The sequence below is a fragment of the Pelagibacterium mangrovi genome (assembly GCF_036662815.1).
Lineage (GTDB): Bacteria > Pseudomonadota > Alphaproteobacteria > Rhizobiales > Devosiaceae > Pelagibacterium > Pelagibacterium mangrovi.
This window is the reverse complement of the sequence record NZ_JBAFXA010000009.1, coordinates 1-55392: the sequence shown is the minus strand read 5'-3', so window position 1 is coordinate 55392 and position 55392 is coordinate 1. Positions and strand designations below refer to the sequence as shown.

Genomic DNA, 55392 nt, shown 5'->3' with positions numbered 1-55392 from the left:
CGCCGGCGAGAGCTTCCGGGCCTTCCTCGACGGAAAGCTTCCGCAGCTTCCGGGCGAAAAGCCCACGATCAAGGATTGGGAAGATCATCTCTCGACCCTCTTCCCCGAAGTCCGCATGAAGCAGTTTCTGGAAATGCGCGGCGCCGACGGTGCCCCCTGGCAGGGGATTTGTGCCTTGCCGGCCTTCTGGGTTGGGCTGCTTTACGATGACAGCGCGCTCGATGCCGCCTGGGATCTGGTCAAGGACTGGACCGAAGAGGAGCGGCAGGCGCTGCGGCTCGGCGTTCCCAAGACCGCGCTCAAAACCCCGTTCCGCGACGGCTCCGTCTATGACATTGCCCGTCAGGCCGTCGCCATCGCGCGATCCGGGCTCAAGGCGCGCAATCAGGTCAATTGGGAGGGCGCGGACGAGGCCGTCTTCCTCAAGCCGCTCGATTATACGCTCGAAACGGGCAAGACACCGGCCGAACGCTTGCTCGATCGCTACCACGGCGAATGGCAGGGCGACGTCAGCCGCATCTTTTCCGATTATGGAATGGCGACCTCGGCCTGACGTGCCCTATTCGGCGGCGGTCTCTTCCGCGCTCTCGCGTCCATAGTAAGAGCCGGGCAGATTGCCCATGCTTTCCACGATATGGGTCGCAAGGGCATCGTAGATGCCGCCATAGGCGTGCGAAGCGCGCAGCAGCGCTATTTGCGCATCGTTGAGCCGAGGCAATCCCTGGTCCTGCGAAACTACACGCATCCCCGGCTGCAGTGCGCTTTCCGGCAGGAACCCGACGGCCAGATCGGAAAGCACGGCCGATGAGATGGCCGTGGCGTTCGACGAGGTATAGGCGACGCGGAAATCGCGGTTGATCCGGTTCAGCGCTTCGACGGCATCGGCCCGCCAGGTGCAAAACGAGGGGCCGCAGGCCAGTGGCAGTGGATCGGACGCAAGTGCGCGCCCGCCATGGCTGGCCACCCAATGCATCTTCTCGGTGCGGAACAACTCGCCGAATTCATGCATCGTCCCTTGCGTGAAGACGATGATGTCGTAACGCCCCGAGCGCATGCCGGCCAGGAGCTCCTCGGAAGGCTGGCAGCGCACGTCGACGGTGATGCGTGGATGGGTGCGCTGGAAACTCGAAAGGATCACCGGCAGGAGCTTGACCGCATAGTCGTCGGGTACGCCGAACCGGATATTGCCCACCAGGTCGTCCTTGGAGAACATGTCGATGATCTCGGCATTGATCTTGAGCATCCGGCGGGCCCGCGCGTAAAGCGCTTCCCCTTCCGTGGTCAGCGATACCCGTCGCCCGTCGCGCAGAAACAGCGGCTGTCCCAGCCGCTCTTCGAGCCTCTTGATCTGCATCGAAACTGCCGATTGGGTCTTGTAAACCCGCTTGGCGGCCTCGGTGAAACTGCCGCAATCGGCAATGGCGCAGAAGGTCTGCAACTGATCGAGATCGAGGGGAGCGGCCATGGCCGTTGTCCATCACATTTTTTGATCGAGAGAATGAAATCTATTCATTTGAATAATGAGAGGCAAGCACCTAAGTAGCATTCACAAGACTTAGCCGCCCATAAACTCTACCAGTCCGATAGAGCAAATGGGGTGATGGAGTAGATCATGGCCCTGTTTTCTTTTAAATCCCGCGCCGGCATGCGCCGTTCGACGCTCCGTTCGATGATGCAGATGGATGCAGCCCTGCTCAGCGATATGGGGCTCACGCGTCACGATATTGCAGAAGCCCTGCGTCATGGCGGCGTTGCCGCCGGCGAGCTTCTCGATGCGCGCCGCAACGCGCGCGCCGCACAATGGCTTCGGTGACCCCTTGCTGAAGCCCTGATCGGGCTCTTGGCCGGGCGTATTTTGCCGATACGCTTGTCCGCTCAAAGAGAGCTCGAAGCGAAGCAAGGTTGAATTTGCCTTTGGCCTTGTTTCCTAGCCCAGCCGGACCGCATGCGGTCCGGCTTTTTTATGTCTCGCGTCAGGGCAGGGCGTCGAAACCGTCCTGGAAGCCGGCCAGCGACACGGGAATGCCTATTCCCTCTTCCGGGGTGCGGAACACGATGAAAATGGCGTTCTCGCCTTCGGTGAGCTGCGTCATAAGGTCGTCATCCATGACCACCTCCGCCACGCAACCGTTCGGCAGGCACCGCACGAAGGCGACCCGGCCAAGATCTTCCCCATCGATATTGAGGCCCAGGCCATTGGGCAGCAATACGCCCAGCGGGGCGAGGATGCGCAGCAGGCGAGCTTCCTGATCGGCAGTCTTGAGCGCGATGACCGAAAGCGCGACGTTGGGCTGGTCTTCGGCCGTCACGTTCTGGATCAGGGCGCATTGCTCTTCGAGTGCGCCGGGCACAAGATCGCAGCTCATCTGCCAATCCCCGTGCTGGGATCGAACGGTGCCCTGCGCGCCGGCGGATCCTGCAAGGCACAATGAAGCGATAAGGGCTGCGGCTATGGGGGCGATGTGGCGCATGAAAAGCTCTTGTTTTCTGGCGGTCCGGACGTCGGGCCGATGCGTGATGTGTCGGGCAGGGTGGCGGTCATTGTCAACACAAGGAGCCCGAACCGGCCAAAAATCCCACAACTGGGGCGCTCGTAAGGCGTCTTTGGCGCATTTTGACGCACAAAATGTGCTCTCCAGATCAATTGCCTTGTCCGGACGGATGTGGTTTAGCTGGCCCGAGAAAAAACGGCACCCCCAATCATGAGTCGGGAGCGGGCACCATTTGCCGCGTGAAACGGACATGCTAGGGAGCACAATAACAAATTACGTTCAGGAGAAGTCCAGGTGACAGGATTTTCTTTCCGTCTGGTCAAAGCCTCACTCGCCGCGCTGATGTTGGCGCTGGTCCCGGCAATTGCTTCGGCCCAAGAGCTTGGCCATGCTGTTCCGGGTCAGATTGGTTTGCAGCCATCCGTGACCCCGATCATGGATTCGATCGTCGCCTTCCACGACGGTCTGCTCATGTGGATCATCACGGGGATGGTCCTTCTGGTTCTCGCGCTCCTGATCATCGTCATCGTGCGCTTCAACCAGCGTGCCAATCCGGTTCCGTCCCGCTTCACCCACAACACGATGGTCGAAATCGTCTGGACGGTGCTCCCGGTTCTCATCCTCTTTGTGATCGCCATTCCCTCATTCGGCGTCCTTGCCGATCAGCAGACGATCCCGGATGGCGAGCGCCGCTATCTCGGTTCGGAGATCTTCGGCGGCGAAGTCGAGGTGCCTGCGCCGAGCCTGACCGTAAAGGTTACAGGCTATCAGTGGTACTGGGGCTATGAATACATGGACGAGGATGTCGATTTCGTGTCGATCATGCTCAATGAAGAGCAGCGCGCCGAACTCAAGCCCGAGCAGCCTCGTCTGCTGGCTGTCGACAATGAGCTGATCGTTCCGGTCAACACCACCGTTCGTCTTCTGATCACCGCTGCCGACGTGCTGCACGCCTTTGCCGTTCCGTCCTTCGGCATCAAGGTCGACGCCGTGCCCGGCCGCAACAATGAATCCTGGTTCTACGCCCGCGAGACCGGCATTTACTACGGCCAGTGCTCGGAACTGTGCGGTAAGGATCATGCCTTCATGCCGCTCGCGGTTCGCGTGGTGGAGCAGGAGCAGTATGATACATGGCTGGCCGCCGCCCAGGAGGGGAGCCTCGCCAATGCCAACAGCACTTTGATGGCATCGATCGAGTAAGCGGCTAGAGAATTAGAGGTTAAGAACATGGCACAAGCTCACGCAGCCCATTCCGATGCCGCACACGGCATTCCGACTGGCTGGAGGCGGTGGGTCCTTTCCACCAACCATAAAGATATCGGTATGCTTTACCTGATCTTCGCGATCATCGCGGGGATCATCGGCGGAGCGCTCTCGGGTTTCATGCGCTGGGAGCTGGCCGAGCCGGGTATCCAGATTTTCCCCGGACTCGCCCAGATGGTTTACGGCGTCGATGGCAACGCCGCACTCGATGCCGGTAAGCACATGTTCAACGTGTTTACTACTGCTCACGGCCTGATCATGATCTTCTTCATGGTGATGCCTGCGGTGATCGGCGGTTTTGCCAACTATTTCGTGCCGCTCATGATCGGTGCGCCGGACATGGCGTTCCCGCGCATGAACAACATCTCTTTCTGGTTGCTGGTTCCTGCCTTCATACTCGTGCTCATGAGCATGTTCATGGAAGGCCCTCCGGGTGCAATGGGCACCGGCGGCGGCTGGACCGTATATCCGCCGTTCTCGACCTCGGGGCAGCCTGGCCCGGCAATGGACTACGCGATCCTGTCGCTCCATATTGCCGGTGCATCCTCGATCCTGGGCGCCATCAACTTCATCACCACCATTTTGAACATGCGTGCCCCTGGTATGACCATGTTCAAGATGCCGCTTTTTGCCTGGGCGGTTCTGGTCACCGCGTTCCTGCTGCTGTTGGCCCTTCCGGTCCTTGCCGGTGGCATCACCATGCTGCTCACTGACCGCAATTTCGGTACGGCCTTCTTCGATCCGGCCGGCGGTGGCGATCCGATCCTGTTCCAGCACTTGTTCTGGTTCTTCGGTCACCCTGAAGTGTACATCATGATCCTGCCGGGCTTCGGCATCATCAGCCACATCGTTTCGACCTTCTCGCGCAAGCCCATCTTCGGTTACATGGCCATGGTTCTGGCCATGGTCGCGATCGGTGCGGTCGGGTTCGTCGTTTGGGCGCACCACATGTACACCTCCGGCATCTCGCTCAACACGCAGCGCTATTTCACCGCCGCGACCATGATCATCGCGGTGCCCACGGGCATCAAGATCTTCTCGTGGATAGCGACCATGTGGGGCGGTTCGATCAGGATGACCACGCCCATGCTCTGGTCCATCGGCTTCATCTTCCTTTTTACCGTGGGTGGCGTGACTGGCGTCGTGCTGGCCAATGCCGGCGCCGACCGTGCACTCCATGACACCTATTACGTGGTGGCGCACTTCCACTACGTGCTCTCGCTGGGTGCTGTTTTCACCATCTTTGCGGGCTGGTACTACTGGTTCCCCAAAATGTTCGGGGTGATGTACAATGAGCTCCTGGGCAAGCTGCACTTCTGGATCATGTTCATCGGTGTGAACCTGATCTTCTTCCCGCAGCACTTCCTTGGTCTTGCCGGCATGCCGCGCCGCTATATCGACTATCCCGACAGCTACACGCTGTGGAACAACGTTTCGTCCTGGGGTTACGTAGTTACGGTTATCGGCATGGTGTTCTTCTTCTACTCGATCTTCGAGGCGTTCGCCCGCAAGCGTAAGGCAGCGGACAATCCTTGGGGCGAAGGTGCGACGACGCTGGAGTGGACGCTGAGCTCGCCCCCGCCGTACCACCAGTTCGAGACCCTGCCGCGCTTCAAGTAAGACGGCGATACGAGAACCGACCCTTCGCAACCCGGTTCGCCGGGTTGCGTTCTAATTGCAGATGGAGCCCAGTTCCTCACCTTGGCTTACGTAGACGACACCAATCAGACCTCATCCGTCCATATGGGCGGCCGCGTGGAGGATTATCTGGAGCTCTTGAAGCCCCGAGTGATGCAGCTCGTGGTGTTCACGGCTTTCGTTGGCATGCTGGTTGCCCCCGGCGGCATCAATCCCGTCATCGGATTTATCGCCATCCTGTGCATCGCCATCGGCGGAGGCGCGTCGGGCGCTCTCAATATGTGGTATGAAGCCGATATCGACGCCAAGATGAGCCGCACACTCAACCGGCCTATCCCCTCCGGTCGTGTGACGCGGGACGATACACTGCTGCTCGGGCTCACCCTCGCGGGTTTCTCCGTCGCAACGCTGGGCCTTGCCACCAATTGGCTGGCGGCCGGCCTACTTGCCTTCACCATCTTCTTTTATGCCGTCGTCTATACGATGTGGCTCAAGCGTTCGACCCCGCAGAACATCGTGATCGGCGGTGCGGCCGGCGCTTTCCCGCCGATGATTGGCTGGGCCGCCGTGACCGGAACAATCTCGCTCGATGCGGTGATCCTGTTCATGATCATCTTCCTGTGGACGCCGCCCCATTTCTGGGCGCTGGCACTCTACAAGAAGGGTGATTACGAAGCCGCCGGCATTCCCATGCTCCCCAATGTGGCGGGCGAACGGGCCACCCAGAACCAGATCGTCATTTACACGGTGCTGCTGACCGTCGCAGGCTTCGGCCCCGTCCTGACCGGGCTGGTGGGTTGGGTCTATGGCGTTCCGGCAACGGCGTTGGGCGTCGTCTTTTCGGCCCTTGCGATTCGTCTGCGCTTTTCCGAGGGCGTCGAAATGAAGCGCCGCGCCCGCGTCCTTTTCACCTATTCCTTGCTGTATTTGTTTGTGTTGTTCGTAGCTCTCCTGGCCGATGTTGGCCTGATCAGATGGTTTGGAGTTTTCTGATGACCGTCGAACAGAACATGACCGAACAGCAGCGCGCGGATTTCATCAAGCGCCGCCGCAATCGCTCCATCGCAATCGGTATCGCTCTCGCCGTGCTCGTTGCCATCTTCTATGCGATCACCATCGCGAAGGTGGGGCCGGATGTCCTGGTAAGGGATCTCTGAACCATGAGCACAGCGACACCCGACCATACCCCCATATCATCGAACAGGCGCACGCTTCTCTGGCTCGCAGGCATAGGGCTTTTCATGCTCGGCCTTTCCTTTGCGGCCGTGCCGCTTTACGACATGTTCTGCCGGGTGACCGGTTTCGGCGGCACGACGCAGGTTTCCGAGGGCAATATGAAAGGCGTTATCGCGCGCGAGATGGGCGTGCGCTTCGACGCCACCATCGATCCGGGTATGGACCTGAAGGTCGAGCCGGCGCGCGTGGAGACCAACGCGATCGGCACGGTGAGCACCGTCGTCTATCGGGCGACCAATCTCAGCGACGAACCGCTCAGCACGACGGCCAGCTTTAACGTGACGCCCGAAGCCACCGGAATCTATTTCAACAAGATTGAATGTTTCTGCTTTACCGAGCAGGTCATTCCGCCTAACGGCACCGTCGAGATGCCGATCACGTATTTCGTCGATCCTGATCTCGACCAAAATTCCGAATTGCGTACAATCCGTGAGATTACGCTTTCTTATACGTTTCACGATTCCTAACGGGGGATAGAGCCAACATGGCAGCCCATGCAAAGAACCATGACTACCATCTGGTAGATTTGAGCCCGTGGCCGGTCATCGGCGCGATTGCGATGTTCCTGATGGCCGCTGGCGGCATCATGTGGATGCATGGGGGCGTGCCTTGGCTGTTCGCGGCCGGGCTCGTCGGCATACTCTATACCTTCTATGGGTGGTGGGCCGACGTCATCAAGGAAGCGGAATCCGGCTACCACACCCCCGTTGTCCAGATTCACCACCGCTATGGTATGATCCTGTTCATCACGTCGGAAGTGATGTTCTTCGTCGCCTGGTTCTGGGCCTATTTCGACGCCGCTTTCTACCCTGATGAGATTGCACAGGTTGGCCGTGTCGCCTTCACCGGCGGCGTCTGGCCCCCCGAGGGCGTCGAAGTGTTCGATCCCTGGCACTTGCCGCTGTTCAACACCCTCGTCCTGCTGCTTTCGGGCACGACGGTCACCTGGGCGCACCACGCGCTTCTCGAAAATGACCGCCAGGGCCTGAAATGGGGGCTGGCGATCACGGTTCTCCTGGGCGTGCTGTTCTCCTGCGTGCAGGTTCTCGAATACACCCAGGCCCATTTCGACTTCTCGGGCAACATCTATGGCGCCACCTTCTTCATGGCGACCGGCTTCCACGGTTTCCACGTCTTCATCGGCACCATCTTCCTGGCTGTCTGCCTGATCCGTGCGTATATGGGCCAGTTCACGCCCAAGCAGCACCTGGGCTTTGAATTCGCCGCTTGGTACTGGCACTTCGTGGACGTGGTCTGGCTGTTCCTGTTTGCCTCGATCTATGTCTGGGGCTCCTGGGGCGCCACGATCGCCCAACACTGATTGCAAAAGGCCGGGCGGCTTCACGGCGGCCCGGTCATTGAAATGACTGCATTGAGGGGGCCTTCGCCGCTCGCGACCGGCATAAAATCCGGTACCCGCGCCGTGGTGAGGGCCTTCCTTTTACCGGCCTTCAAATGAAGTCCGTATGCAGCACTGCCGGCGTATGGAGGGGTTCATCCGCCCGGCGCGGGATTGACGCAAGGCCCGGACGAAATCCGGGCGAACAGGACAACCGTTGATGACCGATGCAAGCCAGCCCCAACACCGCTGGGGCATCGCCCAGATCAGCTTCGTGGTTTTGATGCTCGCCTTGATGGCGCTGTTCGTCACGCTCGGAACCTGGCAGGTCCAACGCCTTGCCGAAAAAGAAGCGTTGATTGCCCTCGTCGAGGAGCGCTTCGACCTGCCCCCGGTGGCGCTGCCCGACGATGAAAATTGGGGAAGCCTGGACCCGGAGGCCTTCGACTACAGGCCGCTTACACTGACCGGCACCTACGATCACGCGCAGACGGTTCTCATTTTCACCAATCTCGTCGATCCTGTCGGGCGCTATGGCGGCGTGGGCTATTGGGTCATGGCGCCGCTCACGCTCATCGATGGCGGCGTTGTCTGGGTCAACCGGGGCTTCGTTCCCGAAGCTGCCGCGCAAACTTATGCCGATGGCGGCGGAGGACCCGAAGGGACCCTCACGATCGAGGGTGTCGCGCGCCGTCCCGAGCAGGCCAATAGTTTCACTCCTGGTTCCGATCTTGACGACCGGGAAGAATGGGTGCGCAATCCGGAAAGGCTTGCCGCATTCCTCGATGACGCGGCGGTGCCGGTTGCGCCCATCACGCTCGATCTGCGCGCGGGTTCGGATGACGAGCTGCCCCAGGGCGGCGAAACCCAGATCTATTTCCCTAACCGGCATCTTGAATATGCCGGCACCTGGTATTTGTTTGCGGCGATCACCCCCATAATGCTGGGCTTTTGGCTCTGGCGTCAGCGCCGGCCTGCAAATCTTGCCCCCGAGGAAAAGGGCAATTAGGGTGCATCGCGTGTGTCGGAGGTTTTTCATCTAATGCGGTATGTAAGCACGCGCGGCCAGGCGCCCGCGCTTGGCTTTTGTGACGTCGTTCTCACGGGCCTTGCGCGCGACGGCGGTCTTTACGTTCCGGAAAGCTGGCCGCAGTTCACCGCAGAAGAAATTCACAATTTCGGCAACCGTCCGTATCAGGACGTCGCCTTTGCGGTGATCTCCAAATTCGTCGGCGACGAAATCGGCGCGGACGAACTCAAGGCCATGATCAAGGCCGCCTATGCCGGGTTCAATCACCCATCGGTGACCCCGCTGGTCGAACTTGAGCCCGGTCATTTCGTCCTCGAGCTCTGGCACGGCCCGACGCTGGCGTTCAAGGACGTCGCCATGCAGTTCCTGGCCCGCGTCGTCGACCATATCCTGGGCGAGCGGGGACAGCGCGCAACCATAGTGGGCGCCACCTCGGGCGATACGGGCTCAGCCGCGATCGACGCCTTTCGGGGCCGGGAAAATACCGATATCTTCATTCTCCACCCCAAGGGCCGCACGTCCGAAATCCAGCGCCGCCAGATGACGACGGTGTTGGATGACAATGTCTTCAACATCGCGCTCGAAGGCACGTTCGACGACTGCCAGGCCGTTGTCAAAGCCATGTTCAACGATCATGGTTTCCGCGACAAAGCCCGACTGAGCGGGGTGAATTCGATCAACTGGGGCCGCATCGCCGCCCAGATCGTCTATTATTTTTCCGCCGCCGTTGCGCTTGGCGCCCCGCACCGCAAGGTGACCTTCGTGGTGCCGACTGGAAATTTCGGTGACATCTTCGCTGGCTATGTCGCCAAGCGCATGGGACTACCTGTTGAAAAGCTGGTGATCGCCACCAATTCGAACGACATCCTGCGCCGTGCCGTCAAGATCGGCCGGTACGAGAAGCGGGGCGTGACCCAGACTGTCAGCCCCTCGATGGATATCGAAGTGTCGTCCAATTTCGAGCGCCTGCTGTTTGAGGCGCTTGATCGCGATGGAGACAAAACCGCCGCGCTTTTCGCTTCGCTCGCGCAGTCGGGAGGCTTTTCCATTCCTGAAACTGCTCTGGAATCGATCCGCGAGGAATTCGGCTCGGGCATGGCCGACGAAACGGCCACCAGCGCCATCATTGCCGATGTTCTCGAGCGGTCCGGCTATCTCATCGATCCGCATACGGCCGTCGGCGTGGCCGTGGCACGCGGGTTCAATTTCGGCCATACCCCGCTTGTGACGCTTTCGACGGCTCATCCGGCCAAGTTCCCCGAAACCGTGGCAGCAGCCACGGGCAGAAACCCCCAATTGCCGGCCCATATGGCCGATCTGGGCCAGCGCGAGGAGCGCTTCGAGGTGCTGGCCAACGACGAAAATGCCGTAAAAGACTTTATCCGCGCCAAGACACGCGCCTGGGAGGATTAGACTTTGACCGTCCGTACAACGACCCTCGATAATGGGATGACCGTTATCACCGACACCATGCCGCATCTGGAGAGTGCCGCGCTCGGTGTGTGGGTCAAGTCCGGTTCGCGCAGCGAAACCGCGAACCAGCACGGTGTTTCGCACCTGCTTGAACACATGGCTTTCAAGGGCACGACCCGGCGGTCGGCCCGCGAGATCGCCGAGGCCATCGAATCGGTGGGCGGCGACATCAACGCGGCGACCTCGATCGAACACACCGGCTATTTCGCCCGGGTGCTCAAGGACGATGTCGCGCTCGCCGCCGATATTCTCTCGGATATCCTCCAGAACTCGGTGTTCGACCCTGCCGAATTGGCCCGCGAGCAGCGGGTCATCTGCCAGGAGATCGGGTCAACCCACGACAATCCGGACGATCATGTCTTCGATCTGTTCCAGGCTGCCGCCTATCCCGATCAGGCGATCGGACGCACCATCCTGGGCACGGAAGCCTCCGTTCGCGGGTTCGATCCCGATTCGATCCGCGCCTATCTCGACAGCCACTATGTCGGCGACAGGATGGTAATTTCGGCGGCGGGCAGCGTCGATCACGACGAATTGGTCGATCTTGCCAATGATCGCTTCCACGATTTGAAGCCCACGGGCGCGCCGACGCCGGAAAAAGCCCACTACGTCGGCGGCGAGTTCAGAGAAGTCTCGGACCACGAACAGGCCCATATCGTCCTCGGCCTCGAAGGGCGGGCCTACAATTCCGATGGCTTTTATGCCGCGCAGATCCTCTCCTCGATTCTGGGCGGGGGCATGAGCTCCCGTCTGTTCCAGGAAGTGCGCGAGCGTCGGGGCCTGTGCTATTCGGTCTATGCCTTCCACTGGGCGTTCGCCGATAGCGGCGTCTTCGGCGTCGCCGCCGCGACGGGCGCTGAAGATGTGGAAGAGCTTTTGCCCGTCATGCTCGAAGAATTGCAGAAATCGGCCCATGACATCACCGACGCCGAAGTCAGCCGTGTGCGTGCTCAGATTCGCGCGGGCCTTCTGATGTCCCTCGAAAGCCCGTCGTCGCGGGCAGGGCAGCTTGCCCGCCAGCAGATTCTCTGGGGGCGCCCGATACCGCTTCAGGAGACCGTCGACCGGATAAACCGGATCGACGCCGAGCGTGTGCGACACGTGGCAGGGCAGATATTCGGCGATGCCAAGCCCGCCGTTGCCGGTATCGGCCCGGTCGGGGGGATACCGCAATACGATCGCATAGTGGATAGCTTCAAGTAACCAGCCGGACGCGCGTGTTCACCTTCGCCTCCATTCGCCAGACGACGCCTGAAATTCGCGGCGATGGATTGTTGATCCGATCGCCCCGGCAGAACGACTATCAGGTCTGGCGCAGCCTGCGTCTCGCCAGCCGGTCGTTCCTCGCTCCATTCGAGCCGCGCTGGTCGGAAGTGGATTTGTCGGCGCGCAATTTCACCACCCGCGTACGCCGAAACCGCCGCGATGCGCTCTATGGCACCGAGTTTTCCTTCTTCATCTTCACCCAGAGCGGCCGGCGTTCGACGCTGGTGGGCGGGTTGACGCTTTCCAATGTGCGCCGCCGCGCCTTCCAGAACGTGACCCTGGGATATTGGATGGGCGCCGAATTTGCGGGAAAAGGCATAATGACCCGCTCGGTTGCCCTGATCTTGCCGTTTGTCTTCGACACCCTGAGCCTGCATCGCATCGAGGCAGCCTGCCTCCCGGACAATACCGCATCCCGCCGGGTTCTCACGGCCAATGGATTTCGCGAGATCGGTATTGCCGAGCACTATCTCCAGATCAACGGTGAGTGGAGGGATCACATGCTGTTTGCGCTCACCCGCGAACAATACAACGGTTTGGCCGGCTGAAAGCCTTTTACGTGCCGCAACCGCGACAATGCTTTTGAAACCGCATTCTGCTCGATTGCCAAACTGCGCGAAATCCCGCTACCACTGGATATTGATTTCAGGATCTCTGATTTATGTCATTTAACCCCGCCCGCTTTCTGGTCATTTTAACGGTGCTCGTCGTAGCGCTGGCTGGAACGGCGGGTAGGGCGGGCGCTTTCGAGGTCGTTACGATTCCCGAAGGGATCAACGCGGTCAATCTGGGCGCGGCGATCGATGTCCTGCCCGGCGAAGATGGCCGGGTGCAGATCAGTACTGCGCCGGGGGAAGACGGCATCATCCGCCGCATCGAGGTGATTTCGATCACCGAAGGCAACAATCCCAACTGGGCCGTTTTCGCGCTGCGCAACGAAAGCGACGTACAGATCGAGCGCCTGCTGGTCGCGCCCTATTTCCGGCTGCCGGGCTCAGGCGTGTTCCACCCCGATCTCGGATCGGGCCGCATCACCGCCCTCACGCCCAGTCACGGCCTGCGTCCCGAACGCGTGCCCGATTCGGAAGCTGATGTTTTCGATATCGTTATCGATCCCGGTGCCACGGTGACTCTCGTTGCCGAACTGAGGTCACAAACGCTTCCCGAGTTGTATCTCTGGGAGCCGGACGCCTATCGCGACTATATCAACTCCTTCACCCTGTTTCGGGGCACGGTGCTCGGCATTTCGAGCCTTGCGGCGGTGTTTTTGACCATCATGTTCGTGGTCAAGGGCAGGGGGGTCTTCCCCGCGACGGCGCTGCTTGCCTGGGCGGTGCTTGCCTATCTGCTCATCGATTTCGGCATTTTCGGCCCGCTGCTGGGCGTTTCCAACGCGGAAATTCAGCCCTTCCGGGCGGCGGCGGAGGCCGCCCTCGCCACCACCCTGTTCGGGTTCCTGTTCATTTACCTCAACCTCCACCGATGGCATTTCCGCTTTACGCATATGGCGTTGGGGCTGTCGGCGATCTTTCTGGCGCTGTTCGTCTATGCGTTCTTCAATCCTGCCCTGGCGGCTGGCATTGCGCGAACCTCGCTCGCCCTTATCGGGCTGATGGGCCTGTTCCTCATCCTGCTGCTGTCTATCCGCGGCTATGACCGGGCGGTCCTGCTGGTGCCCACCTGGGTGATTTATCTCGCCTGGCTGGTTTATGCGTGGATGGTGGTTTCCGGGCAGGTCTCCAACGATATTGCCCAATCCGCCGTGGCCGGCGGTCTCGTGCTGATCGTCATGCTGCTGGGCTTCACCGCCGTCCAGCACGCGTTCTCCGACGGGCAGGTTTCCATCGGCGCCCTCTCGGAAGTGGAGCGGCGAGCCCTCGCCATGACCGGATCTGGCGATTTCGTTTTCGATTGGAATATCGATCGCGACCGCGTCAACGTTTCCGACGAACTCGCGGTGCGGCTGGGAGAGCGCAAAGGAGCGCTGCGGGGCGCCATCAAACGCTGGCTGGATCGCGTCCACCCAGAGGATCGCGACCGGTTCAGGACGGCGCTCGACACGCTGATCGAACTCAAGCGCGGCAAGGTCAATTCAGATATCCGCATCGCCGGGTTCGACGGCAGCTATCGTGCCTTCCGCATGCGCGTCAAACCGGTGCTGGGCGGTGACAATCAGGTCAACCGCATCGTGGGCACCTTGCAGGACGTGACCGACGAACGCGCCGCCCGCGACCGGCTGCTGCATGACGCGGTTCACGACAGCCTGACCGGGCTGCCGAACCGCCAGCTCTTTCTCGACCGTCTCGAACGGGCGCTCGTGCGGTCACGCGAGTTCAACGAGGTCAAACCCGCCGTCTTCCTCATCGATCTCGACAAATTCACCGATATCGACGAGCGCATTGGCCATATGGCGGCCGATTCGCTGCTTCTGGCCGTCTCCCGGCGGCTGACGCGCCTTTTGCGCCCCCTCGATACACTGGCCCGCATCTCGGGCGATCAGTTCGCTGTCGTGTTGCTGTCCGAGCAGTCGGCCTCCAAGATCGCCGACGTGGCCGAGCAGATGCGCAAGGCGCTGCGCAATCCCTTCAACTTCGGCGATCGCGACATGACGCTCACCGTTTCGATCGGGATCACCATCTACGACAACAAGCCGGCTGAAGCCGAAGATGTCCTGCGCGACGCCGAGCTTGCCATGCATTACGCCAAACGCCATGGCGGCGACCGCATCGAGGCTTTCCGCGCCGCGACCCGCTCCATCGCCGTCTATGCCCAGGCGCTGGAAGACGACCTCAAGGACGCGCTTGAACGCCGCGACCTGCAATTGCTCTATCAGCCGATCGTCGATATCCAGAACGGCAACAGGATCGTCGGTGCCGAAGCGCTGATGCGCTGGAACCATCCCGAGCGTGGTCAGGTCAGCCCCAGCTCCTTCATCCCGCTCGCCGAGCGGACCGGCCAGATCGAAAAGCTCGGCCGCCTCGCCTTTGAGGAAGCGGCCGAACAAACCCGGCAGTGGATATCCTCGATGAAGCTGCCCGAGGAGTTCTACGTCTCGGTCAACCTCTCGGCCGCACAACTGACCAGCGAAACGCTGCTCAACGATATGCGCACGCTGGTCGCGCAGAATAAGTCGGTGGCCCGCCACATGAAGCTCGAGATCACCGAAAGCCAAGTGATGGGCAATCCCGAGCATGCCGTCTATATGCTAGAGGCGTTCAAATCCCTGGGGCTTGGCCTGGCGCTTGACGATTTCGGGACGGGGTATTCCTCGCTCTCCTATCTGCATCGCTTCCCGTTCGATACCATCAAGCTACCCGCGCCCTTCGTGCAAATCCGCGACGACAGCGGCATATCGCACACGCAAATCCCCATCATCGGTTCGGTGGTGACGCTGGCGCGGGAACTCGATCTTTCGCTGGTCGCCGAAGGGGTCGAGACCGAGGACGAGATCGCCCGGCTCAAAAGTCTCAACTGCCGCTATGCCCAAGGCTTTGCCTTCGGCGCGGCCATGCCGGGGGCGGAATTCCAGCGCCGTTTGCAGGCGCAGGCTGGCGAAAAGGCAAAGGCCTAGAGCGCTTCCAGCAAAAGTGGGAACACTTTTGCGGTTCGGAAGCGCTGAACGACACTAAGCGTTGCCTGACGTCGGGCTGAGCGTGGCCCGAGTCACCCCGATGGCGGCCAGTGCCGCGTCGTATTTCCGGCGCGGCGGCACCGAAAAGAGCAAATCGTCGGATCGAGCGGCGGTCAACCAGCCGTTCTGGCGCAACTCCTCTTCGAGTTGTCCTGCGCTCCAGCCGCAATAGCCCAGCGCCAGCAGGCTGTGCCGGGGGCCCTTGCCCTGCATCATGGCGCGCAGCACATCGAGGGTTGCAGTTAGACAGATGTCGCCGTCCACCGGATAGGAATTGCCGTCTCCGGAATAATCGGACGTGTGAAGCACGAAGCCGCGGCTCGAATCCACTGGTCCGCCCTTGAAGACATCCTGCTTGAGCAGCCGGTCGGGGATGCGGATCGTGTCTTCCTCCTCGCCCAGATCGAGCTCGACGAGGATATCGGAAAGGTGCATGTCTTCCATGGGCTGGTTGATGACCAGCCCCATCGCGCCGTCGTCCCCATGGGCGATGAGATACACGACCGTCTCGGCAAATCGTTCATCGCCCATGTCCGGCGTCGCAACAAGAAACTGTCCCTTGAGTGTATCCATACTCAACTCGCTTTCTGCCCGCCGTCTTTCCCAAGCCTAAAGAATTCCGCGCGATATTCAAATCTTCAAAGATCACGAAGCCATGATCGCTCGCCCCTTTCCCGTCCTTGTATGCTGGACTAATGATCGTGACCATGAAAAGCGCGCCTCTGTTCATCGCCATTCTGATTCTGGCCGTTCCCGCCCAGGCTATCGAGACCGATTGGGTGGGCGTGGCGCCCGATGTATCGGTGCGGATGATCTCGTCCGATCGCGTTTCAGAGGATGGGGCGGTCTGGATGGGGCTCGAGGTCGATATGCCTGCCTCGACCAAGACCTATTGGCGTATCCCCGGTGAATCGGGTATCCCGCTGACCATCGATACGGCCGGATCGCAGGGCATACGCGAACTTGAGGTCGCCTGGCCCTATCCCCGCCGCGAAACCGCCGGAGGGTATCTCGACCATGCCTTTTACGGCCATGTCGTCATCCCGTTCCAGGTTTGGGTGAAAGGCGACAGCCCGCAGCTCGTCGCCGACGTGATGATGGGCGTGTGCTCCGATATCTGCGTTCCGGTCAACGCGCGGTTCGAACTGACGCCCGACCTCGACGCGCCCGATAGTGCGAGCGGTTTGCGCATCCGGCAGGCACTGGCGACGGTTCCCTTGCCCCATGATGGCGAAGGCCTGCTCGGAGACGCCGCTTTCGACCCGCAAGACGGCACCATAACCGTCGCTCTGGACGATCCTCAATTCGATCCGGCATCGATGATCGCCGAAATCGCCGGCTCAAACCTCCTCTTCGGGGAACCGGAAACCGCTTCGGACGGAACTTCGCTTTCCTTTCCGTTGCTCGGGCGCGTCGATGTCGAGGGCATCAGCGACCCGCAGGCGCGCTTCACCTTCGATACGCCAGACGGCCCGTTCGAAATCCTCCGCCCGCTCGACCTCGGAGAGGCCGGCGAATAGGTCCTCGCCAGCCTCGACGCGGGAGAGGAATTCTCCTATGACAATATCAGCCGATCGGGGCTGAACGCAGCCGGCAATCTTAGTCTGGCCGTAATCGTCCTGTGTCTGGCATTTTTTGTTGATCGCACGAGGATTCCTCAATGACCATCGAGCCCGGCCAGCCCATTCCTTCGGTGCCCGTCAAACACATCACCGAAACCGGGGTGAGCGACGCGACAAGCACCGATATCCTGGGCTCGGGTACTGTGGTTTTCTTCACCGTCCCCGGCGCTTTTACGCCCACTTGCCATCTCAACCATCTTCCCGGATATCTGGCGGCGGCCGAAAAGCTCAAGGCCGCCGGCGTCGACAAGATCGTCTGCGGCACCGTCAACGACCACCACGTGGTCAAGGCCTGGGCGGAGGCGAGCGGTGCGCTGGGAACGCTCGAATTCATCGCGGATGGCCTCGGTCAGCTCGCGGAGAAACTGGGGCTGGAGCGCGACCTGACGGCCGGTGGTCTAGGCATGCGCTTTACGCGTTCGTCACTTTTGATCCGCAATGGTATCGTCGAGGCCGTCAATGTCGAAGGTGCCCCGGGTGAAGTGACCAGTTCTGGCGCGCCGGCCATGCTCGAAGCCCTGTCGGCCTGACGTTTCTGGAAGGGATAGACGCAATGGTTCGCACTGTCTTGCGTATTGCTATGGGAACGGCGCTCGCGGCGCTTGTTGCCGGGTGCTCGATGGGCTCGATGTTCGGCGGCAGCGATGACGCAAGCTATGCCAACCTCAATGCCAGCCAATCCCAGATCGCGCAGGCAGCGAGCGGCGCCATGCCGGCGATCGCTACGGAATGCCCGCCGATCCGCATTCGCGAAGGGGCCGAGTTCTACCGCTCCTACGCCGGCAACCGCAGTTCCGATCCCAGCGCGTTGCGATATCAGGGGGTTATCGACCGTGTTTCGCGCAATTGCGTGGTTTCCAACGGCCAGATCACCGTCAACATGGGCGCCGTCGGCCGTGTTATCGTCGGCCCCTCGGGCTCCAGCGGCAACGTAACCGTTCCCTTGCGCTTTGCCGTGCAGCGCGACAGACTTGCCGTGTTCTCCGAACGCTACGACCTCGCGGTAACTGCCGATCCCGCCAGCACCAACGAGTTCAGTCACACCGTCGAGAATGTCGCCATCCCCTATGTGGGCGGCGAGAGCATCACCATTTGGGTGGGTTTCGACAACTAACCGATTGACGGCGACCGGGCTTTCTTCCATGGTCGCCGCCATCAGCGGGAGAGATCCCGGCCATGAGAGCCGGGACGCCGAAGGAGCAACCGCCCCGGAAACTCTCAGGCAAAACGGACCGCTGAGCTCGAAGCGTTGCCAGGAAAAGTGAATACCGGTTTTCCGGTTCGGCAACGCGACAGGCAAAAACAGGGCTGTGCCCGGACTGCGCAAGCAGAACGTGCATCAGCCCGAACTCTGGAAAGCGGAAGCGGAAGCGTTTCCCACCGACGGGCGTAACTGGAGCGTCAAGGCTCCGGGAAATCTCTCAGGTTGACCGACAGAGGGGGCACCACGCTAGGATACGCGGCAGAATTGTCGCGTCGCGGGGTGTCGCTTGTGGTTAACCGGAGAGACCGACATGGGCAACCAGGCCCTTAATGACCTTCTCAAGACAGCGCTCTACGACCGCCATGTCGCCGCAGGCGGACGGATCGTCGAGTTCGGTGGCTATGCACTGCCGGTTCAGTATGCGGGCATCGTTGCAGAGCACAATCACACCCGCGATGCCGCGAGCCTTTTCGATGTCTCCCATATGGGCCAATTGGTCGTTACCGGCCCTGATCACGCCTCGACCATCACAGCGCTCGAGCGCCTGACCCCTGCCGATCTTCAATCCCTCGCCCCAGGCGAAATGCGCTACACGGTATTGCTCAACGAGGAGGGCGGCATCGAGGATGACCTGATCGTCACCCGCCCCGCCGAAGGGCAGGCCGCCGATGGCGTCATCTATATGGTGGTCAACGCGGCCCGTAAGCACCACGATCTCCAGTTCATGCGCGCCAAGGCATCCGCCGATGTCTCTTTCGAGTTGCGCGACGATCTTTCGCTCATCGCATTGCAGGGACCGCGCGCCGCCGAAGTGCTTTCCCGGCACAGCGACATCACCGAAAAGCTCGGTTTCATGCAGGCCGGTCCGGCCACTGTCGCGGGCATTGACGCTCATGTCTCGCGCGCGGGCTATACGGGCGAAGACGGTTTCGAACTCTCGATTGCCAATCGCGATGCGCCTGCGCTGTTCGATCTGCTGATCGCCGACCCATCCGTCGAACCGGCGGGCCTTGGCGCGCGCGACAGCTTGCGGCTTGAAGCCGGGCTCTGCCTTTACGGTCACGACATGACCGACGCCGTCGATCCGGTTTCCGCCGGACTGCTCTTTGCCATCGGCAAGCGCCGCCGCTCCGAGGGCGGGTTTACAGGCGCGGATGTCGTTCTCGACAGGCTCGCCAACGGCGTCGAAAACAAGCGCGTCGGCATCCGCTTCGAAGGCCGCCAGCCGGTGCGTGAGGGCGCCGAACTGGTCGATGCCGAGGGCGCGATCATCGGCAAGATAACCTCGGGCACCTTTGCGCCCACGGCCCAGGCTTCGATCGCCATGGGCTATGTGCCCGCCGCGCTCGCGCGGGAAGGCGAGGCGGTGACGGCGATGGTGCGCGGCAAGCCCATTTCCGGCATCATCGTGAAACTGCCATTCGTTCCGCAGCGTTATTTCCGCAAACCGGCTTAAGTCCACAAGGGGACCTCACCATGACCACCCGCTACACCACCGATCATGAATATGTCCGCACCGAAGGCAAAATCGGCACCGTCGGCATCTCCAGCTACGCGCAGGAACAGCTCGGCGATATCGTTTTCGTCGAACTGCCCGCCGTCGGCGCCACCTTCAAGAAGGGCGACGAAGCCGCCGTCGTCGAATCGGTCAAGGCCGCTTCGGAGATTTACGCTCCGATCTCGGGAACGGTGACCGAAATCAACGAGGCGCTCGCGGACGAACCCGGTCTCATCAATTCGGGCGCCGAGACGGGCGGCTGGATTTTCAAGCTCGAACTTTCCGACGAAACCGAACTCGACGGCCTCCTGGATGAAGCCGGTTACGCCGAGCACACGGCCTAGTCTTTAATTCTTCCGGAGCCGCGATGCGCTACCTTCCCCATTCCGCCGCCGATCGCCAGCATATGCTGGCAACCATCGGCGCATCATCGATCGATGATCTTTTTGCCGCCGTCCCCAAATCGGTGCTTGGCACGTTCAGCCCCGATTTGCCCGGCTATCAGCCCGAATTCGCCGTCGAGGCACATATGCGGGCACTGGCCAAAAAGAACCACGCGGCCGGCGACGGTCCGTTCTTCGTGGGCGCCGGCGCTTATCGCCACCACGTTCCGGCCACTGTCGATCATCTGATCCAGCGCTCGGAATGGCTCACGGCCTATACACCCTACCAGCCGGAAATCTCGCAGGGCACGCTCCAGATGCTCTTCGAGTTCCAGACCCAGGTGGCGCATCTGACCGGCATGGATGTCGCCAACGCCTCGATGTATGACGGCTCTACGGCGACCGCCGAAGCGGTTCTCATGGCCCGGCGCATCACCAAAAAGAACAAGGTTTTCCTGTCGGGCGGCCTGCATCCGCAATACCGCGACACGGTGGTGACCTACCTTTCGGGCGAAGAAGGCCTCGAATGCCTTTCACCCTCGCCGGAAGGGCAGGGCGACATCGTCGACCACATCGATGACGATACCGCCGCCATCGTCATCCAGACCCCCGATTTCTACGGCCATCTGCGTAATGTGTCGGCGCTCGCCGAGGCCGCCCACGCCAAGGGTGCGTTGCTGATCGTGGTGGTGACCGAAATCGTCTCCCTGGGCCTGCTCGAAGCTCCCGGCGCACTGGGCGCCGATATCGTCGTGGCCGAAGGCCAGTCGCTCGGCAACCCGCTGACCTTCGGCGGTCCCTATGTCGGCCTGCTGGCCTGCCGCGAGAAATTCATCCGCCAGATGCCGGGACGCCTCTGCGGCGAAACGGTCGATGCGGATGGGCAGCGCGGTTTCGTTTTGACGCTCTCCACCCGCGAGCAGCACATCCGGCGCGAAAAGGCGACCTCCAACATCTGCACCAATTCGGGCCTCTGCGCCCTGGCGTTTTCCATCCATCTTTCGCTGCTGGGCGAAAAGGGGCTGACGCGCCTCGCCAAGCTCAACCATTCGCGCGCGGTCGAACTGGCCGATGCCCTGACCGGCGCGGGTCTTGAAGTGCTCAACGATACGTTCTTCAACGAAATGACGGTTCGCCTGCCGGTTCCCGCCGCAGCTCTCGTCGAAGCGCTGGCCGCCAAGGGAATTCTCGCCGGCCTGCCGGTTTCCCGGCTCGAACCGGGCAAGCCCGAGGTCGAAAATCTCCTCGTCCTCGCCGCCACCGAATTAACGACCGACGCCGATATCGCCGCCCTGGTCGACGCCCTCAAGGGAGAACTCGCATGAGCATGAACACCCAGGGGCGTCCCACCGCACCAGTCGCCGGGCAAGCCCAGGCCTCCCCCGGCTCGGCGCTGCTGCCGGCCGAACCTTTGCTGTTCGAGATTGGCGACCGCGATCATTCGGGCGTCGACCTGCCCGATGTCGAGGTTTCGGACGCCCGGCTGGGCGGCCTGCGTCGCAAGAGCGAGCTGGACCTGCCGGGACTGACCGAACCGGAAGCCATGCGCCATTACGTGCGTTTGTCGCGCCGGAATTACTCGATCGACTCGGGGATGTATCCGCTCGGTTCGTGCACCATGAAGCACAACCCGCGCCTCAACGAAAAAATGGCCCGGCTGCCCGGCTTTGCCGATATCCACCCGCTCCAGCCGGTTTCCACGGTTGAGGGCGCGCTCGATGTGATGGCCCAGCTCAGCCATTGGCTGATGGAGTTGACCAACACCGCCGCCGTCTCGCTTTCGCCCAAGGCCGGCGCCCATGGCGAATTGTGCGGCATGATGGCCATCAAGGCCGCCCACGCCGCCAAGGGGCAGGGGCACCGCAATATCGTGCTCGTGCCCGAAAGCGCCCACGGCACCAATCCGGCGACCGCCGCCTTTCTCGGCTACACCGTCAAATCGATCGACGCCAACGAGAACGGCACTGTCGATGTCGCCGCCGTTAAGGCCGCGCTTTCCAGCGATGTCGCGGCGATCATGCTCACCAATCCCAACACCTGCGGATTGTTCGAGCCTCAGATCATCGAAATCGCTGAAGCCGTCCATGAGGCAGGCGCCTATTTCTACTGCGATGGCGCCAATTTCAACGCCATCATGGGCGTCGTGCGGCCGGGCGATCTGGGCATCGATGCCATGCACATCAACCTCCACAAGACGTTCTCGACACCGCATGGCGGCGGTGGGCCGGGAGCGGGACCTGTAGTGCTGTCCGAAGCTCTGGCGCCCTACGCGCCGGTCCCCTTCCTCCGCAAGGATGGCGAGCGGGTCGAACTGGTCGAGCACGCCGATGGCGAAGCGTTCGGGCGCCTCACGGCCTTCCACGGCCAGATGGGCATGTATGTGCGGGCGCTGACCTATATGCTCAGCCACGGTGCCGACGGGCTGGCCCAGGCGGCGCGTGATGCCGTTCTCAACGCCAACTATCTCAAGGCCAGGCTGCAGGATCTCTTCTCGTCGCCCTTCAACGGCCAGCCGGTCATGCATGAAGTGATTTTCGACGATGAATTCCTCAAGGGCACGGGAATATCCACCCTCGATTTCGCCAAGGCGATGATCGATGAGGGCTTCCACCCCATGACGATGTATTTCCCCCTCGTCGTCCACGGCGCCATGCTGATCGAGCCGACCGAAAGCGAGTCGCTCCAGACGCTCGATACCTTCGTTGCGACCATGCGGGAATTGGCGGAAGACGCCCGCAGCGGCAATGCGGCACGCTTTACGTCGGCTCCCATGCGGGCGCCGCTGCGCCGCCTGGACGAGACCCGCGCCGCCCGCCAGCCGCGTCTCAAATGGTCGGCTCCGACCGACGATCGACAGGCCGCCGAATAGAGCATTTGCCTCCCCGCGATCGGGTGGGGAGGCAAAAACATCTTTGACCGGCCCGGCAAACCCCTTAAACTTCGACGGTACAAGTCGGAGGGCGTCGATGTCGAATATGAACCCCCACGTGCTTGAAACCTTCAGGTTTCAGGCCGAGGCCTGCCGAAGTTTGGGCTCCCCTTTCACCGCCACACTCTGCGATCTGCTTGCCGAAAGGCTGACTGATTCGTCGCGATTCGGGGCGCGTATCCTCAACTGGCCGCCATCGGCGCGCGCCGATGCGATTGCCCTGCGCGCCGCCGGCGCACTCCACGCACTCGCCCGCTCGGGACGCGCGCGCGATCTGGCGCAGCTTTACCCGCCGCTCGAAGCCAAGCCCGACCAGCTTTGGGCCGCGATCGAAAGCGCCATCGAAAAGCACGACGATTTCCTGCACGATTTCCTGGACAGCCCGCCGCAAACCAACGAGGTTTCCCGCTCTTCGCCCCTGCTGGGCATGGCGCTGCGGCTCACCGAACGGCTGGAAATGCCGCTGGCTCTCTATGAGGTCGGGGCAAGCGCCGGGCTGAACCTGGCCTTCGATACCTATCATTACGATTTGGGCAATGACCGTGAATGGGGACCCGGCAACGCTCTCGTCAATATCGAGAGCGAATGGCGCGGCAATATTCCGCTTCTGGACGCAGAGTTGGAAATCGCCAGTCGCGCCGGCTGCGATCGCAATCCGCTCGACCCGCACAATCCCGAAAGCGTCGAGCGGCAGCTAGCCTATATCTGGGCCGATCAACACAACCGCATCGGTCGCGTCTCGGCGGCGCTCTCGGCCGCCGCTTCTATGCCCTATACGGTGGAAAAGGCCGACGCGGCCGAATGGGTGGAAGCCAGACTGGCCGAAACGCCCGAGCCGGGCGTCGCGCGCGTGTTCTTCCACACTATCGTTTGGCAATATCTTTCACAGGCGACGAAGGACCGTATCGCCGCCGCGTTCGAACTGGCGGGTGCCAACGCAACCGCCGACAGCCCGCTTGTCTGGATGTACATGGAAGCCGAAGATCATCCGGCGGGCGCCATACTCAAGCAAACCGTGTGGCCGGGCAGTGGCGAACTGGAAACCGTGGGGCTTTCCGACTATCACGGCCGATGGGTCGATTGGGCATGAAAAAAGGCGGCTTCAAGCCGCCTTTTTTGATCAATCCAGCGCCGCTACGGCGATGATTTCCACCCGCAGGTTCGGCGAGGCCAGACGCGCTTCATAGCATGCACGGGCCGGCGGATTGGCCGGATCGACCCATTTGTCATAGACTGAGTTCATTGCAGAGAAATCGACGATGTTGGTCAGCAGTACCTGCGCGGAGAGCACCTTGGATTTGCTGCTGCCCGCTTCGGAGAGAAGCGCATCGATCTTGGCGAGCACCTGTGCGGTCTGTTCTTCGATCGTCGCGAATTCGTCATTGGCCACCTGACCGGCCAGATACAGGGTGTTGCCGTGCTTGACGGCCTGGCTCATGCGCGGGCCGGGGTGAAGGCGTTCGATGCTCATTGCTCTCTCCTTTTCATGCTCACAAAAAACGGGCCCCGAAGGGCCCGTTCAAAAATTCCAATCGTTCGGCTCTCAGTTGAGCCGGCTGGCGACATCCTTGATCGACTGATCGACCAGCGCGCCGCCGTTTTCCTTGACCTGATCGGCAAGCAGCAGCCTCGCCGCCTCGATGGCGACATCGGCGGACCGTGCCCGCACTTCGGAAATCGCCTGGGCCTCTGCCTGTGCGATCTTGTCCTCGACGGCCTTGGTCCGGCGGGCAACCATGTCCTCGAGCGCCGCTTCGGCCTCGGCGGTCAGGCGTTCGGCTTCGTCCTTGGCCGCGGCGACGATATCCTCGGCTTCGCTTTCGGCGGCCTTGCGCTTGCGCTCATATTCGGCGAGCAGCGACTGGGCTTCCTCGCGCAAACGCCGGGCTTCGTCGAGATCGGCTTCGATCTTGGCGATACGGGCGTCCAACGTGCGCGTGACGAGGCTGGGAGCCTTGAAATAGATGACGATCGCAAAAAAGATCAGAAGCGCAATGAGGGCCCAGAAAGTGGCATCGAGTTCCATTTCCGATTACTCCTTGCTGACCTTGACGACCGCTTCGCGGGCGTCGGCATCCGAGACATTGCCGACGAGCTGGGCCACGACCGCCTGAGCGGTTTCGGTGGCGATCTCGTCCACATGCCCCAGGGCTTCGGTCTTGGTTTCCGCGATCCTGGCTTCCGCCTCCGTCACCTTCTTGGCGAGATTGGCTTCGACCTTGGCGCGAGCAGCGTCGAGCTTGGTCTTGTTCTCGGCGCGAGCTGCCTCGGCAATCTTGTGGGCGTTGGCCCGTGCCTCGGCAAGCGCTGCTTCATAAGAGGCGATTGCCTGGTCGGTCTTCTGGCGAAGCCGCTCGGCCTCGGCCAGATCGCCTTCGATCCGGTCGCGACGTTCCTCGAGGATTTCGCCGATCCGGGGCAGGGCGACCCGCTTCATCACGAAATAAAGCGCGGCGAAGGTAATCACCAGCCACAGGAGCTGGGAGGGATAAGTCGTCGCATCGAAGGGAGGAAAAACACCCGTAACGTGCTCTTCGCCAGCGGCGCCGACCACTTCGTGCGTTTCGCCGTCCGGAGACTCTTCGAGCGAGACGATGTTGGACTCGAGCGGCTCTACGGCCTCTTCGACTGCCGCTTCCTGAGCCTGGACCTGGCTAATCATGCGCTATCCGCCAATTGGAAAGTCTGGTGGGCCGGCTCGAGTGCCGACACATGACAAGGCAGCCGAAGCGTGCTCCGGCCACCTTTCGTTAGGCTGTTGTGGAAAATTAGACCACGAACAGGAGCAGAAGGGCAACCAGGAACGAGAAGATGCCCAGAGCTTCGGTCACGGCGAAACCGAAGATCAGATTGCCCGACTGGCTGGGAGCGGCCGACGGATTGCGCAGCGCACCCGAGAGGAAGTTCCCGAAGATGTTGGCCACGCCGATGGCGGCGCCCGCCATACCCAGACACGCGATGCCGGCACCGATGTACTTTGCGGCTTCAGCTTCCATTTTGTGATCCTTTCAAAGCCTGAAATGTAACGAAGTCGATTGGAGTTTAATGCGAGGGGTGGAGCGCATCGTTGAGGTACATGGAGGTCAGAACGGCAAAGACATATGCCTGAACCGAGCCCACCAGGAATTCGAGACCGGTAATCGCGACGCCCATGAGAAGCGGCAGAATGGCCCCCAGGACGCCGAGCGCACCCAGCGAAGCGAGAGAAACCACGAAGCCGGTGAATACCTTGAGTGTGATGTGTCCTGCCAGCATGTTGCCGAACAGACGAACCGAGAGCGAAATCGGACGCGAGAGGAAGGAGATGACCTCGATGAACGTCACGATCGGCACGATATAGGCCGGAACGCCGCTGGGAACGAAGAGCTTGAGGAATTTCGGACCGTTCTTGTAGAACCCATAGCCCACGACGACGGCCATCACCAGCATAGCCAGGGCGAAAGTAACGATGATCTGGCTGGTGAAGGTATAGAAATAGGGCACCATGCCGAACATGTTGCCGATGAAGATGAACATGAACAGCGAGAAGACGAACGGGAAGAACTTCATCCCGTCGGTTCCAGCGCTACTTCGCACCATGTTGGCGACGAATTCATACGCCATTTCGCTCGAGAGCTGCCAGCGATTGGGCACCAGTCCGCGACCGCGGGTGGACAGGATCAGATAGGTGCAGATCGTCAGCGTCGTCAGCACCATGAACAGGGATGAATTGGTGAACGAAAGGGTGATTCCGCTGCCCGCCGTTCCATCGCCGCCGATGGTTCCGAGGGTGAAGATGTCGTAGATGACAAATTGGTGAATCGGATCGTTCGCCAAGGTCTAAGCCCCTATCTCGCCCTTCAGTCCATACCGTCCGCGTCTTTCGACCCGGTCTTGTTCGCATTCAGCTCCGCCACTACACGAGTGACGTTCAAAATTCCAGCACCAAACCCCAGCATGAACATGATGAGCAAAGCCCAAGGTGCCGTGCCGGCAAACATGTCAATCAGGTAGCCGATACCCGAACCGACCAGAATGGCTGCCACAAACTCGGCGCCGATGCGTAAACCCCGCGCCAGCGTCGACATATCTTCCTGCCGGGACGCCTGCTGGCTGGCATTTGCCGCAGCACGCGCTTCCTGCGCCTTCCTGATCCGAGCCGCCAGATCGGATGTCTCCGATTGGCCCGGGGAAGGCGATTTTCCGGCAGGATCGTCGTTCGGATTGGTCACTTCAAACCACCGCTCCAGCCCAGCCGGACACCCGGCAAGAGGGTGCCTTCAAAGTCGCGCGCACCATAGTTGGGGCTCCCCAAGGTGTCAAGCACGCGTGGACGGCAAATTATGCAGGCTAATCAATGGCTTGATGTGGAAAGATACGGGTGCGGCATTGCGTCAACGCTTCGATTGTGGTCGCACCATGACAGGCCAAGAGATTCTGTTGCGCCGATCAGGCGGTCGCCGCCAGTGCCAGGAGCCCGCCCACGATCGCGACATTGGACAGAAAGCCGTTAAACAGCGCCGCCCGCTGCGCTCCCTCCTTGTCCCAGAAATTGAGCATCATGAACGTCGCAATAATCGTGAACGCGATAAGCCCAAGAGCCGAAGGGACAACGAACAGCCCGAGCGCAAGCGTGATGCCGAGCACGATCTGGTAGATCGTGCCAACGATCAGCACCGCCTTGGGCTGGGGGACGCCGCGTTCCTTCATCGCCGCGGTCATCGCGTCGAGCACGGGGAAGTGGCGTAACCCGCCAATGATGAACAACGCGCCCACCAGCAGCCGGGCGACGATGATTGCGATATTGGCCAGTTCGGGTGTCATCAGCTTGCCTCCAGAAAGGTTTCAGCGGTGCGCAGATCGACCGATACCAATTGGCTCACGCCGCGTTCGGGCATGGTGACGCCGAACAGCCGGTCCATGCGGCTCATGGTGATCGGGTTGTGGGTGACGACGACAAAGCGGGTTTCGGTGCGTTGACGCATGGAATCGAGCAAATTGCAGAACCGCTCGACATTGGCGTCGTCGAGCGGTGCGTCCACTTCGTCGAGCACGCAGATCGGCGCGGGGTTGGTGAGGAATACCGCAAAGATCAGGCTCATCGCCGTCAACGCCTGCTCGCCGCCCGAAAGCAGCGTCATGGTCTGCGGCTTCTTGCCCGGCGGGCGAGCGATGATTTCCAGCCCGGCCTCGAGCGGATCGTCGCTTTCGACGAACGTCAGCTCCGCCGTTCCGCCGCCGAACAGGGTCGTGAACAGTTCACGGAAGTGCGTGTTGACCTTTTCGAACGCCTCGTTGAGTCGCGCGCGGCCCTCGCGATTGAGGTTCGAAATGCCCGTCCTGAGCTTGGCGATGGCCGCGATCAGATCTTCGCGGTCGGCCACCATCTTGTCGAGCTTGTCCTGAACCTCCTCGGCCTCCTGCTCGGCCATGAGGTTGACCCCGCCAAGCCGTTCGCGTTCGGCCTTGAGCCTATCGACACGCGCTTCGGTCGCCGCTTCCTCGGGCAGGGCGGCTTCGGGCTTGATCCCGGCGGCCTCCGCCGTGCGGTCGGCGGAAATACCTAGAATTTCACCGATCTGCCGCTCGATCTGCTGCCGCGCCGCGACATTGCCCTTGAGACGCTCTTCGACCCGCGCCATCTCCGCCCGCGTGTCGGCCAGCCCTTCGGTCGCCAGCCGCGCGGCCTTGTCGGCTTCACGAAACGCCGTCTGTGCCTCGGCCAGCTTGTCTGATGCGCGCTTGCGGGCGTATTCGGCGTCCTCGATCTGATCGTCGAGTTCTGCGCGCTTTTGATCGAAGGCGTCGGGCGTCGCGTTGAGTTCGCCGATCTGCCCCTCGATCTCGCCGCGACGGCGATTGAGCGTTTCGATCTGGCTTTGCGCGCCGTCCCGGCGGCGCTGCCAGCTCTCCAGCTCCTGCCCGATGCGCGACAGACGCGAGCTGCGCATTTGCGATGCGCTCTCAAAGCCGGCCAGACGCATGCGCGCCTGCTCGGCAGCCTCGCGCAGATTGGCGAGTGCCCGCTGCCGCGTCTCGGCCTCGCGGATTGCGTCGCCTTCGGCCCCGAGTTCGGCCAGCGCGACCTGGGCCTCTTCGGCAATCGCCACGGCTTCGGCGAGATCGTCCTCGATCCGGCCTTGCGATTCGGTCAGCGCCGAACGGCGCGCCGAAAGCTCGGTGAGGTTTTTCTGGGCGGCATCGAGCCCTGCCTGGGCGGCGGCAATGCCGCGTTGCGCCTCGCGCCAGTTGTTGCGCCGCGCGACTTCGGCATCCCGCGCCGTTTCCACCCGCGTCCGCAAGGCGGCAATCTGCGCCTGCGCGTCGCCCCGCGCGGAACGCAAGCCGGCGATTTCGCTGTCGAGCTCGCCAAGCCGGTTGCGCTGCGCCAGTCGCTGCGCCGCCGGGGTGGGGGCGTCGGGTTTGGCGACGAACCCGTCCCAGCGCCACAATCCGCCGTCACGGCTCACCAGCCGCTGGCCTGCGGTGAGCGAACCCATCAGCCGCGCACCGTCCTCGGGGCTGTCCACAAGCCCGATCTGATCGAGACGGCGCTTGAGGAGCGGCGTGCCCGAAACATATGCCGAAAGCGCCACCACACCTGCGGGCAGCGCCGGATCGTCCCCGGTCGGCGTCGTCTCCCGCCAATAGAGCGGCGCCGCGTCATCGTTGGAGGCTTCCAGATCGTCGCCCAGCGCGGCGCCCAGGGCCGTTTCGAAACCGGTGGCCACCTTGAGCGCGTCGACGATGGCTGGCCACAGCGATCCGCCATCCACATTGAGCACGCGCGCCAGCGTTTCGGCCTCGCTTTCGAGCCTGTTGAGGCGAGCTTCGATATCGAGGAGAGCCGGCTGCGCTTCCTCGAACGCCATGCGCGCCTCGGCGGTTTCGATCTCCGCAGTCTCGACTTCGGCCTCGGCTATGGCGAAGGCTTCGAGCACTTCGTCCAGCGCCGCCTGCCGTTCCGACACCGTATGATCGGCCGAAAGGCTCGCTTCGAGAGCGGCCACGTCGCGGGCGATGTCGGCCTGCTGGGATTGCAGCCGCGCCACGCGCTGGCTGGCCTCTTCGGCGGCGCGGGTCGCCTGCGCCCGTTGCGCGCGGATCGCCGCCACCGCGTCGGCTGCGGCGCGTGCGGCGGCCTCGGCCTCATCGAGCGCCGCCCGCGCCTCTTCGGCCTGGGCGCGTGCCATTTCGCTGGCTTCATTCTCGGCTTCGGCCGTTTCGGTCAGCTCGGCCCGCTCGCCTTCGAGCGTTTCGATCAACCCATCGCTGTCGGAGATCAACGCGGTCTCACGCGCCACATCGGTCTCGATCTGCTTGAGTCTGTCGTCGAGTTCGGCCCGTCGCGAATTGGCGCGCCGCAACTCGTCTTCCAATTGCCCGCGCAGAATCGTCAACCGTTGCAGCACGGCGCCCGCCGCCGCATCGGCATCGCGCAAAGGCTGGAGTTCTGCATCCATCGCCTCGACGATTTTTTTGGCCTGATGCTCCAGATGGCTCGCCTCGGCGAGCTGGCTTATCAACCGTCCCTGCTGGGCTTCGGTCTCTTTTTCGGCAAAGCGGGCCTTGACCCAGCGGATATGATAAAGCGTCGCCTCGGCGCGCCGGATGTCGCCGGAGAGCGCGCGATAGCGCGTCGCCTGCCGAGCCTGGCGCTTGAGGGTTTCGAGCTGCACTTCGACCTGGGCTATGATGTCGTCGACGCGCTCAAGGTTTTGCTCGGCGGCTTTCAAACGCAGCTCGGCTTCGTGCCGGCGCGAATGCAGCCCGGAAATCCCGGCCGCTTCTTCCAGCAACGCGCGCCGCTGCGTCGGCTTTGCCGCGATCAGTTCACCGATCTGGCCTTGCCGAACGAGGGCGGGGGAGCGCGAGCCCGTCGAGGCGTCGGCAAACATCAACTGCACGTCCCGCGCCCGCACTTCGCGGCCGTTGATGCGATAGACCGAGCCGGCTTCGCGCTCGATGCGGCGGGTGATTTCCAGCGTATCGACTGTGTTGAACTGCTGGGGCGCCGTCCGGTCGGTATTGTCGAGAACGACGGTGACTTCGGCGGAATTGCGGGCCGGGCGGTTGCCCGAGCCCGAAAAGATCACATCATCCATGCCCGAGCCGCGCATGGCCTTGTACGAGCTTTCGCCCATCACCCAGCGCAGGGCCTCGACCAGATTGGATTTGCCGCACCCATTGGGGCCGACGACCCCGGTGATGCCGGGTTCGAGCACGAGTTCGACGGGATCGGTGAAGGATTTGAAGCCCAGAAGCTTGAGGCGCGAGAACTTCATTCACGCGCCCCGAGAAAAGACGTGATTAGAGGCGTTCCTCAATTGCGGCGGAAAGCGTCTCGTAAGTGGCATTGCCTTCGAATTTCTCGCCGTTGATAAAGAAGGTCGGCGTGCCTTGTAGCCCCAGCTCCAGCGCCTGCTCGCGGGTTGCTTCCAATGCAGCCAACAATTCTTCGTCGGTCAAGATTTCCTCGAACCTTTCCTGTGTAAACCCGAACTGTTCGGCAACTTCGAAGATCGCCTGGCGCGGATTCTGGCTCGCGGCCCACACATTCTGGGTTTCCATATAGGCCGACAGCACTTCGTTGTACTGGTTGCCAGCCGCCTCGGCGACCATGAACACGGCAAGATCGAGCACGTTGCGGCGGAAGGGTCGGGCGATGAACCGGATGCGGCCGGTGTCGATATACTCTTCCTTGAGCTGGGGCAGCGCCGTCATGTGGAAATTGGCGCAGTGAGGGCAGGTCGGCGAGACGTATTCAACGATCGTCACCGTCGCATCGACGCCGCCCATCGGACGGTCGGGAAGCGGCGGGTTGTTGATGGTGTCGCCGTTGATCGGCTCGATCTGCGAGCCGTCATAAAGTGCGACCTCGCCATCGGCGGCGGGTTCGACTTCGGTGACGACATTGGCGGAGACTTCGGCCTCGGCGTTCGAGTCGCTGCATCCGTAGACAAGGGTTGCAAGGCCGACGCTTGATCCGGCGATCAACAGGCTTCTGCGATTGAGCGACAACGGCTTACTCCTTAATGGCTCAACGATTATGCGCGCACACTACACGGCACGAGTCCGGCGGCAAGGGGGCAGAGCGTTCACATGGAGGTGAAAAAATGCTTCCACCTCACTGTTTGCCCTTGCCCAACACCCCGCGCCCCAGTTTTTCGAGCGCCGCCCGCAGTTCGGGGTCCTCGATATCCCTGATCTCGCTGGCAATTCTGCCCCGCGCTTCCAGGCTCAGGCTTTGCCGTGCCGGCGCGGCTGCGGGTTGGGGCAAGGACAGCGTGTTGAGCGACAGCCTCACCGTACGGACCAGAAGATAGCCGAAATAGCGATTGATCGCCATGGCGATCGCCGGCGCTTCGTGGGGAAGCATCACCTTGTGGCTCTCGAGGCACCGCACATAGAGAACGGCCCCTTCGGGATCGGGCCGATCCTTGCGCGGCCACACCAGCTTGTCGGGCAGGGTGGCCCGGTTCCACGGGGCAGGCGCGATGCTGGGCCAGTTGACGATGAGCTCGCGATTGGCAAAGCCGCGCCGCCGCAGGGCGGGATCGAGCATGCCGCCGACCACGTCGCCCAGTTGCACCGTGCGGTTCTTGCGCTTTGGTGGTGAAGATTTTCCGGCCATGCTTGCGCCAAGGTTTGCTAAGCTTATACCAGTTCATTATGGCCCAGACCGCCCCCGCGCAACACTCCCCAATCGCTGCAATCGACGCCAAACCCGTGCTCGCCTGGTACGACAGGCACGCGCGCGTCCTGCCCTGGCGGGTTCCGCCGGCCGATCGGGCAAAGGGCGTAAGGCCAAACCCCTATTTCGTCTGGCTGAGCGAGATCATGCTGCAGCAGACGACCATCGCGGCTGTGCGCAAATATTTCGCGGCGTTCACCACGCTCTGGCCAACGGTCCACGATCTCGCCGCCGCACCGCTCGATGCCGTTCTCGTCCAATGGGCGGGGCTGGGTTACTATGCCCGCGCCCGCAATCTGCATGCCTGTGCCGTGGCGGTCGTGGAACGGCATGGCGGTGTCTTTCCCACAACTGCCGCTGCCTTGCGCGACCTGCCGGGGATCGGGGATTACACGAGCGCGGCGATTGCCGCGATCTGCCATGACGAGCCTGTCGCGGTGGTCGACGGCAATGTGGATCGGGTGGTGGCGCGCTATCTGGCGTTGGAAAAACCGGTCCGCGATGAAAAGCCTTTGGTGCGCGCCACGGTTCAGGCCGCAGTTCCCGAGCGGGCAGGGGATTTCGCGCAGGCCATGATGGATCTGGGCGCGACCATCTGCGCCCCGCGCCGCGTCAATTGTCTCATCTGCCCGCTCGAACCCGACTGCGCCGGCACGCGGACGGCCAACCCGCTGGCCTATCCGGTGCCGCCCGCCAAGGCGGAAAAACCGCATCGCCACGGCCACGCCTTCGTCATCCGCCACGGCGGAAAGGTCTTCGTGCGGCAGCGCGGTCCCAAGGGGATGCTGGCCAAAATGACCGAGGTGCCGGGGAGCGCGTGGACCGACGGGGAGGGGGCTGCGGAGTTCCCTTTCCCGGGAAGCTGGCGCGAGGCTGGGAAGGTCGACCATACCTTCACCCATTTCCATCTCACATTGATCGTCTGGTTGATAGCTGCCGATCATGCCTTGGACGAGGGGTGGTGGGCCGATGAGGAACGGCTTGAGAACGAAGCCCTGCCGAGCCTTTTCCGCAAGGTGCTCAAGGTCGGCGGCGTGGTCGGAGGAGCATAGCGACGACCCCGCGCGACGACCTCGCGCGCCCCGCCGGAGGGCCGGCGAAAGTCATAGGGCGGTTTTAGCCCGTCATGACTTTCGTGGTGCGGCCCGTGAGGCCTAAAAAAGCGCCCCCGGGCGAAACCGGGGGCGAGAATGCCTGACTGATTGGAGGTCGAAATCAGGCAGAAAGTTTGTCCAGCGAAGCGCGAACGCGTTCGCGGAGATCGTCGAGGGGAGCCAGCCGGCCCTTGTCCTCATAGTGCCAGAAGGTCCAGCCGTTGCAGGCCTCGAAGCCCTGCACCAAAGCGCCGACCCGGTGGATGGAACCACTTTTGTCGTCGCTGACCAGCGAACCATCGACACGAACCACGGCAGAGTAACGTCTGGCCGCATCGAAAAGTTTCGTACCCGGTGCGATTAGCCCCTGTTCGATCAGCGAACCGAACGGTATCCGGGGCGCGGAGCGCTTGGGTATCGTCGTTTCGATCGCATGGGAATCGTGCGGTTTGATGGCCGCAATGCGTTTCAAAGCTGCGTTTATATAGGCGTTTTCGCGCTCGATCCCGATAAAGCGGCGCCCCAGTTTCTTGGCGACCGCGCCTGTCGTTCCGGTCCCGAAGAAGGGGTCGAGCACCACGTCTCCGGGCTTGGTGGTCGCCATCAGCACGCGATAGAGCAGCGCCTCGGGCTTTTGCGTGGGATGGACCTTTTCGTCATTGGCGTTCTTCAGCCGCTCGCCGCCCGTACAGATCGGAAACAGCCAGTCGGAGCGCATCTGGGTGTCGTCATTGGAGAGCTTCAGCGCTTCATAATTGAAGGTCGGCCGGCTTTTCTGGCTGCGCGAGGCCCAGATCAGCGTTTCATGGGCATTGGTGAAGCGCGTGCCACGAAAGTTCGGCATCGGGTTGGCCTTGCGCCAGACGACGTCGTTGAGCATCCAGAACCCCAGATCCTGCAGCGCGGTGCCGACCCGGAAGATGTTGTGATAGGAGCCGATCACCCAGATCGCCCCGTCGGGCTTCAAGATCCGCCGCGCGGCGGCCATCCAGGCGCGGGTGAATTTATCGTAATGGGCGAAGCTCTCGAACTTGTCCCAATCATCATCGACGGCGTCGACCTTGGACTGATCGGGGCGGGTAAGCCCTTCTTCGAGCTGCAGATTGTAAGGTGGATCGGCAAAGATCAGGTCCACCGAAGCCTCGGGCAGCGCGTTCATATGCGCAATGCAGTCGCCAACCAGGATAGTATCGATAGGCAGGTGGCTTTCAAACGCCTCTTCGACGCGCTTCCGCGCGGCTGAACCGGTACGCAACATACTGATAACCCTAACGCAAAACTAATGGACCAGTTGTAGCCGCGTTAGGGTTAAGTGCCGGCTAAACGGTAGGGTTAACGGACGGTTAGCGCCCCGACCGACATTGTGCCGGCTGGGGCGCCAGGACCTAGTTTTCGGCGTCGAGAAAACCTATGGCCGTCTCCGCAAGGCGCGGATCGGAGCCGATCGAATAGTGAGTGGCGCTGGGGATTACCGCGAAGCGATTCGGCGTCATGCCTTCGCCGGCCCATCCGCCATCCGCCTGGCCGCCTCCCAAGAGCTCGAAGAACGCGGCGGCGTGGGCGATTTTGACGCTGTCGTAGTCGGCATAGACCAGCAGCGTCGGCGCCTCGATGTCTCCAATCTCCGAGGACCAATCGTAATCCTTACCGATAAACGGCCCCATCTGTTCGAGCAGGCGCGGGAAATTGTCCGGATCGGGCGCCGCCCGCACATAGGATTCATACATCGGCGATTGCATCATGCCCTCGGCGAGTTCGGGCCCGATCGACTGCATGCCCTCGCGGTTGTAGTCGTGCCAGCCCGAAAAGGCGTAAGGCGTCGAAACCGCGACGAGTTTGTCGACGACCTCGGGATGGTCGATCGCCATGCGCAAGGCGACTCCGGCGCCTAGCGAATAGCCCATGACATCGGCCCTCTCGTGCCCGAGATAGCCGATGAGTTCGGCGACATCGGTCGCAAGCGCTTCCCAACTCATCGGCCGGTCGAAGGGCAGCGTATGGCCGTGTGCCTGGAGCTCCACGCCGATCACTTGCCGGCCTTCGGCCAGCGCCGTGAGCACCGGGCCGAACATCTCTGTCGTCTCCAGCCCGCCATGGAGAAGGATGAGCGGCTCACCCGCCCCATAGATGGCATAATAGACTTCGACGCCGTTGACCGGGGCGTAGCCGGATTGGGAAGGTGTGGGCAACATTGTCTGGCCCTCCATGGGCGACGATGTGGATTGGGCGAAAACGGACGTGCAAAAAGCGAATCCGGCGGCGGCAATGGCGCCGAGCAGGGGTTTGCGCACGGTATCCTCCTTTGGAACGTTGCGTGCCAATGAGGCGTGCAAGCGGCCTCATTGATACGAGGACGCGCAAAACGGCCCCATGCCGACGGGGCAGCCAAATTTCTGGAGAATTTAACGCCGCGCTGCGAGTACGGGGGCAAAGCTCATGCGATGGAGTTCGCACGGACCATGGGCGGCCAATGCCTCGAGGTGCATGGGCGTGGAATAGCCCTTGTGCCGGGCGAAATTGTAGTGCGGCATGCCGCAATCCATTACGTGGCACATGCGGTCGCGCACCACCTTGGCGACGATAGAGGCGGCGGCGATGGAGAGGCTTTTGCCGTCACCGCCGATCACGAACTGACCCGCGCACGACAATCCCTCGGGAATGTCGCGCCCGTCGATCAGCGCCAGGTCCGGCTTAACGGGCAGGGCGTCGAGGGCTCGGCACATGGCCCAGAGCGTCGCGCCGCGGATGTTGAGCCTGTCGATCACCTCGACCGGCGCGGCGCAGAAGGCGACGTGGGCCGAAACCATCAACTGCTCGAACAGCGCTTCGCGCTTTTCTTCGGTCAATTTCTTGGAATCGTTCAGCCCTGCGGGGATCGCATGGCGGTCGAGCACCACCGCGGCGGCAACGACCGGTCCAGCCAGCGGACCGCGCCCGGCCTCGTCGACGCCGGCAACCATCGCACGTCCGCCCGCAAGCGCGGCGGCTTCCAGCTCATAGCTGGGGACGTCCGGAACGGCGGATGGCGAATCAGTTTTCGGCATTTCGCTAGGGTGCCGATTTTCGGCGGCGGATCAATCGCGCCGTATGCTCACCCATTGTTTCCGCCACGCCGGAGCTTCGAACGCTTCGGGCCAATATTCGGTGATCCGCACGATCCGGTCATCGGCGCACTCGAAGATCGAAACCGCCAATGCCGTGACCTTGCCGTCCGACACCTCGGTTTCGGTCACCGCATGACCGCCTTCCCCTAATACGCGCAGAACCTTGAAGGTCCATTTCCCGTGCGCGGGATAGTTTTCGTTGATCGCGATGAAATCCTCGGCCGAACCGATCACTTCGCGCGATTGCGGCCAGACGATTTCGACAGTATCGGCAAACAGCCCGGCGGCGAGCGACCATTCATTGGTGCCCATGCGCCACCAGAATTCCTGCGCCAGCGTCCCCGCGTCTGTCATCGGTCTTCCCTTCGCTTCAGAAAAGGCTCAACTGCCCCGTTTCCTTTTGCGGATGTGCGAAAAGATCGGTCCGCAGCGGTGTCATCGTCTCGTCGAGCCCCAGTCGGGCGATGGTCTTTTCGAAACGCTGATGCATGAGCACCGCATAGGGACCCTCGCCGGTAAAGCGCGAGCCGAAGCGCGGATCGTTGTCGCGGCCCCCGCGATAGTCGCGCACCAGGTTCATCACGTGCTTGACCTTGTCGGGATAATTCTTGAGCAGCCATTCGCGAAAGATGTCGCGCACCTCACCCGGCAACCGAAGGAGGATCATCGAGGCCGTCATCGCGCCCTGCGCCTTGCCCGCGTCGAGAATGCGTTCGAGCTCATGATCGTTGATCGCCGGGATCATCGGCGAGGCCATGATCCGGGTGGGAATGCCCGATTCGGCCAGCAGCCTGATCGCTTCGAGCCGGCGCGAGGGCGTTGAGGCACGCGGCTCCATGAAGCGCGAAAGCTTATGGTCCATCGACGTGACCGAAATGCCCACCGAAACGAGCCCAAGCTTGTTGAGCTTGGTGAGGATATCGAGATCGCGCACGATCAATGCCGATTTGGTGACGATGGTCACCGGATGTTTCGCCTCCAGCAACACCTTGAGCACCGAGCGCATCACCTTGTATTTCCGCTCCAGCGGCTGGTAGGGATCGGTATTGGTGCCGATGGCAATCGGCTTGGGCTTGTAGCGCGGATTGGCCAATTCGGCCCGCAGCAACTCCGCCGCGTTCACCTTGATATAGATGTCGCGCTCGAAATCGATCCCCGCCGAATGGCCGAGATAGGCGTGGGTGGGCCGCGCAAAGCAATAAGAACACCCGTGCTCGCAGCCGCGATAAGGATTGATCGAACGATCGAACCCGATATCGGGTGAGACATTGCGCGTTATGATCGATTTGGCCCGTTCGACATGCTCGCGCGTCTCGAACGCCTCCTCGGGCTCCGGCTCCCAGCCGTCGGCGAACATTTCGCGCTTGTGTGGCTCGAACCTGCCGCTCTCATTGGAAGCCGCCCCGCGTCCACGCAACTTGGGCGAGTCCAGCATGGGCCGGCTCAACAAATCCATGTCGCGCGTACCGAACAGCCGGCGCCGCGCTTCGCCATGTCCAGAATTCGCTCCAAGGTCTGCCATTGAGGGCTCCATTCCATCCACTGGAACAAGCCGAATCGCAGCCTGTCCGTTCCATTAACTTTAGCGAAACACATGGAACGAAACAAGAACAAAGATCAAAGGGAGAACATTAACGCTCGCTCAGCCTTGGCATCACTTCAATGAAGTTGCAAGGCACATGCCTGCTGTCGAACTGATGCTTAAGGATCGCTTCCCAGGCGTCTCGGCAGGCCCCGCGCGAGCCCGGCAGGCAAAAAACGAAAGTGGTGCCGATAAGCCCCGCCGTCGCCCGAGACTGGATGGACGAAGTGCCGATCGTCGTTGCCGAATATTGGTGAAACAGCACCGAAAAACCATCCATCCGCTTGTCGAACAGCGGCTCGACGGCTTCGGGGGTGACGTCGCGGCCTGAAAAGCCGGTGCCGCCGGTGGTCAGCACCACGTCGATCCCCTCTTCGGCGACCCACGCCTTGACGTGGCCGGCGATGGCCTCGCGATCGTCCTTGACCACAGCCCGTTCGAACACCCGGTGCCCGCACCCCTCGATCAATTCCTTGAGCAGTGCCCCGGAGGTGTCGGTTTCGAGCGTTCGCGTGTCCGATACGGCCAGCACGGCGAAGGTCACGGGCACGAAGGGATGGCTCTCATCGATCTTGAAAGGAAACATGGCTCAGCCTGCCTGTGGCGTGGGAGTGGAATCATCGGCGGGGGCGCCACTGTCGTCCGAACGCGGATCGAGCGCCACCGTTTCGCCCGTAACGATCCGCTCGGACGGCATGGGCTGGAACGGCGCCCGGTCTTCTGCCGGGGCAGCTTCGCGCACCCGCATGCGCAGATAGGCGGTTGCGGCCAGAAGGCCGTGGAACAGCACGGGAATGGCGAACATTGCGGAGGGGCCGAACGCCTGCATCATCTGCGAGGCGACGATCGGGCCCAGCATCTGTCCCGAACCCAGCACCACCAGCATGCCCGATGCCACCTTGGCGAAGCTTCCCTCGTCGGCGAAGTCGTTGGCATGGGCCACCGCGATCGCGTAGAGCGAATAGGCCGCAAGTCCGTATAGGGCGAAGAATAGATAGAGCAGGGCGTTGTCGCCGGGGTTGAAGAGGATGGTCAATATCCCCGCCGTTACCCCCACGATGGCCACGCCCATCATCACCTTGCGCCGGTCGATCCGGTCCGAAAGACGGCCGAGCGGCACCTGGGCGATGGCGCCCGCAACAATGGCGAGGCTCATGAGATAGGCCACCGTCGCCGTCGAAAACCCGCGCTCGATGCCGTAAACCGGCGCCAGCGTACCGAACGCACCATTGGCCATGCCGATCGAAAACGCGGCGACCACGGCGATGGGCGAGGTCTTGTAGAGCAGCCCGATATCGAGGGAGACGGCCTGCAGCGGGGCAGGCTGGGGCGTTCGGGTCACCGCCGTGGGCAGCACCGCGCCGATATAGGCGATGGCAGCGAGGACGAACGGAATATACCCAGCCACTCCGGTCGCCGCGATGGTCATCTGCCCGGCGGTCGAGGCGAACAGCGTCACGCTCACATAGATGGAGAACGTCGTGCCCCGGCTCTCATTGTCGGAAACCTCGTTGAGCCAGCTTTCCACGATCATCGCCGCGCCGGCAAAGCAGAAGCCCGAAAAGATGCGCAGGAAAATCCAAGCATAATCGTGGATGAAGATGAGGTTCAAGAGGATAGTCATGCACGCGACGGCGGCCATCACCGCGTATGAACGTATGTGCCCGACCTGGCGGACAAGATGGGGCACGGCGATCGAGCCGGAAATGAAGCCGATCGACCACCCCGTTCCGATCAGGCCCAGCGCGAGGAGCGAAAACCCTTCCTCCGAGCCCCTGACCGGCAGGATCAGCCCATGCATGCCGCCCGCGATCATCAGGAGCGCCGAGGATAAGAGGAGGGCGAAGATTTTGATGATTTGCGACATGGGGGACCTTGGGGGCTCTCTTGATTATCGGAGAGACTAGCGCGTCCTGCCAGCTCTGCCTACAGCGCAAACGTGACGCCATTGCAATTCGTTTCGTCCTATCTTCAAATTTGCCCGCATAACTTGTCACGCATGCCAAAGGGGGCTAGCGATAGGGGCGTGTTCCGCCCGTTCCGGGCCATCTCCCCGCCTCGAAAGTGCTTCCTGTGTCCAAGCCACGGCCATCGTCATCCATGCCCGAACCGGCCCAGGCCGACGGGGCGCGCCGATCCGGGGTGATGGTGGGCATCGGGCTCAAGATCGCCTCGGTTTTCGTTTTCGTCGCCATGAGCGCCATCATCAAGGGCGCCGAGGGCGTGCCGGTGGGGCAGCTCATCTTTTTCAGGTCGGCCTTCGCGCTGGTGCCGGTATTCGTGCTGCTCGGCCTGCGCGGGGAACTGGTCGCCGGGTTCAGAACCAGCCGGCTGGGGGCTCATATCTTCCGTGGGATGATCGGCACCTCGGGCATGCTGATGATCTTTTTCGCGCTCACCCGCCTGCCTTTGCCCGAAGCCACGACCATCAACTACGCGACGCCCCTGTTCATCGTGATCTTTTCGGCGGTGTTCCTGCGCGAAAAGATCCGCATGTTCCGCTGGACGGCGGTGGTGGTGGGGCTGGTGGGCGTCATCATCATCATGTGGCCACGCCTGACGTTCCTGTCGGGCGATGGAGCGGGCTGGGGGCCGCAGGCCGAGGGCGCGCTGGCCGCGTTCGCCGCCTGCATGGTTTCGGCCACCGCGATGCTCACGGTGCGCAACCTCGTCAAGACCGAACGCAGCTCGACCATCGTCATCTATTTTTCGCTCGTGTCCACGGTCATCGGGCTCGCCTCCATTCCGTTCGGATGGGTGCCGCTGAGCTTCGAGGAAGCGTTGATCCTTGCGATGTCGGGAATTGCCGGCGGGGTTGCCCAGATTCTCCTCACCGAGAGCTATCGGCACGCCGACATCACCACAGTGGCGCCGTTCGAATATTCCTCGATGATTCTCGCGATCGTCGTGGGTTTCCTGGTCTTTGGTGAAATCCCCACCGCCGAGATGCTGATCGGCGGCACCATCGTTACGGCGGCGGGGATATTCATCATCTATCGCGAGCACAGGCTCGGGTTCGACAGGGCGAAGGCCCGAAAGGTGTCGAGCCCGGCCTGAAATCGATTATCTGAACATCAGCGAGTGATGCACGCCGCCGCCGGCAAGCGCGCCGTCGCCCACCGCAAGCGCTATCGATCCCGCCATGCGGGCGGCATCGCCGCAGGCAAAGACGAAGGGGACGCTGGTTTCCTTCATGGCATTGGTCGCGATGTGCCGCCCGATGGGAGAATCCTCGAAATCGCAGCCCAATTGCTCGGCCAGCGGGCTCGACGGCGCGATTCTGGACGCGACGAACAGGCCGTCGAATTGCAAGACGCGACCATCGGTGAGCTCGACATCGGCTTTGCCGGTGATCCGCGCGATCCTGCCGGTTTCGATTTTAGCACCACGTTTTTCGAGCAGCAGGCTCTGTTCACTGTCGGGCTCGAATGTCCCGTTGAGCAGGAATGTGGTGTCGCCCCAATCGGGCAGCATCGTGCCCTGGTGCATGGAAACCTCGCCCGCCGCGATGACGCCGATCCGGCCCTGATCGAGTTCGTAGCCGTGGCAATAAGGGCAGTGGAAGACGTGCTTTCCCCAGCGTTCCTCAAGCCCCTCGATATCGGGCAGGGCGTCGGTGACGCCGAGCGCCAGGATCAGCCGACGCGCGGTGACAATATCGCCGCCCTCGATCTCCACCTCGAAACCGCCATCGATCTTGCGCGCGGCAATGGCCTTGCCCTCGCGCCAATCCAGCGTGGGATAGGCTTGAAGCTGCTCGCGCGCCTGGGCCGCAATCACGTCCGGCGGTGTGCCGTCCTGGGTCAGGAAACCGTGTGCATGGCTGGCGAAACGGTTGCGGCGCACGCCGGCGTCGATCACCAGCACACGCCGCCGCGCCCGCAGAAGCTGGAGGCCGGCCGCCATGCCCGAATAGCTGCCGCCGACGATGATGACGTCATGATCCATCAGGGGAACTCCATAATCACTGTTATATCGTAACAGCGTATATTATGTAATTCGATAAGTTACAATACGTCTATTCGCCGAGTGCGCCCCTGATCGAGAGCAAATCTTGCCACGCCAGGCGCTTGGCGACCGGCTGGCGCAGCAGATAGGCCGGGTGGAGCGTTGCCACCGCCCGCATGGTATGGGCGCCGATGGTGAGGTCGCGCCATTGCCCGCGAAGCCGGGTAATCCCCGTGTCGGTTTCAAACAGCGTCGACGCCGAAGCGCCGCCCAGGGCGACGAGCACCTTGGGGGCGACCAGTTCGATCTGGCGATAGAGGAACGGCAGGCACACCGCGACTTCGGAGGGCGAGGGCGTGCGGTTTCCCGGCGGCCTCCAGGGCACCGTGTTGGCGATATAGACCTTGGTTCGGTCCAGCCCGATCGCACCCAGCATCTTGTCGAGTAACTGTCCCGAGCGCCCCACGAACGGCTTGCCCTGCAAATCCTCGTCGCGTCCGGGGGCTTCGCCGACCAGCATGATGTCGGCCTCGGGGTTGCCGTCGGCGAACACCAGATTGGTGGCCCGCAGCTTGAGCCCGCAGCCCTCGAAATCGGCCAGCATGCCGCGCAATTGTTCGAGCGACTGCGCGCTCGCCGCCAGGGCCCGTGCCTCCGTTGGGTCGGCATCGGCCGGCCCTGCCGCCGGCGCCGCCGGGGGAGGGGGCGCGGCAGGGGTGGGCGCGGCGGTGGGAAGCGTCCGTCTCGCCGCCGCGGCCGGCTTGACCGCCGACAGCGCAAATCGATCCACCGGTGCTTCGCCCACAGCGATATCGACCCCCGCTGCGACGTACCAGTCGAGCGCGGCCAGAATGTCTTGGCGATTTAGCTGTCGATTTGCCATGGCTATCCTTGTTATGTCACACCGGCGCAAAGCCTGCCACCTCACTCGGAATGCCAAAACGATGACCGACGCGATCGAACGCGAGATTATGGAAACCGGGGTCGTGATCGTCGGCGCCGGCCCTTCGGGCCTTTCCGCCGCCATCGCGCTCAAGCAGAAATCCCCCGATCTCGAAGTCGTCGTCGTGGAAAAATCCGCCGATATCGGCGGGCATATCCTTTCGGGCGCCGTAATGGACCCCGCCGGGCTCGACGCACTGCTTCCCGATTGGCGCGAGCAGGGCGCCCCGGTCGGCCCACAGGTCACCGAGGACAGCTTCATCTACCTCACCGAAAAATCGGCGGTGACCTTTCCTCACCTCCTCTTGCCCCCCATCATGAAAACCAAGGGCGCGGTGATCATCTCGCTGGGCGATCTCTGCCGCTGGCTGGCCGAGCGCGCCGAAGCGCTGGGGGTCGATATTTTCCCCGGCACCGCCGCCGCCGATTTCATCACCGGCGAGAACGGCGAAATCCTCGGCATCGTCACCGGCGACATGGGTGTGGGGCGCGACGGCACACCCAAATCGACCTTCACCCCCGGCATAGAACTGCGCGCCAAATATACATTGATCGCCGAAGGCGCGCGCGGCTCGCTCGCCAAGCGCCTGATCGGCAAGTTCGGTCTCGACAAGGGCAAGGCGCCGCAGAAATACGGGCTGGGCCTCAAGGAAATCTGGGAAATCGATCCCGCCAGACATTCGCCAGGCAAGGTCGAACACTTCATGGGTTATCCGCTGGGCAGCGCCGCCAGCGGTGGCGGCTTTTGCTACCATGCGGGCGACAACCGCATCTATCTCGGCCTCGTCGCCCATCTCGACTACGAAAACCCCAGTTTCTCGCCCTATGACGAGTTCCAGCGCTTCAAGCGCCACCCCCGGATCGCCGGCCTTCTCGAAGGAGCAACCTGCATCTCCTATGGTGCCCGCGCGCTCACCTCGGGCGGCTGGCAGTCGATCCCGAAGCTGGCTTTCCCCGGCGGCGCGCTGATTGGCTGCTCGGCGGGCTTCATGAACGTGCCGCGTCTGAAGGCCATCCACAACGCAATCCGCTCGGGCATGGCCGCCGCCGGTGAAGTCGCCGCCGCCATTTCGGCGGGCCGCGCCAATGATGCCATCGAAAGCCTCGACGAAGCCGTCCTCTCCAGCGGCATCCGCGACGATCTTTACCCCGTCCGGGCCGTCAAGCCGCTCTGGTCCAAGCTCGGCCTCTTTGCGGGCGTCGGGCTGGCGGGCACCGATATGTGGGTTTCCAGCCTCTTCAAACACTCTCCGCTCGGCGGGCTGGTGTCCGACAAGCCCGATTTTGCAAGGCTCAAGCCCATCTCGGAAGTCACCCCGATCGGCTATCCCAAGCCAGACGGCAAAACCACCTTTGCCCGCTCGGAATCGGTTTACCGCGCCAACATCGCCCATGACGAGGACCAGCCGGTCCACCTCCGCCTCACCGATCCGGAGGTTCCGATTCGCGACAACCTACCGAAATACGGCGAGCCCGCGCCGCTCTATTGCCCCGCCGGGGTCTATGAAGTTTCCGAGGAGGGAGGCGAGCCGGTGTTCCGCATCCACGCCGCCAACTGCGTGCATTGCAAGACCTGTGACATCAAGGACCCCGCCCAGAACATCAACTGGGTGCCCCCCGAAGGGGGCAGTGGGCCCAACTATTCTGGAATGTGAAGTCCCTGCCGCTTGCGGTGGGGCCGCAATTGCGGGAAAAGATCGGGTAACGGATACGCCCAACAATCGACAATCTTGCCGCGTTTGGCTATCGGAACCGGGGCGTGGGCGCCCGCAAGCGAGGAGTTCGGGAACTATCGTGCTAAACCTGCTCAAACGGCCGCTCCATGCTGTGGTCATCGCCGCGCTCACCATCGGCCTGCCGGTTTCGGCGCCGCTGGCCCAGACCGATATCCTGCCCAGCAGCAGCACCAGCGCCGTCGGCAACTATCTGGCCGGCCTCGCTGCCCTCGAAGCGCTCGACGCGAATCGCGCGGCGTCGATGTTCGTGGAAGCCGCAAGGGCCGATTGGGACAATGAGATTTATTCGAGCCAGGCGTTCCTTGCCTATCTGTTGGCCGGAAACATCTCCGAAGCCGCCTCGATGGCCCAGCATGTGCTCGATCTCAACCCCGATGACGAGCTGGCCCATCTGGTGCTGGGCACCGTCGCCCTCAAGCAGCGCCGCTATGCTTCCGCCGACCAGATGCTCTCGCGCGTTCCCGAGGCGTCGCTGATCGGCATCATCGGCGGCATCACGCGCGCTTGGGCCAAGGTCGGCGAGGGCGACCTGCCTGCCGCCAATGAGATTCTCGACAGGGTCGCCCAGGGCGGCTTCGATGATTTCATCATCTTCCATCGCGCCATCATCGCCGATGTGGGCGGCGATCGCGCCGCCGCGCTCGATCTGGCGCGGCAGGCCTATGAGATCGACCCCCTCGTGCCGCGCATCGCCGAGGCCTATATCCGCATCCTTGGCAATGCCGGCCAGTTCGAGGAAGCCCAGGCGATTCTCGATTTCTTCGCGTCCGAAGGCGTGGAGCATCCGGTTGTCGATGTCCTGCGCGATCCCATCGCGGAGGGGCGCAAGCCCGGCCTTTTTGCCGGCTCGGTGCAATCGGGCGCCGCCGAAATGCTGCACGGGCTGGGAACCGCCCTTGCGCGGGACGGCTCGGTCCAGCTCGGCGTCGCCTTCCTTCAGCTTGCCACCTATCTCGATCCCGACGCCGCCATCATTTCGATCTCGCTGGGCGAACTGCTCGCCAGCGCCGGCCAGTACGACACCGCTGATGAAATCTTCTCCTCGGTGCCCGCCAATTCGCCGCTCCACGTGAACGCGCTCGTGCGGCTTGCCGAAAACGTCGATATGCGCGGCGACCGCGATACGGCGATCTCCCGCCTCCAGAACATCAGTGTTGCCAATCCTGACAACCAGGAAGTGTACGGCATCCTGGGCGACACCCTGCGCTATGCCCAGCGCTGGGACGAGGCAGCCGAAGCCTATTCGGGCATCATCGAGCGCATCGAAACCCCGCGTCGCAACGATTGGCGCTTCTTCTACGTTCGCGGCATCGCCTATGAGCGCGCCGGCGATTGGGATCTGGCCGAAGCCGATTTTCTCGCGGCGCTCGAATTGTCCCCCAACCATCCCGACGTGCTCAATTATCTGGGCTATTCCTGGGTCGACCGGGGCATGAACCTCGAACAGGCGCTCGGCATGATCGAGCGAGCTGTCGAGCTCGCGCCCATGAACGGCTATATCGTCGATAGCCTGGGCTGGGCGTTCTACAAGCTCGGACGGGTCGACGAGGCCGTCGCCGTTCTCGAAAAGGCCGTGCAGATCCTGCCCGCCGACCCCGAGATCAACGACCATCTGGGCGACGTTTACTGGAGCGCCGGGCGCGAGCGCGAGGCCATGTTCCAGTGGCGCATCGCCATCGATGTCGATGAAGACGGGACGGTGACCGAACGGGCGACACCCAAGCTGCTCAACGGGCTCGATCCGGACGCACCCATCGAGGACTGATGCGCGAACCGCTCAGCGAACCCGCCCCGGCCAAGGTCAATCTGGCATTGCATGTCGTCGGCAGGCGGGAGGATGGCTATCACCTCCTCCACACGCTTTGCGTCTTCACCGAACTGGCCGATCTGGTCACTGCCGCCCCCGCGCGGCGTGACCGGCTGACGGTATCGGGGCCGTTCGGGGCTGATCTGCCCAGCGGGCGCTCCAATCTGGTGCTGCGCGCGCTGGAAAAATTCCGCGCCCGGTTTCCGGACCATTTGCCCGACGGCATCGAAATCCATCTCGAAAAACATCTCCCCGTCGCGGCGGGGCTGGGCGGCGGGTCGGCCGACGCCGCCGCCGTGCTGCGCATCCTGGCGCGCATGAGCCGAACCCCTGCGGCCGAGGCCGATCTTTTCGCGCTCGCCGCCACGCTCGGCGCCGATGTGCCCATGTGCCTGCTCAGCCGACCGTGCGAGGTGACCGGCATCGGCGAAGAGATCGCCCCGCTTGCGGACTTTCCCCAGATGCATCTGGTGCTCGTCAACCCGCTCGAGGAGATTTCGACGCCGGCGGTTTTCCGCAAGCTGGTCAAAAAGCACAACGCGCCCATGCCCGACCTTCCCGACCCGATCGAGCGGGCGGCGCTGCTCTCGCTCTGGCTGGCCGACACCCGCAACGATCTGGAAGAGCCGGCCACCGACCTCGTGCCGGCGATACGGGCCATCGTCGCCTCGATCGCCACGACGCCCGGCTGCGTCACCGCCCGCATGTCGGGCTCTGGCGCAACCTGCTTCGGCCTCTACGGCAGCGCCGCCGCCGCCCATCAGGCCGCGCATGATCTGCGTGAGAGGTTCCCGGGCTATTGGGTCGCCGCGACCCCGTTGCTGGACGTTTGATCCTGGAGCGCTTCCAGCAAAAGCGGAATCCACTTTTGCGGTTCGGAAGCGTGACAAAACAATAACTTAGAGCATTCCAACGTTTCGGTTAAACGATGAAATGCTCTAAGCCGCGCCTCGCGGCCCGAACAAAATAATCCCCGCCGCCACCAGCGCCAGAATACCCCCGGTCAAATCCCAGCGGTCGGGCACCTGTCCCTCGACGCCCCACAGCCAGAGCAGAGAGGCGGTGATATAGACGCCACCGTAGGCCGCATAGGCACGCCCCGCCTGATCGGATGGCGCAAGGGTCAAAAGCCAGGCGAAGGCAATGAGCGCGGCGACGCCGGGTAGGGTCCAGAAAACGCTCTTGCCCAGCCGCAGCCACGCCCAGAACGCAAAGCATCCGGCGATTTCGGCAAGCGCCGCCGCGCCGTAGATCAGCAGTGTGGGAAGGGCCACGGGCATCTACCAGCCGCCGCCTCCGCCACCACCGCCTCCGCCGCCGGAAAACCCGCCGCCGCTGGTACCCGATGAACTCGATGCCTGGGGCTGCGAGGCGATCATGGCCGCGCTCAATCCGGTCGCGACACCGCCCATGGTGCTGGCGAAATTGCCCGCCGAGAAATTGCCTCCGCTATACCAGTGCGGCGAATAATGCGTCGGCGCGTCCTTGATCGCGTGGCGTGCCAGATCGTTCTCGAACCGCTCCGACCAGGGTTTTTCCACGCCCAGCGCCATCGCATAGGGCAAAATGGCCTCGAAGCGCGCGACGCTCATCTCCGGCTCGTCCTGAAAGTTGAGCCGTTCTTTTTCGGCGGTGTCGAGATACATCCTGAACCCGTCGATCTCGTCCATGACCTTGCGCCCGTGCACCGTGGGCGCGCGCATCAGGATGGCAAAAACCAGTGTGACGGCGACGATGGTGATGGCCGCAACGAACGGCAGATCGATCCATTCGAAATCGAAAACCTCGATGATGGCGGCGCCAGCGTTGAAAACGAAGATGCCGATAATTGCCGCCGCCAGGAATCTGCCGATCCCGCTCCCCTGCCAGATCGCGCGGGCGCTGAGCCCGGCTGCCGACAGGAACACGGCGGCGAACGCGGCAACGAACACGAAAACGGGGTTGAGCACGCCCAGCACCACCATGGCGATAAGGCTCGCCAGCCCGATCAACACCCCGACCACCACATAGAGGCGATGATTGTTGAAATAGACCCGGCGGTTCTCGGCCTCCAGCGCGCCGATGAACGCGGCGCGGGTCTTGTTGAGCCGAGGGCCGGTGTGCTTGTCGATGGTCACGGGGCTGAGGGTCTTGAGATCGGCGAAGATCACCGCTTCTCCCCGTGGCAGGGGCGTTTCCGGCTCCTTGCCCGTCGCCGTCAGCGTCATCTTCTTGCCGGACTTGCCGATCTCGATAAGCTCCTTGACGGCCAGCGATACCAGCGCGGCGGAAAAGGCCGACCACCCCGATCTGCCCCAACCCATTTTGTGGACATAGTGAATGAGCGCGGGCGAAAAATCCTTGGGCGGGTAGAACCGGGGGATGATGACCCCCTTGGCCGGATCACGCCCCACGGCGTTCCACGCCAGCCCGTTATAGCCCACGACGATCAGCAGCAGGACGAGCGGCACCACATAGTCGCGATAATCCGAAAGCCAGAACAGCGCGGCGTCCGTGCCTTGGGGCGCGGCAAGGGCACCCTTGGCGAAGGCCACCGAAACGGTCATCCCCTCGCGCGGTGCCAGCGGGCGGGTGGTCGTGAACCGCGTCTCATTGTCACCCAACCGCTCGATTTCCGCATCGGATCCGGCCACGCCCTGGCCGCCGGTATAGACGTTGAGTTCGGTGATCCGCGCGCCATCGGGCAGGGTCACCAGAGCGCTGGCGGCGAGGATGGGAAATTCCCAATAATTGCCGGTGGCGTTCCAATAGAATTCGTCATAGTCGGCGAACATGCGCGCCGCACGCTCCATCCGATAGACGATTTCGTACTCATGGGTTCCAACGCTGAGCAGGGCATCGGACGAACCGATCCTGATCCGCTTGCCGCCGCTGATGTTTTCCACCTCGAACGGTTCGGCGGCGCCGTCACGCGTCACCGAAAACACCTCGAAGGGCAGCCTTATGGTTCGGCCGTCCGGCGTTTCGAGCAATGTGGGAACGTCGCGGAAGATGCCGCGCCTGATACTGTTGCCCTCGGCGTTGACGACAATCGTTTCCGTTATGGTGACCGAGGCGTCGGCGCTGACCTCGAAGGCCACGTCGAACTGCCGGATTTCCTCGCGCGCCAGCGCAGGACCGGCCGCGAACAGCGCCAGAAGGACAAGGACGAACCGCATCATAGAGCTAGAACTTGACCTGCGGCACGGCGCGATCGGCTTCGTTCTCGAGTTCGAAATATTCGGCTTTTTCGAACCGGAACACGCCCGCCACGATGTTGGAAGGAAAGGATTCCACGGCAATGTTGAGATTGCGCACCGCGCCATTGTAATAGCGCCGCGACATCTGGATTTCGTCCTCGACCGTCTGCAGTGCGGTCTGGAATTCCATGAAATTGGTGTTGGCCTTCAAATCCGGATAGGCCTCGGCCACCGCGAAAAGCCGGCCCAGGGCACCAGACAGAAGCCCTTCGGCCTGCCCGCGCTCGGCGGGGGAGGCGTTCTGTGCCGCCTGCACCGCGGCGCGCGCGTCGGTCACCGCCTGCAACGTCTCGCGTTCATGGGCCATGTAGCCCTTGACCGTTTCGAGCATGTTGGGAATGAGGTCGGCGCGGCGCTTGAGCTGCACATCGATCCCCGACCAGCCTTCCTCGACGAGCTGCCGATTCCGGATCAGCGTGTTGTAAACATAAATGGCGTAGCCGACCACGGCCACCGCCAATACCAGGATCACCCATTCCATAGCGCCAGAACCCTCTCGCCTTGCACGGCGCGAGAGTGGCATCTTACCTGCGCGATATCAACGGTTTGTCGGTAAAGAAGCTGGCTGATACCTGCGTATCAGGCCCCGCCGCCCGCCGTCTTGAGCCACGCGGCGCCGCACGCCTTGGCCAGTTCGCGGATGCGCAGGATGTAGCTCTGCCGCTCGGTGACCGAGATCACCCCGCGCGCGTCGAGCAGGTTGAAGACATGGGATGCCTTGATGACCTGCTCATAGGCGGGAACCGCCATGGTTTGCCGCTCGCCGTCCTCACCCTTGACCAGGATCGCCTTGCACTCGTCCTCGGCATCCTTGAAATGCCGGAACAGCATCTCAGTATCGGCGGCCTCGAAATTGTATTTGGAAAATTCCTGCTCGTTTTGCAGGAATACGTCGCCATAGGTGACCTTTTGGTCGCCTTCGCGCCCGTTGAAATTGAGGTCGTAGACGTTCTCGACACCCTGGACATACATCGCCAGCCGCTCCAGCCCATAGGTGATTTCACCGGGCACCGGCGAACATTCAAACCCGGCAACCTGCTGGAAATATGTGAACTGGCTGACCTCCATCCCGTCGCACCAGCACTCCCAACCCAGCCCCCAGGCGCCCAGCGTCGGGCTCTCCCAATCGTCCTCCACGAACCTGATGTCGTGCAGCTTGGCATCGAGCCCGATCGCGGCCAGCGATTGCAGGTACAATTCCTGGATATTGGCCGGCGAAGGCTTCAGGATCACCTGGAATTGGTAATAATGCTGCAGCCGGTTGGGGTTTTCCCCATAGCGCCCGTCGGTCGGGCGGCGCGAGGGCTGCACATAGGCAGCATTCCACGGCTTGGGGCCCAGCGCGCGCAGCGTAGTCGCCGTGTGGAAAGTGCCCGCGCCCATCTGCATGTCATAGGGCTGCAGGATCACGCAGCCCTGATCGGCCCAGAATTTCTGCAGCGTCAGGATAAGCCCCTGAAACGAGTTCCTGGGGTCCATATGGGGCTGGGGCGCGTTGCTCATCGAGGGTCCGGAAAACATGGCATTGGGAAAGCCGCGCGACCGTAGTTGCGGGCCTTGCCGAGGTCAAGCGGGCTATTCCTTGCCCGGCCGGTAAACCCCGTCCTCGCCCCGCTCCAGCGTCACGACACCTCCGGATTTGACCTCGGCCTTGTTGCGCTCGATCTGTTCCTTGCGCCGCGCCTTGGTGCGGGCGTCGTCCTCGGCGAATTTCTTGCGCCAGTCGCGCAGGATCGACCTGATCCCCATCCAGATCAGCAAGACGACCAGCAGTCCGATAAGAAAGCTCAGCGACATCGGTTCACAGCCCCAGACGCGACCACAGCGCCCGGTCTTCCACCCGGGCCATCAGGTCGCCGGCGAGATCGTGCGGCAGCGTGGCCGACAACCCGAAATTGGGAAGCTGGAAGAGGCCCCGTTTCTGGCTGATAGGTTTGATCTTGTAGTCCTTGCCGAAGCGCTCGCGCAGCGTGCCGTGCAGATCGCCCAGCCCATCGACAAGCCCCATTTCCAGCCCGCGCCGCGCGGTCCAGAATTCGCCGGTGAAGATTTCGTCGTCGGGCAGGGCGATCTTCTCCCCGCGCCGCGATTTCACATAGTCGATGAACACCTCGTGGATGTCGAGTTCCATGCGCTTGATCCGCTCGACGTCTTCGGGCTTTTCGGGAAGGAACGGGTCGAGCGTCGATTTGTTCTTGCCTGCCGTATAGAGCCTGCGGGTCACCCCCAGCTTCTCCAGCGCCTCGACGAACCCGAACCCGGCGAACACCACCCCGATCGAACCCACCAGCGAGGAAGGGTCGGCGATGATCTCGTCACCCGCCGTCGCGATGAAATAACCACCCGAGGCGGCCGCGTCCTCGACGAACACCAGCACCTTTTGGTCGTTCTCGGCGGCAAGCTGTCGTATATGCCGCGCGATCAGCCGCGACTGCACCGGCGAGCCACCCGGCGAATTGACGACGATCGCCACCACCGGCGCCTTCTTGATGGCAAAGGCCTTTTTGAGCAGCGGCGCCACATTGGCGATGTTGAGCCGCCCCGGCTTGAGCTCCTGGGAGATTACCCCCTGGAGCCGCACCACGGGAATGACCGGCCCGCGATCGCCGAACAGTCTCTTGTACCAGGGACGCCTGGGGGCGTCGGTGTCCGTGTCGGCAAATGCAGCCATCATTGTCTCCGGCAGGGGCGTGTCGATGTCCATTTAGGCATTGATTCTCATTCCTGCCAGTCCACTCGCGTTTTGCCGCGCAGGATGGCACCGACAGGGTCGGCAAATCCGTTCCCGGCCTCCCCGTGCACGACGAGCGGCGGCAACAGCCGCATCGGCGCCCGCGAGCCCTTTCGCCCCCGCACCAGAACCCGGCTTGCCGGCTGGCCGGGCCGTGACGCGATGGGCAGGACGCTGATCGCCCCCAGCCGCGCGTCGAACGCCGCCAGAAGTTGCGGCAGCACCTGGGCCAGATGGATGAAGATCACCTCGCCCTTGGCATGCGCGCACGATACGGCGGTTCTGATCCACGCCCCGATTTCCCCATCGGTATGCCGCGCCGCCGCCCGCGCCGGGTCGGGGGCCTGCGTGCCGGCCTCGAAAAACGGTGGGTTGGCGATCACCACGTCGAAACGGTCGGTCGCCAGTCCCAGCGCCCGGCGTTCCGCGCCGGTGGCCGTCGCGCTGATCCGGAGGATACCGGCCCGGTCGGAAAAACCGTTGGCCGCGATGTTCCCTTCGGCCAGAAGCGCCATGTCGGGATTATTTTCGACGAGCGTTGCCGAAAGGCCGCTGTCATGGGCAAGCGCACAGAGCGCCGCCACGCCGGCGCCCGCGCCCAGATCGAGCAGGCTTTGCCGTCCGGCGGGCACGCTGGCCCCCAGCAGCACCGAATCCAGCCCGGCCCTAAAGCCCTTTTCGGGCTGCCTTATGGACAATCTGCCACCAAGAAACGCATCGCCCCGATGCTCTTGGCGTTTTACAAATCCGGGCGGCTGGTTTACCGACATAGGCGCAAGGGTCCTGATGATTTCAGGTCAGTCATAAATCACTGCGTCGAGGCGGGCCAGCGCGCGCTTTGCGGGAGAATGAACGTTGATGGCGGTTGAGAATCTGGCGTCGAGACCTGTTGACGATGCCTCGGCTGTGATCGATCACCTGATCGCGGCGACCTCCGCCGGCATGGAGGCCGTCAATCGCCTGATCCTGTCGCGGTCCGACAGCCCCGTCGATATGGTGCCCGCAGTCGCCAACCATCTGATCGAGGCCGGCGGCAAGCGTCTGCGCCCCATGCTCACGCTGGCGGCCGCCACCCTGTTCGGCGATGCGCGAGGCAATGAGGTCCGGTTCGCCGCGGCCGTCGAATTCATGCACAACGCTACGCTTCTGCATGACGATGTGGTGGACGAAAGCGACATGCGCCGCGGGCGTCCCGCCGCCCGCACCATCTGGGGCAATCAGGCTTCGGTTCTCGTGGGCGATTTCCTGCTCGGCCAGGCCTTCCTGATGATGGTTGAATCGGGCGATCTCGACGCGCTGGGCGTCCTCTCGCGCGCCGCCGCCGTCATCGCCGAGGGTGAAGTTTTTCAGCTCGCCAAGGCCGGCGATCTCACCACGACGCCGCAGGATTACGAAAAGATCATCCACGCCAAGACAGCGACGCTTTTCGAGGCGGCCACCGAAGTCGGCGCCATGGCCGGCGGCGCCGATGATACCGCCCGCAAGGCCCTGGCCACCTATGGACGCGAGCTGGGCATGGCCTTCCAGCTCGTCGATGACGTGCTCGACTATGGCGGGGCGCGCGGCGCGCTGGGCAAGAACACCGGCGACGATCTGCGCGAGGGCAAGATGACCCTTCCCATCGTTCTGGCGCTTGGGCACACCACCGCCGCCGAACAGCGCACCATCGAATCCGCGCTGGGCAATCCCGAATCCGGCGAGGCCGAACTGGCCGCCGTCGGCGCCATCCTCACGCGGTACGGCACGCTGCGCGATACCATGGCCAAGGCCGAACGCCACGCCGACGCCGCCCGCGCCGCACTGGCTGGCGTGCCCCCATCCCACGAGCGCGATATCCTGTTTGGCGTTCCCGAATTCTGCACGGCTCGGGCTTACTGATCATGAGTGGGGCAGGGCGCACCGATATCGCTAGCCGCTTCGTGAATGCGTCGCCCGAGCGCGTCTATGCCGCCATGGTCGATCCCGACGCGCTGGTCGCCTGGCTCCCGCCCGAGGACATGAGCGGCATCATGCACAGCTTCGACGCGCGCGAGGGCGGTGGCTACCGCATGGAACTGGTCTATGGCGATCCCGCCTCGGCCTCTGCCAAGAGCACCGAAAATTCCGACATCGTCACCGCTCGCTACGGCCCGCTCGTCTCCGGCCACCGAGTGGTCCAATATATCGATTTCGCTTCCGACGACCCCGCCTTTTCCGGCACCATGACGATGATCTGGTCGCTCGAACCCGAGGGGGAGGGCGCGCGGGTGACCATCACCGCCGAAAATGTTCCCTCCGGCATTTCCAAGGCCGACCACGACGCCGGACTGACCTCCAGCCTCGCCAATCTGGCACGGTATGTGGAACAGGCGTAGGCCTCATCTCCAACCTTTCCCCATCCCCAGCTGTCACCCCGGGGCAAGGTACGCTCGCCGTCCCCGGCTCCTTCTCCACCGCGTCGCTCCACCGTCGAGACCACCCCACAGCACTTGCCAAGTGCTCCCCTTCTCCCCTTGAGGGAGAAGGTGGCCGCGAAGCGGTCGGATGAGGGGT

General features: G+C 62.5%; 57 protein-coding genes and 2 riboswitches (1 of these 59 only partly in view). Of the genes, 28 read left to right on the top strand and 29 right to left on the bottom strand.

What is annotated here, in order from left to right; genetic code table 11:
- Positions 1-553, top strand: partial view of a glutamate--cysteine ligase gene (locus tag V4T21_RS15810; RefSeq protein ID WP_332718603.1) — the final stretch only. It extends 824 nt beyond the left edge of the window; 553 of the gene's 1377 nt are visible here — the last part of the coding sequence; its start codon lies off the left edge, out of view; its stop codon occupies positions 551-553.
- A 6-nt stretch (positions 554-559) separates the two neighbouring features.
- On the opposite strand, the gene V4T21_RS15805 is transcribed toward V4T21_RS15810, so the two are convergent.
- Positions 560-1465, bottom strand: coding sequence for a LysR family transcriptional regulator (locus V4T21_RS15805; RefSeq protein WP_332718601.1), 906 nt, complete (start codon positions 1463-1465; stop codon positions 560-562).
- A 147-nt stretch (positions 1466-1612) separates the two neighbouring features.
- Here V4T21_RS15805 and V4T21_RS15800 point away from each other — a divergent pair, with 147 nt between their 5' ends.
- The gene (locus tag V4T21_RS15800; protein ID WP_332718599.1) at positions 1613-1813 is read left to right on the top strand and encodes a hypothetical protein; all 201 of its coding nucleotides are present in this window, start codon (positions 1613-1615) and stop codon (positions 1811-1813) included.
- 160 nt (positions 1814-1973) lie between these two features.
- Here V4T21_RS15800 and V4T21_RS15795 read toward each other — a convergent pair whose 3' ends face one another.
- Entirely contained in the window at positions 1974-2471 is a 498-nt protein-coding gene (locus tag V4T21_RS15795; protein ID WP_332718597.1) for an invasion associated locus B family protein, read from the bottom strand.
- 315 nt (positions 2472-2786) lie between these two features.
- Between V4T21_RS15795 and coxB the strand changes: the two genes are divergently transcribed.
- The 11 genes from coxB (at position 2787) to V4T21_RS15740 (ending at position 15308) form a co-directional block, all read left to right on the top strand.
- Positions 2787-3692, top strand: a complete 906-nt coding sequence (coxB, locus tag V4T21_RS15790) for a cytochrome c oxidase subunit II (protein ID WP_332718595.1) — start codon at positions 2787-2789, stop codon at positions 3690-3692.
- A gap of 27 nt (positions 3693-3719) precedes the next feature.
- On the top strand, positions 3720-5375 hold the full coding sequence (gene ctaD / locus V4T21_RS15785) for a cytochrome c oxidase subunit I (RefSeq protein ID WP_332718593.1): 1656 nt from the start codon (positions 3720-3722) through the stop codon (positions 5373-5375).
- Positions 5376-5456: 81 nt separating this feature from the next.
- Positions 5457-6386, top strand: coding sequence for a heme o synthase (locus V4T21_RS15780; RefSeq protein WP_332718591.1), 930 nt, complete (start codon positions 5457-5459; stop codon positions 6384-6386).
- Positions 6386-6550, top strand: a complete 165-nt coding sequence (locus V4T21_RS15775; protein ID WP_332718589.1) for a cytochrome c oxidase system small membrane protein — start codon at positions 6386-6388, stop codon at positions 6548-6550. Before V4T21_RS15780 ends, V4T21_RS15775 begins: the two co-directional genes overlap by 1 nt.
- A gap of 3 nt (positions 6551-6553) precedes the next feature.
- Positions 6554-7096, top strand: a complete 543-nt coding sequence (locus V4T21_RS15770) for a cytochrome c oxidase assembly protein (RefSeq protein ID WP_332718587.1) — start codon at positions 6554-6556, stop codon at positions 7094-7096.
- A 17-nt stretch (positions 7097-7113) separates the two neighbouring features.
- Positions 7114-7950: a cytochrome c oxidase subunit 3 gene (locus tag V4T21_RS15765; RefSeq protein WP_332718585.1), complete on the top strand. Its 837-nt coding sequence runs from the start codon at positions 7114-7116 to the stop codon at positions 7948-7950.
- 238 nt (positions 7951-8188) lie between these two features.
- Positions 8189-8977, top strand: coding sequence for an SURF1 family protein (locus V4T21_RS15760; protein WP_332718583.1), 789 nt, complete (start codon positions 8189-8191; stop codon positions 8975-8977).
- A 33-nt stretch (positions 8978-9010) separates the two neighbouring features.
- The gene (gene thrC / locus V4T21_RS15755) at positions 9011-10411 is read left to right on the top strand and encodes a threonine synthase (protein WP_332718581.1); all 1401 of its coding nucleotides are present in this window, start codon (positions 9011-9013) and stop codon (positions 10409-10411) included.
- 3 nt (positions 10412-10414) lie between these two features.
- Entirely contained in the window at positions 10415-11674 is a 1260-nt protein-coding gene (locus V4T21_RS15750; protein ID WP_440589663.1) for a M16 family metallopeptidase, read from the top strand.
- A gap of 14 nt (positions 11675-11688) precedes the next feature.
- On the top strand, positions 11689-12285 hold the full coding sequence (locus V4T21_RS15745; protein WP_332718579.1) for a GNAT family N-acetyltransferase: 597 nt from the start codon (positions 11689-11691) through the stop codon (positions 12283-12285).
- Between the two features lie 113 nt (positions 12286-12398).
- Positions 12399-15308, top strand: coding sequence for an EAL domain-containing protein (locus tag V4T21_RS15740; protein WP_332718577.1), 2910 nt, complete (start codon positions 12399-12401; stop codon positions 15306-15308).
- Between the two features lie 54 nt (positions 15309-15362).
- Here the strand turns inward: V4T21_RS15740 and V4T21_RS15735 are convergent, their stop codons facing one another.
- Complete coding sequence (locus V4T21_RS15735) at positions 15363-15941, bottom strand: YqgE/AlgH family protein (protein WP_332718574.1); 579 nt, start codon at positions 15939-15941, stop codon at positions 15363-15365.
- Between the two features lie 134 nt (positions 15942-16075).
- On the opposite strand from V4T21_RS15735, the gene V4T21_RS15730 reads away from it, so the two are divergent.
- The 8 genes from V4T21_RS15730 to V4T21_RS15695 all read left to right on the top strand — a co-directional run bounded on the left by V4T21_RS15730 (position 16076) and on the right by V4T21_RS15695 (position 24094).
- Positions 16076-16888, top strand: coding sequence for a protein-disulfide reductase DsbD domain-containing protein (locus V4T21_RS15730; protein ID WP_332718572.1), 813 nt, complete (start codon positions 16076-16078; stop codon positions 16886-16888).
- 140 nt (positions 16889-17028) lie between these two features.
- The gene (locus tag V4T21_RS15725) at positions 17029-17520 is read left to right on the top strand and encodes a redoxin family protein (RefSeq protein ID WP_332718569.1); all 492 of its coding nucleotides are present in this window, start codon (positions 17029-17031) and stop codon (positions 17518-17520) included.
- 23 nt (positions 17521-17543) lie between these two features.
- Complete coding sequence (locus V4T21_RS15720; protein ID WP_332718566.1) at positions 17544-18104, top strand: hypothetical protein; 561 nt, start codon at positions 17544-17546, stop codon at positions 18102-18104.
- 35 nt (positions 18105-18139) lie between these two features.
- A riboswitch (glycine riboswitch) is annotated at positions 18140-18235 on the top strand.
- A gap of 96 nt (positions 18236-18331) precedes the next feature.
- Positions 18332-18437, top strand: a riboswitch (glycine riboswitch).
- 67 nt (positions 18438-18504) lie between these two features.
- On the top strand, positions 18505-19650 hold the full coding sequence (gene gcvT, locus V4T21_RS15715) for a glycine cleavage system aminomethyltransferase GcvT (RefSeq protein ID WP_332718565.1): 1146 nt from the start codon (positions 18505-18507) through the stop codon (positions 19648-19650).
- 20 nt (positions 19651-19670) lie between these two features.
- Positions 19671-20036: a glycine cleavage system protein GcvH gene (gene gcvH, locus V4T21_RS15710; RefSeq protein WP_332718563.1), complete on the top strand. Its 366-nt coding sequence runs from the start codon at positions 19671-19673 to the stop codon at positions 20034-20036.
- Positions 20037-20059: 23 nt separating this feature from the next.
- Entirely contained in the window at positions 20060-21400 is a 1341-nt protein-coding gene (gene gcvPA, locus V4T21_RS15705) for an aminomethyl-transferring glycine dehydrogenase subunit GcvPA (RefSeq protein ID WP_332718561.1), read from the top strand.
- Positions 21397-22944: an aminomethyl-transferring glycine dehydrogenase subunit GcvPB gene (gcvPB, locus tag V4T21_RS15700; protein WP_332718559.1), complete on the top strand. Its 1548-nt coding sequence runs from the start codon at positions 21397-21399 to the stop codon at positions 22942-22944. The genes gcvPA and gcvPB overlap by 4 nt, the downstream gene beginning before the upstream one ends.
- Before the next feature lie 97 nt (positions 22945-23041).
- On the top strand, positions 23042-24094 hold the full coding sequence (locus tag V4T21_RS15695) for a DUF2332 domain-containing protein (RefSeq protein WP_332718557.1): 1053 nt from the start codon (positions 23042-23044) through the stop codon (positions 24092-24094).
- A gap of 30 nt (positions 24095-24124) precedes the next feature.
- On the opposite strand, the gene V4T21_RS15690 is transcribed toward V4T21_RS15695, so the two are convergent.
- From V4T21_RS15690 to V4T21_RS15645, 10 genes are all read right to left on the bottom strand, one after another.
- Positions 24125-24475: a RidA family protein gene (locus V4T21_RS15690; protein WP_332718554.1), complete on the bottom strand. Its 351-nt coding sequence runs from the start codon at positions 24473-24475 to the stop codon at positions 24125-24127.
- A gap of 72 nt (positions 24476-24547) precedes the next feature.
- The gene (locus V4T21_RS15685) at positions 24548-25030 is read right to left on the bottom strand and encodes a F0F1 ATP synthase subunit B family protein (protein WP_332718552.1); all 483 of its coding nucleotides are present in this window, start codon (positions 25028-25030) and stop codon (positions 24548-24550) included.
- 6 nt (positions 25031-25036) lie between these two features.
- A complete protein-coding gene (locus V4T21_RS15680) occupies positions 25037-25666 on the bottom strand; it encodes a F0F1 ATP synthase subunit B (RefSeq protein ID WP_332718550.1) in 630 nt (209 codons plus the stop codon).
- Positions 25667-25772: 106 nt separating this feature from the next.
- Entirely contained in the window at positions 25773-26000 is a 228-nt protein-coding gene (locus tag V4T21_RS15675) for a F0F1 ATP synthase subunit C (RefSeq protein WP_332718548.1), read from the bottom strand.
- A 46-nt stretch (positions 26001-26046) separates the two neighbouring features.
- On the bottom strand, positions 26047-26820 hold the full coding sequence (locus V4T21_RS15670) for a F0F1 ATP synthase subunit A (RefSeq protein WP_332718547.1): 774 nt from the start codon (positions 26818-26820) through the stop codon (positions 26047-26049).
- A 23-nt stretch (positions 26821-26843) separates the two neighbouring features.
- Complete coding sequence (locus V4T21_RS15665; protein ID WP_332718544.1) at positions 26844-27215, bottom strand: AtpZ/AtpI family protein; 372 nt, start codon at positions 27213-27215, stop codon at positions 26844-26846.
- A gap of 217 nt (positions 27216-27432) precedes the next feature.
- Positions 27433-27807: a DoxX family protein gene (locus tag V4T21_RS15660; RefSeq protein WP_332718542.1), complete on the bottom strand. Its 375-nt coding sequence runs from the start codon at positions 27805-27807 to the stop codon at positions 27433-27435.
- Positions 27807-31268 (bottom strand): chromosome segregation SMC family protein, encoded by a 3462-nt coding sequence (locus tag V4T21_RS15655; protein WP_332718539.1) that lies wholly within the window; start codon positions 31266-31268, stop codon positions 27807-27809. Before V4T21_RS15655 ends, V4T21_RS15660 begins: the two co-directional genes overlap by 1 nt.
- A gap of 25 nt (positions 31269-31293) precedes the next feature.
- Entirely contained in the window at positions 31294-32004 is a 711-nt protein-coding gene (locus tag V4T21_RS15650) for a DsbA family protein (RefSeq protein WP_332718537.1), read from the bottom strand.
- 106 nt (positions 32005-32110) lie between these two features.
- Positions 32111-32617, bottom strand: a complete 507-nt coding sequence (locus V4T21_RS15645; RefSeq protein ID WP_332718535.1) for a DUF721 domain-containing protein — start codon at positions 32615-32617, stop codon at positions 32111-32113.
- Positions 32618-32655: 38 nt separating this feature from the next.
- On the opposite strand from V4T21_RS15645, the gene V4T21_RS15640 reads away from it, so the two are divergent.
- Positions 32656-33729 carry an A/G-specific adenine glycosylase gene (locus V4T21_RS15640; protein ID WP_332718532.1) on the top strand — a complete coding sequence of 358 codons (1074 nt, stop codon included), beginning with the start codon at positions 32656-32658 and terminating at the stop codon, positions 33727-33729.
- Positions 33730-33892: 163 nt separating this feature from the next.
- Here the strand turns inward: V4T21_RS15640 and V4T21_RS15635 are convergent, their stop codons facing one another.
- The 7 genes from V4T21_RS15635 to V4T21_RS15605 form a co-directional block, all read right to left on the bottom strand.
- On the bottom strand, positions 33893-35029 hold the full coding sequence (locus tag V4T21_RS15635; protein ID WP_332718531.1) for a site-specific DNA-methyltransferase: 1137 nt from the start codon (positions 35027-35029) through the stop codon (positions 33893-33895).
- A gap of 127 nt (positions 35030-35156) precedes the next feature.
- A complete protein-coding gene (locus V4T21_RS15630; protein ID WP_332718529.1) occupies positions 35157-36062 on the bottom strand; it encodes an alpha/beta fold hydrolase in 906 nt (301 codons plus the stop codon).
- A gap of 111 nt (positions 36063-36173) precedes the next feature.
- Entirely contained in the window at positions 36174-36815 is a 642-nt protein-coding gene (rnhB, locus tag V4T21_RS15625) for a ribonuclease HII (RefSeq protein WP_332718527.1), read from the bottom strand.
- 30 nt (positions 36816-36845) lie between these two features.
- Positions 36846-37229, bottom strand: a complete 384-nt coding sequence (locus V4T21_RS15620; RefSeq protein ID WP_332718525.1) for a nuclear transport factor 2 family protein — start codon at positions 37227-37229, stop codon at positions 36846-36848.
- Positions 37230-37245: 16 nt separating this feature from the next.
- A complete protein-coding gene (locus V4T21_RS15615; RefSeq protein ID WP_332718522.1) occupies positions 37246-38397 on the bottom strand; it encodes a PA0069 family radical SAM protein in 1152 nt (383 codons plus the stop codon).
- A 109-nt stretch (positions 38398-38506) separates the two neighbouring features.
- Complete coding sequence (gene moaB, locus V4T21_RS15610; protein WP_332718519.1) at positions 38507-39043, bottom strand: molybdenum cofactor biosynthesis protein B; 537 nt, start codon at positions 39041-39043, stop codon at positions 38507-38509.
- Between the two features lie 3 nt (positions 39044-39046).
- A complete protein-coding gene (locus V4T21_RS15605) occupies positions 39047-40324 on the bottom strand; it encodes an MFS transporter (protein ID WP_332718517.1) in 1278 nt (425 codons plus the stop codon).
- Positions 40325-40557: 233 nt separating this feature from the next.
- On the opposite strand from V4T21_RS15605, the gene V4T21_RS15600 reads away from it, so the two are divergent.
- Complete coding sequence (locus tag V4T21_RS15600) at positions 40558-41514, top strand: DMT family transporter (RefSeq protein ID WP_332718515.1); 957 nt, start codon at positions 40558-40560, stop codon at positions 41512-41514.
- 6 nt (positions 41515-41520) lie between these two features.
- Here the strand turns inward: V4T21_RS15600 and V4T21_RS15595 are convergent, their stop codons facing one another.
- Together V4T21_RS15595 and V4T21_RS15590 are read right to left on the bottom strand one after the other, a co-directional pair.
- Positions 41521-42405, bottom strand: coding sequence for an NAD(P)/FAD-dependent oxidoreductase (locus tag V4T21_RS15595; protein ID WP_332718513.1), 885 nt, complete (start codon positions 42403-42405; stop codon positions 41521-41523).
- A gap of 70 nt (positions 42406-42475) precedes the next feature.
- Complete coding sequence (locus tag V4T21_RS15590) at positions 42476-43288, bottom strand: uracil-DNA glycosylase (protein ID WP_332718511.1); 813 nt, start codon at positions 43286-43288, stop codon at positions 42476-42478.
- A gap of 61 nt (positions 43289-43349) precedes the next feature.
- Between V4T21_RS15590 and V4T21_RS15585 the strand changes: the two genes are divergently transcribed.
- The 3 genes from V4T21_RS15585 (at position 43350) to V4T21_RS15575 (ending at position 47723) form a co-directional block, all read left to right on the top strand.
- Positions 43350-45002, top strand: coding sequence for an electron transfer flavoprotein-ubiquinone oxidoreductase (locus tag V4T21_RS15585; RefSeq protein ID WP_332718509.1), 1653 nt, complete (start codon positions 43350-43352; stop codon positions 45000-45002).
- A 139-nt stretch (positions 45003-45141) separates the two neighbouring features.
- Entirely contained in the window at positions 45142-46848 is a 1707-nt protein-coding gene (locus V4T21_RS15580; protein ID WP_332718507.1) for a tetratricopeptide repeat protein, read from the top strand.
- Positions 46848-47723: a 4-(cytidine 5'-diphospho)-2-C-methyl-D-erythritol kinase gene (locus V4T21_RS15575; RefSeq protein ID WP_332718505.1), complete on the top strand. Its 876-nt coding sequence runs from the start codon at positions 46848-46850 to the stop codon at positions 47721-47723. The genes V4T21_RS15580 and V4T21_RS15575 overlap by 1 nt, the downstream gene beginning before the upstream one ends.
- A 105-nt stretch (positions 47724-47828) precedes the next feature.
- Here the strand turns inward: V4T21_RS15575 and V4T21_RS15570 are convergent, their stop codons facing one another.
- From V4T21_RS15570 to V4T21_RS15540, 7 genes are all read right to left on the bottom strand, one after another.
- Positions 47829-48170, bottom strand: a complete 342-nt coding sequence (locus tag V4T21_RS15570; protein WP_332718503.1) for a YnfA family protein — start codon at positions 48168-48170, stop codon at positions 47829-47831.
- Positions 48171-50051: a DUF2207 domain-containing protein gene (locus V4T21_RS15565; RefSeq protein WP_332718501.1), complete on the bottom strand. Its 1881-nt coding sequence runs from the start codon at positions 50049-50051 to the stop codon at positions 48171-48173. It abuts the gene before it with no gap.
- Positions 50052-50055: 4 nt separating this feature from the next.
- Positions 50056-50610 (bottom strand): LemA family protein, encoded by a 555-nt coding sequence (locus V4T21_RS15560; RefSeq protein WP_332718499.1) that lies wholly within the window; start codon positions 50608-50610, stop codon positions 50056-50058.
- Positions 50611-50708: 98 nt separating this feature from the next.
- The gene (locus V4T21_RS15555) at positions 50709-51632 is read right to left on the bottom strand and encodes a glycine--tRNA ligase subunit alpha (protein WP_332718497.1); all 924 of its coding nucleotides are present in this window, start codon (positions 51630-51632) and stop codon (positions 50709-50711) included.
- Between the two features lie 72 nt (positions 51633-51704).
- Positions 51705-51926, bottom strand: coding sequence for a hypothetical protein (locus V4T21_RS15550; protein WP_332718495.1), 222 nt, complete (start codon positions 51924-51926; stop codon positions 51705-51707).
- A gap of 4 nt (positions 51927-51930) precedes the next feature.
- Positions 51931-52800 (bottom strand): S49 family peptidase, encoded by an 870-nt coding sequence (locus V4T21_RS15545; protein WP_440589666.1) that lies wholly within the window; start codon positions 52798-52800, stop codon positions 51931-51933.
- 47 nt (positions 52801-52847) lie between these two features.
- The gene (locus tag V4T21_RS15540; RefSeq protein WP_332718492.1) at positions 52848-53558 is read right to left on the bottom strand and encodes a tRNA1(Val) (adenine(37)-N6)-methyltransferase; all 711 of its coding nucleotides are present in this window, start codon (positions 53556-53558) and stop codon (positions 52848-52850) included.
- A gap of 160 nt (positions 53559-53718) precedes the next feature.
- On the opposite strand from V4T21_RS15540, the gene V4T21_RS15535 reads away from it, so the two are divergent.
- Positions 53719-54738 carry a polyprenyl synthetase family protein gene (locus tag V4T21_RS15535; RefSeq protein ID WP_332718490.1) on the top strand — a complete coding sequence of 340 codons (1020 nt, stop codon included), beginning with the start codon at positions 53719-53721 and terminating at the stop codon, positions 54736-54738.
- 2 nt (positions 54739-54740) lie between these two features.
- Positions 54741-55214, top strand: a complete 474-nt coding sequence (locus tag V4T21_RS15530; RefSeq protein ID WP_332718488.1) for an SRPBCC family protein — start codon at positions 54741-54743, stop codon at positions 55212-55214.
- Positions 55215-55392 lie beyond the last annotated feature (178 nt).

What these genes read in the sequence shown, in the direction of transcription:
- V4T21_RS15720 (WP_332718566.1), top strand. Translation starts at nt 17,544, where the DNA reads ATGGTTCGCACTGTCTTGCGTATTGCTATGGGAACGGCGCTCGCGGCG.
- V4T21_RS15765 (WP_332718585.1), top strand. Translation starts at nt 7,114, where the DNA reads ATGGCAGCCCATGCAAAGAACCATGACTACCATCTGGTAGATTTGAGC.
- V4T21_RS15570 (WP_332718503.1), bottom strand. Translation starts at nt 48,170, where the DNA reads ATGCCCGTGGCCCTTCCCACACTGCTGATCTACGGCGCGGCGGCGCTT.
- V4T21_RS15740 (WP_332718577.1), top strand. Translation starts at nt 12,399, where the DNA reads ATGTCATTTAACCCCGCCCGCTTTCTGGTCATTTTAACGGTGCTCGTC.
- rnhB (WP_332718527.1), bottom strand. Translation starts at nt 36,815, where the DNA reads ATGCCGAAAACTGATTCGCCATCCGCCGTTCCGGACGTCCCCAGCTAT.
- V4T21_RS15685 (WP_332718552.1), bottom strand. Translation starts at nt 25,030, where the DNA reads ATGGAACTCGATGCCACTTTCTGGGCCCTCATTGCGCTTCTGATCTTT.
- V4T21_RS15530 (WP_332718488.1), top strand. Translation starts at nt 54,741, where the DNA reads ATGAGTGGGGCAGGGCGCACCGATATCGCTAGCCGCTTCGTGAATGCG.
- V4T21_RS15595 (WP_332718513.1), bottom strand. Translation starts at nt 42,405, where the DNA reads ATGGATCATGACGTCATCATCGTCGGCGGCAGCTATTCGGGCATGGCG.
- V4T21_RS15660 (WP_332718542.1), bottom strand. Translation starts at nt 27,807, where the DNA reads ATGACACCCGAACTGGCCAATATCGCAATCATCGTCGCCCGGCTGCTG.
- V4T21_RS15560 (WP_332718499.1), bottom strand. Translation starts at nt 50,610, where the DNA reads ATGGAATGGGTGATCCTGGTATTGGCGGTGGCCGTGGTCGGCTACGCC.
- V4T21_RS15535 (WP_332718490.1), top strand. Translation starts at nt 53,719, where the DNA reads ATGGCGGTTGAGAATCTGGCGTCGAGACCTGTTGACGATGCCTCGGCT.
- V4T21_RS15620 (WP_332718525.1), bottom strand. Translation starts at nt 37,229, where the DNA reads ATGACAGACGCGGGGACGCTGGCGCAGGAATTCTGGTGGCGCATGGGC.
- V4T21_RS15565 (WP_332718501.1), bottom strand. Translation starts at nt 50,051, where the DNA reads ATGATGCGGTTCGTCCTTGTCCTTCTGGCGCTGTTCGCGGCCGGTCCT.
- V4T21_RS15600 (WP_332718515.1), top strand. Translation starts at nt 40,558, where the DNA reads ATGCCCGAACCGGCCCAGGCCGACGGGGCGCGCCGATCCGGGGTGATG.
- V4T21_RS15775 (WP_332718589.1), top strand. Translation starts at nt 6,386, where the DNA reads ATGACCGTCGAACAGAACATGACCGAACAGCAGCGCGCGGATTTCATC.
- V4T21_RS15615 (WP_332718522.1), bottom strand. Translation starts at nt 38,397, where the DNA reads ATGGCAGACCTTGGAGCGAATTCTGGACATGGCGAAGCGCGGCGCCGG.
- V4T21_RS15800 (WP_332718599.1), top strand. Translation starts at nt 1,613, where the DNA reads ATGGCCCTGTTTTCTTTTAAATCCCGCGCCGGCATGCGCCGTTCGACG.
- V4T21_RS15735 (WP_332718574.1), bottom strand. Translation starts at nt 15,941, where the DNA reads ATGGATACACTCAAGGGACAGTTTCTTGTTGCGACGCCGGACATGGGC.
- V4T21_RS15555 (WP_332718497.1), bottom strand. Translation starts at nt 51,632, where the DNA reads ATGAGCAACGCGCCCCAGCCCCATATGGACCCCAGGAACTCGTTTCAG.
- V4T21_RS15590 (WP_332718511.1), bottom strand. Translation starts at nt 43,288, where the DNA reads ATGGCAAATCGACAGCTAAATCGCCAAGACATTCTGGCCGCGCTCGAC.
- thrC (WP_332718581.1), top strand. Translation starts at nt 9,011, where the DNA reads ATGCGGTATGTAAGCACGCGCGGCCAGGCGCCCGCGCTTGGCTTTTGT.
- V4T21_RS15770 (WP_332718587.1), top strand. Translation starts at nt 6,554, where the DNA reads ATGAGCACAGCGACACCCGACCATACCCCCATATCATCGAACAGGCGC.
- V4T21_RS15655 (WP_332718539.1), bottom strand. Translation starts at nt 31,268, where the DNA reads ATGAAGTTCTCGCGCCTCAAGCTTCTGGGCTTCAAATCCTTCACCGAT.
- moaB (WP_332718519.1), bottom strand. Translation starts at nt 39,043, where the DNA reads ATGTTTCCTTTCAAGATCGATGAGAGCCATCCCTTCGTGCCCGTGACC.
- V4T21_RS15760 (WP_332718583.1), top strand. Translation starts at nt 8,189, where the DNA reads ATGACCGATGCAAGCCAGCCCCAACACCGCTGGGGCATCGCCCAGATC.
- V4T21_RS15640 (WP_332718532.1), top strand. Translation starts at nt 32,656, where the DNA reads ATGGCCCAGACCGCCCCCGCGCAACACTCCCCAATCGCTGCAATCGAC.
- V4T21_RS15795 (WP_332718597.1), bottom strand. Translation starts at nt 2,471, where the DNA reads ATGCGCCACATCGCCCCCATAGCCGCAGCCCTTATCGCTTCATTGTGC.
- V4T21_RS15635 (WP_332718531.1), bottom strand. Translation starts at nt 35,029, where the DNA reads ATGTTGCGTACCGGTTCAGCCGCGCGGAAGCGCGTCGAAGAGGCGTTT.
- V4T21_RS15550 (WP_332718495.1), bottom strand. Translation starts at nt 51,926, where the DNA reads ATGTCGCTGAGCTTTCTTATCGGACTGCTGGTCGTCTTGCTGATCTGG.
- V4T21_RS15675 (WP_332718548.1), bottom strand. Translation starts at nt 26,000, where the DNA reads ATGGAAGCTGAAGCCGCAAAGTACATCGGTGCCGGCATCGCGTGTCTG.
- gcvH (WP_332718563.1), top strand. Translation starts at nt 19,671, where the DNA reads ATGACCACCCGCTACACCACCGATCATGAATATGTCCGCACCGAAGGC.
- gcvPB (WP_332718559.1), top strand. Translation starts at nt 21,397, where the DNA reads ATGAGCATGAACACCCAGGGGCGTCCCACCGCACCAGTCGCCGGGCAA.
- V4T21_RS15805 (WP_332718601.1), bottom strand. Translation starts at nt 1,465, where the DNA reads ATGGCCGCTCCCCTCGATCTCGATCAGTTGCAGACCTTCTGCGCCATT.
- V4T21_RS15545 (WP_440589666.1), bottom strand. Translation starts at nt 52,800, where the DNA reads ATGGCTGCATTTGCCGACACGGACACCGACGCCCCCAGGCGTCCCTGG.
- V4T21_RS15575 (WP_332718505.1), top strand. Translation starts at nt 46,848, where the DNA reads ATGCGCGAACCGCTCAGCGAACCCGCCCCGGCCAAGGTCAATCTGGCA.
- gcvT (WP_332718565.1), top strand. Translation starts at nt 18,505, where the DNA reads ATGGGCAACCAGGCCCTTAATGACCTTCTCAAGACAGCGCTCTACGAC.
- V4T21_RS15730 (WP_332718572.1), top strand. Translation starts at nt 16,076, where the DNA reads ATGAAAAGCGCGCCTCTGTTCATCGCCATTCTGATTCTGGCCGTTCCC.
- V4T21_RS15695 (WP_332718557.1), top strand. Translation starts at nt 23,042, where the DNA reads ATGTCGAATATGAACCCCCACGTGCTTGAAACCTTCAGGTTTCAGGCC.
- V4T21_RS15585 (WP_332718509.1), top strand. Translation starts at nt 43,350, where the DNA reads ATGACCGACGCGATCGAACGCGAGATTATGGAAACCGGGGTCGTGATC.
- ctaD (WP_332718593.1), top strand. Translation starts at nt 3,720, where the DNA reads ATGGCACAAGCTCACGCAGCCCATTCCGATGCCGCACACGGCATTCCG.
- V4T21_RS15605 (WP_332718517.1), bottom strand. Translation starts at nt 40,324, where the DNA reads ATGTCGCAAATCATCAAAATCTTCGCCCTCCTCTTATCCTCGGCGCTC.
- V4T21_RS15645 (WP_332718535.1), bottom strand. Translation starts at nt 32,617, where the DNA reads ATGGCCGGAAAATCTTCACCACCAAAGCGCAAGAACCGCACGGTGCAA.
- gcvPA (WP_332718561.1), top strand. Translation starts at nt 20,060, where the DNA reads ATGCGCTACCTTCCCCATTCCGCCGCCGATCGCCAGCATATGCTGGCA.
- V4T21_RS15680 (WP_332718550.1), bottom strand. Translation starts at nt 25,666, where the DNA reads ATGATTAGCCAGGTCCAGGCTCAGGAAGCGGCAGTCGAAGAGGCCGTA.
- V4T21_RS15725 (WP_332718569.1), top strand. Translation starts at nt 17,029, where the DNA reads ATGACCATCGAGCCCGGCCAGCCCATTCCTTCGGTGCCCGTCAAACAC.
- V4T21_RS15690 (WP_332718554.1), bottom strand. Translation starts at nt 24,475, where the DNA reads ATGAGCATCGAACGCCTTCACCCCGGCCCGCGCATGAGCCAGGCCGTC.